This window comes from Blastocatellia bacterium (assembly GCA_025055075.1).
Classification (GTDB): domain Bacteria; phylum Acidobacteriota; class Blastocatellia; order HR10; family HR10; genus HR10.
Map to the genome: position 1 here is coordinate 1 of JANWYV010000045.1, position 57,671 is coordinate 57,671.

At 61.5% G+C, this 57,671-nt stretch carries 52 protein-coding genes, 2 tRNA genes and 1 other RNA gene (1 of these 55 running past the window's edge); 31 read left to right on the forward strand and 24 right to left on the reverse strand.

The window, feature by feature from the left end; all coding sequences use genetic code 11:
- Positions 1-91: 91 nt before the first annotated feature.
- The 4 genes from NZ746_10295 (at position 92) to NZ746_10310 (ending at position 4,895) form a co-directional block, all read left to right on the forward strand.
- A complete protein-coding gene (locus NZ746_10295; GenBank protein ID MCS6817753.1) occupies positions 92-1,114 on the forward strand; it encodes an alcohol dehydrogenase catalytic domain-containing protein in 1,023 nt (340 codons plus the stop codon).
- Positions 1,115-1,182: 68 nt separating this feature from the next.
- Complete coding sequence (locus NZ746_10300; GenBank protein ID MCS6817754.1) at positions 1,183-2,280, forward strand: hypothetical protein; 1,098 nt, start codon at positions 1,183-1,185, stop codon at positions 2,278-2,280.
- 93 nt (positions 2,281-2,373) lie between these two features.
- Complete coding sequence (locus NZ746_10305; GenBank protein MCS6817755.1) at positions 2,374-3,885, forward strand: sugar ABC transporter ATP-binding protein; 1,512 nt, start codon at positions 2,374-2,376, stop codon at positions 3,883-3,885.
- Complete coding sequence (locus NZ746_10310) at positions 3,882-4,895, forward strand: ABC transporter permease (GenBank protein MCS6817756.1); 1,014 nt, start codon at positions 3,882-3,884, stop codon at positions 4,893-4,895. The genes NZ746_10305 and NZ746_10310 overlap by 4 nt, the downstream gene beginning before the upstream one ends.
- Before the next feature lie 3 nt (positions 4,896-4,898).
- Here the strand turns inward: NZ746_10310 and NZ746_10315 are convergent, their stop codons facing one another.
- Complete coding sequence (locus tag NZ746_10315) at positions 4,899-6,011, reverse strand: radical SAM protein (protein MCS6817757.1); 1,113 nt, start codon at positions 6,009-6,011, stop codon at positions 4,899-4,901.
- A gap of 137 nt (positions 6,012-6,148) precedes the next feature.
- On the opposite strand from NZ746_10315, the gene NZ746_10320 reads away from it, so the two are divergent.
- Complete coding sequence (locus NZ746_10320) at positions 6,149-7,117, forward strand: sugar ABC transporter substrate-binding protein (GenBank protein ID MCS6817758.1); 969 nt, start codon at positions 6,149-6,151, stop codon at positions 7,115-7,117.
- A complete protein-coding gene (locus NZ746_10325) occupies positions 7,114-8,019 on the forward strand; it encodes a TIM barrel protein (protein ID MCS6817759.1) in 906 nt (301 codons plus the stop codon). The genes NZ746_10320 and NZ746_10325 overlap by 4 nt, the downstream gene beginning before the upstream one ends.
- Here the strand turns inward: NZ746_10325 and NZ746_10330 are convergent.
- The 4 genes from NZ746_10330 to secA form a co-directional block, all read right to left on the reverse strand.
- On the reverse strand, positions 8,009-8,614 hold the full coding sequence (locus NZ746_10330; GenBank protein ID MCS6817760.1) for a hypothetical protein: 606 nt from the start codon (positions 8,612-8,614) through the stop codon (positions 8,009-8,011). The genes NZ746_10325 and NZ746_10330 overlap by 11 nt on opposite strands.
- Entirely contained in the window at positions 8,611-9,321 is a 711-nt protein-coding gene (locus NZ746_10335) for a hypothetical protein (protein ID MCS6817761.1), read from the reverse strand. The genes NZ746_10330 and NZ746_10335 overlap by 4 nt, the downstream gene beginning before the upstream one ends.
- Before the next feature lie 56 nt (positions 9,322-9,377).
- Positions 9,378-11,120 (reverse strand): radical SAM protein, encoded by a 1,743-nt coding sequence (locus tag NZ746_10340; protein MCS6817762.1) that lies wholly within the window; start codon positions 11,118-11,120, stop codon positions 9,378-9,380.
- 254 nt (positions 11,121-11,374) lie between these two features.
- On the reverse strand, positions 11,375-14,119 hold the full coding sequence (gene secA, locus NZ746_10345; GenBank protein MCS6817763.1) for a preprotein translocase subunit SecA: 2,745 nt from the start codon (positions 14,117-14,119) through the stop codon (positions 11,375-11,377).
- A gap of 166 nt (positions 14,120-14,285) precedes the next feature.
- Here secA and hemB point away from each other — a divergent pair, with 166 nt between their 5' ends.
- From hemB to NZ746_10400, 11 genes are all read left to right on the forward strand, one after another.
- Complete coding sequence (gene hemB, locus NZ746_10350) at positions 14,286-15,254, forward strand: porphobilinogen synthase (GenBank protein MCS6817764.1); 969 nt, start codon at positions 14,286-14,288, stop codon at positions 15,252-15,254.
- Positions 15,255-15,262: 8 nt separating this feature from the next.
- Positions 15,263-15,736, forward strand: coding sequence for a tRNA adenosine(34) deaminase TadA (gene tadA / locus NZ746_10355; protein ID MCS6817765.1), 474 nt, complete (start codon positions 15,263-15,265; stop codon positions 15,734-15,736).
- A gap of 34 nt (positions 15,737-15,770) precedes the next feature.
- Positions 15,771-15,859, forward strand: a tRNA-Ser gene (locus tag NZ746_10360).
- 7 nt (positions 15,860-15,866) lie between these two features.
- Positions 15,867-15,960, forward strand: a tRNA-Ser gene (locus NZ746_10365).
- Positions 15,961-15,972: 12 nt separating this feature from the next.
- Positions 15,973-16,072, forward strand: an RNA gene (gene ffs, locus NZ746_10370) — signal recognition particle sRNA small type.
- Positions 16,073-16,113: 41 nt separating this feature from the next.
- A complete protein-coding gene (gene dnaX, locus NZ746_10375; protein MCS6817766.1) occupies positions 16,114-17,745 on the forward strand; it encodes a DNA polymerase III subunit gamma/tau in 1,632 nt (543 codons plus the stop codon).
- Between the two features lie 23 nt (positions 17,746-17,768).
- Positions 17,769-18,080, forward strand: coding sequence for a YbaB/EbfC family nucleoid-associated protein (locus NZ746_10380; GenBank protein MCS6817767.1), 312 nt, complete (start codon positions 17,769-17,771; stop codon positions 18,078-18,080).
- Between the two features lie 32 nt (positions 18,081-18,112).
- Positions 18,113-18,712, forward strand: a complete 600-nt coding sequence (gene recR / locus NZ746_10385) for a recombination mediator RecR (GenBank protein MCS6817768.1) — start codon at positions 18,113-18,115, stop codon at positions 18,710-18,712.
- Positions 18,713-18,721: 9 nt separating this feature from the next.
- Positions 18,722-18,997 (forward strand): hypothetical protein, encoded by a 276-nt coding sequence (locus tag NZ746_10390; protein MCS6817769.1) that lies wholly within the window; start codon positions 18,722-18,724, stop codon positions 18,995-18,997.
- A 6-nt stretch (positions 18,998-19,003) separates the two neighbouring features.
- Positions 19,004-19,537, forward strand: coding sequence for a PH domain-containing protein (locus NZ746_10395; GenBank protein ID MCS6817770.1), 534 nt, complete (start codon positions 19,004-19,006; stop codon positions 19,535-19,537).
- Between the two features lie 10 nt (positions 19,538-19,547).
- Positions 19,548-20,786, forward strand: coding sequence for a hypothetical protein (locus tag NZ746_10400; GenBank protein MCS6817771.1), 1,239 nt, complete (start codon positions 19,548-19,550; stop codon positions 20,784-20,786).
- A gap of 1 nt (position 20,787) precedes the next feature.
- Here the strand turns inward: NZ746_10400 and ilvD are convergent, their stop codons facing one another.
- A complete protein-coding gene (gene ilvD / locus NZ746_10405; protein MCS6817772.1) occupies positions 20,788-22,461 on the reverse strand; it encodes a dihydroxy-acid dehydratase in 1,674 nt (557 codons plus the stop codon).
- Positions 22,462-22,561: 100 nt separating this feature from the next.
- On the opposite strand from ilvD, the gene larB reads away from it, so the two are divergent.
- Together larB and NZ746_10415 are read left to right on the forward strand one after the other, a co-directional pair.
- The gene (larB, locus tag NZ746_10410; GenBank protein ID MCS6817773.1) at positions 22,562-23,338 is read left to right on the forward strand and encodes a nickel pincer cofactor biosynthesis protein LarB; all 777 of its coding nucleotides are present in this window, start codon (positions 22,562-22,564) and stop codon (positions 23,336-23,338) included.
- A 12-nt stretch (positions 23,339-23,350) separates the two neighbouring features.
- Positions 23,351-26,542 carry a hypothetical protein gene (locus NZ746_10415; protein MCS6817774.1) on the forward strand — a complete coding sequence of 1,064 codons (3,192 nt, stop codon included), beginning with the start codon at positions 23,351-23,353 and terminating at the stop codon, positions 26,540-26,542.
- Between the two features lie 88 nt (positions 26,543-26,630).
- On the opposite strand, the gene NZ746_10420 is transcribed toward NZ746_10415, so the two are convergent.
- Both NZ746_10420 and NZ746_10425 read right to left on the reverse strand, forming a co-directional pair.
- On the reverse strand, positions 26,631-27,836 hold the full coding sequence (locus NZ746_10420) for a Tad domain-containing protein (protein MCS6817775.1): 1,206 nt from the start codon (positions 27,834-27,836) through the stop codon (positions 26,631-26,633).
- A 91-nt stretch (positions 27,837-27,927) separates the two neighbouring features.
- On the reverse strand, positions 27,928-29,295 hold the full coding sequence (locus NZ746_10425; GenBank protein ID MCS6817776.1) for a hypothetical protein: 1,368 nt from the start codon (positions 29,293-29,295) through the stop codon (positions 27,928-27,930).
- Between the two features lie 409 nt (positions 29,296-29,704).
- On the opposite strand from NZ746_10425, the gene NZ746_10430 reads away from it, so the two are divergent.
- The 6 genes from NZ746_10430 (at position 29,705) to NZ746_10455 (ending at position 36,878) form a co-directional block, all read left to right on the forward strand.
- Positions 29,705-31,468 (forward strand): bifunctional 3'-5' exonuclease/DNA polymerase, encoded by a 1,764-nt coding sequence (locus NZ746_10430; GenBank protein ID MCS6817777.1) that lies wholly within the window; start codon positions 29,705-29,707, stop codon positions 31,466-31,468.
- 77 nt (positions 31,469-31,545) lie between these two features.
- Positions 31,546-32,604, forward strand: coding sequence for a hypothetical protein (locus tag NZ746_10435; protein MCS6817778.1), 1,059 nt, complete (start codon positions 31,546-31,548; stop codon positions 32,602-32,604).
- Positions 32,601-34,151 (forward strand): SagB family peptide dehydrogenase, encoded by a 1,551-nt coding sequence (locus NZ746_10440; protein MCS6817779.1) that lies wholly within the window; start codon positions 32,601-32,603, stop codon positions 34,149-34,151. Before NZ746_10435 ends, NZ746_10440 begins: the two co-directional genes overlap by 4 nt.
- Before the next feature lie 67 nt (positions 34,152-34,218).
- Positions 34,219-35,124 carry an N-acetylmuramic acid 6-phosphate etherase gene (gene murQ / locus NZ746_10445; protein MCS6817780.1) on the forward strand — a complete coding sequence of 302 codons (906 nt, stop codon included), beginning with the start codon at positions 34,219-34,221 and terminating at the stop codon, positions 35,122-35,124.
- Positions 35,121-35,663 (forward strand): hypothetical protein, encoded by a 543-nt coding sequence (locus NZ746_10450; GenBank protein MCS6817781.1) that lies wholly within the window; start codon positions 35,121-35,123, stop codon positions 35,661-35,663. Before murQ ends, NZ746_10450 begins: the two co-directional genes overlap by 4 nt.
- Positions 35,664-35,669: 6 nt before the next feature.
- Complete coding sequence (locus NZ746_10455; GenBank protein MCS6817782.1) at positions 35,670-36,878, forward strand: MFS transporter; 1,209 nt, start codon at positions 35,670-35,672, stop codon at positions 36,876-36,878.
- Here NZ746_10455 and NZ746_10460 read toward each other — a convergent pair.
- The 3 genes from NZ746_10460 to NZ746_10470 are packed head-to-tail and all read right to left on the reverse strand — an operon-like array spanning position 36,862 to position 39,571.
- Positions 36,862-37,572: an HAD-IA family hydrolase gene (locus NZ746_10460; protein MCS6817783.1), complete on the reverse strand. Its 711-nt coding sequence runs from the start codon at positions 37,570-37,572 to the stop codon at positions 36,862-36,864. The genes NZ746_10455 and NZ746_10460 overlap by 17 nt on opposite strands.
- A 48-nt stretch (positions 37,573-37,620) precedes the next feature.
- Entirely contained in the window at positions 37,621-38,757 is a 1,137-nt protein-coding gene (locus NZ746_10465) for a PQQ-dependent sugar dehydrogenase (protein MCS6817784.1), read from the reverse strand.
- Between the two features lie 37 nt (positions 38,758-38,794).
- A complete protein-coding gene (locus NZ746_10470) occupies positions 38,795-39,571 on the reverse strand; it encodes a biotin--[acetyl-CoA-carboxylase] ligase (protein MCS6817785.1) in 777 nt (258 codons plus the stop codon).
- 125 nt (positions 39,572-39,696) lie between these two features.
- Between NZ746_10470 and NZ746_10475 the strand changes: the two genes are divergently transcribed.
- Positions 39,697-40,605 carry a cation diffusion facilitator family transporter gene (locus NZ746_10475; GenBank protein MCS6817786.1) on the forward strand — a complete coding sequence of 303 codons (909 nt, stop codon included), beginning with the start codon at positions 39,697-39,699 and terminating at the stop codon, positions 40,603-40,605.
- On the opposite strand, the gene NZ746_10480 is transcribed toward NZ746_10475, so the two are convergent.
- From NZ746_10480 to NZ746_10510, 7 genes are all read right to left on the reverse strand, one after another.
- Positions 40,600-41,451 (reverse strand): GNAT family N-acetyltransferase, encoded by an 852-nt coding sequence (locus tag NZ746_10480; protein ID MCS6817787.1) that lies wholly within the window; start codon positions 41,449-41,451, stop codon positions 40,600-40,602. The genes NZ746_10475 and NZ746_10480 overlap by 6 nt on opposite strands.
- Before the next feature lie 33 nt (positions 41,452-41,484).
- Positions 41,485-42,408, reverse strand: a complete 924-nt coding sequence (gene xerC / locus NZ746_10485; protein ID MCS6817788.1) for a tyrosine recombinase XerC — start codon at positions 42,406-42,408, stop codon at positions 41,485-41,487.
- 53 nt (positions 42,409-42,461) lie between these two features.
- On the reverse strand, positions 42,462-43,478 hold the full coding sequence (locus tag NZ746_10490; GenBank protein MCS6817789.1) for a VWA domain-containing protein: 1,017 nt from the start codon (positions 43,476-43,478) through the stop codon (positions 42,462-42,464).
- On the reverse strand, positions 43,475-44,839 hold the full coding sequence (trmFO, locus tag NZ746_10495) for a methylenetetrahydrofolate--tRNA-(uracil(54)-C(5))-methyltransferase (FADH(2)-oxidizing) TrmFO (protein MCS6817790.1): 1,365 nt from the start codon (positions 44,837-44,839) through the stop codon (positions 43,475-43,477). Before trmFO ends, NZ746_10490 begins: the two co-directional genes overlap by 4 nt.
- A 76-nt stretch (positions 44,840-44,915) precedes the next feature.
- A complete protein-coding gene (locus tag NZ746_10500) occupies positions 44,916-45,191 on the reverse strand; it encodes a hypothetical protein (GenBank protein MCS6817791.1) in 276 nt (91 codons plus the stop codon).
- The gene (locus NZ746_10505; GenBank protein MCS6817792.1) at positions 45,191-45,937 is read right to left on the reverse strand and encodes a DsbA family protein; all 747 of its coding nucleotides are present in this window, start codon (positions 45,935-45,937) and stop codon (positions 45,191-45,193) included. The genes NZ746_10500 and NZ746_10505 overlap by 1 nt, the downstream gene beginning before the upstream one ends.
- A 70-nt stretch (positions 45,938-46,007) precedes the next feature.
- Positions 46,008-47,381, reverse strand: a complete 1,374-nt coding sequence (locus NZ746_10510) for a M20/M25/M40 family metallo-hydrolase (GenBank protein ID MCS6817793.1) — start codon at positions 47,379-47,381, stop codon at positions 46,008-46,010.
- 131 nt (positions 47,382-47,512) lie between these two features.
- Between NZ746_10510 and NZ746_10515 the strand changes: the two genes are divergently transcribed.
- Positions 47,513-48,346: a hypothetical protein gene (locus NZ746_10515; protein MCS6817794.1), complete on the forward strand. Its 834-nt coding sequence runs from the start codon at positions 47,513-47,515 to the stop codon at positions 48,344-48,346.
- A 97-nt stretch (positions 48,347-48,443) separates the two neighbouring features.
- Positions 48,444-49,523 (forward strand): nucleotidyltransferase family protein, encoded by a 1,080-nt coding sequence (locus NZ746_10520; protein ID MCS6817795.1) that lies wholly within the window; start codon positions 48,444-48,446, stop codon positions 49,521-49,523.
- A 7-nt stretch (positions 49,524-49,530) separates the two neighbouring features.
- Here NZ746_10520 and NZ746_10525 read toward each other — a convergent pair whose 3' ends face one another.
- From NZ746_10525 to NZ746_10550, 6 genes are all read right to left on the reverse strand, one after another.
- Positions 49,531-50,367, reverse strand: a complete 837-nt coding sequence (locus tag NZ746_10525; GenBank protein ID MCS6817796.1) for a tetratricopeptide repeat protein — start codon at positions 50,365-50,367, stop codon at positions 49,531-49,533.
- Complete coding sequence (locus NZ746_10530) at positions 50,357-50,953, reverse strand: NifU family protein (protein ID MCS6817797.1); 597 nt, start codon at positions 50,951-50,953, stop codon at positions 50,357-50,359. The genes NZ746_10525 and NZ746_10530 overlap by 11 nt, the downstream gene beginning before the upstream one ends.
- Before the next feature lie 132 nt (positions 50,954-51,085).
- Entirely contained in the window at positions 51,086-51,598 is a 513-nt protein-coding gene (locus NZ746_10535; protein ID MCS6817798.1) for a CBS domain-containing protein, read from the reverse strand.
- A gap of 13 nt (positions 51,599-51,611) precedes the next feature.
- Complete coding sequence (locus tag NZ746_10540) at positions 51,612-52,640, reverse strand: 2-oxoacid:ferredoxin oxidoreductase subunit beta (GenBank protein ID MCS6817799.1); 1,029 nt, start codon at positions 52,638-52,640, stop codon at positions 51,612-51,614.
- Entirely contained in the window at positions 52,637-54,505 is a 1,869-nt protein-coding gene (locus tag NZ746_10545; GenBank protein ID MCS6817800.1) for a 2-oxoacid:acceptor oxidoreductase subunit alpha, read from the reverse strand. The genes NZ746_10540 and NZ746_10545 overlap by 4 nt, the downstream gene beginning before the upstream one ends.
- 18 nt (positions 54,506-54,523) lie before the next feature.
- Positions 54,524-54,991, reverse strand: coding sequence for a CBS domain-containing protein (locus NZ746_10550; protein MCS6817801.1), 468 nt, complete (start codon positions 54,989-54,991; stop codon positions 54,524-54,526).
- A 190-nt stretch (positions 54,992-55,181) separates the two neighbouring features.
- On the opposite strand from NZ746_10550, the gene ispG reads away from it, so the two are divergent.
- The 3 genes from ispG to NZ746_10565 form a co-directional block, all read left to right on the forward strand.
- The gene (gene ispG / locus NZ746_10555) at positions 55,182-56,426 is read left to right on the forward strand and encodes a flavodoxin-dependent (E)-4-hydroxy-3-methylbut-2-enyl-diphosphate synthase (protein ID MCS6817802.1); all 1,245 of its coding nucleotides are present in this window, start codon (positions 55,182-55,184) and stop codon (positions 56,424-56,426) included.
- 106 nt (positions 56,427-56,532) lie between these two features.
- Positions 56,533-57,150 carry a bifunctional nicotinamidase/pyrazinamidase gene (gene pncA / locus NZ746_10560; protein MCS6817803.1) on the forward strand — a complete coding sequence of 206 codons (618 nt, stop codon included), beginning with the start codon at positions 56,533-56,535 and terminating at the stop codon, positions 57,148-57,150.
- A gap of 98 nt (positions 57,151-57,248) precedes the next feature.
- Positions 57,249-57,671, forward strand: partial view of a 30S ribosomal protein S1 gene (locus tag NZ746_10565; GenBank protein MCS6817804.1) — the 5' portion only. Its footprint extends 1,350 nt past the window's final position; 423 of the gene's 1,773 nt are visible here — the first part of the coding sequence; its start codon is at positions 57,249-57,251; the stop codon falls past the right edge of the window.

Here is a 57,671-nt window from a genome sequence, read left to right on the forward strand (position 1 = left end):
TCCTGGGCCCGGATTTCCGTCCGGGTCCTTCCCTGCCGGTTCGAATGGATCCCATCCACCTTCGAGTCGGCGATATGGTGGAGATCTGGCCATGAGAGAGACGATGCGCGCTGTGGTCTTTCGCGGTGAGGGGGAGTGGAGGATTGAATCTTCCCCCTCACCACAACTTCAAGCCGCGGACGAGGTCCTCTTGAAGGTGGAACGCGCGAGCATTTGCGGAACCGATCTCCATATCCTCTCGATTCCGCCAGGACATCCGGCTACGCCAGGAACGATCCTCGGCCACGAGTATGTTGCGACGGTCGTCGAGGTCGGCTCCGACGTGCGCCACCTTCATCCGGGGGATCGCGTAGTCATTGATCCCAACATCACGTGCGGGATCTGCGAATATTGCCGATTGGGCTTCTCGAACATGTGCGAGAATATGACGACGTTGGGCATCTTTCGGCACGGCGGATTAGCGGAGTGGAACGTCGCCCCGGCGAAAGCCCTGCATAAGATCAGCGCGCAGGTCTCCGCGGATCGCGCGACACTCGCCGAACCCTTTTCCTGCGTACTGCACTCATTTGAGAAGTCAGCCTTCGTCCCGGGAGAGAGTGTCGCTATCCTCGGGGCAGGGCCCATCGGACTCATGTTCTTGATGCTCTATAAGGCGGCTGGAGCCTATCCGATCTGCGTGATCGAACCCGCCGAGTTTCGGCGTCAGATGGCCGAAAGTCTGGGCGCTGATGTTGCTCTTGATCCCACTCTCTATGACGCATCTCGGGAGATCAAGAGACGAACCCATTTGGGTGCCGACATCGTCATTGACGCCGTTGGAACGCTCCTACCGGAAGCTCTTCGACTGGTACGACGTGGTGGGCGTATCATCCTCTTCGGCATGAACGCACACGCAGCGCGCGAGCTGAATCAGTACGAGATCACGCGTTACGAGATCACCATCTTGGGGTCATACATCCAACGCACAGCTTTTCCGAAAGTTGTGCGCGTGTTGGAGGGAGGGCTGCTGCCGCTCGAGCGATTGGTCACTCACCACGTGGAACTAGAGGCGATCGGCGAGGGCTTTCGACTCTTGCGCTCAGGCGAAGCCGTCAAAGTCGCCGTAGTCCCCTGACGGGACAGGAGGCTGAGTCTTCACCATCTTGACGAAGGCCGTCGCGGGCGAGGATAATTGAGATCAGCATGTCATTCACGAGCGCGGAATTTCGAGACCTCCTGCGACTTCTGGAGCAGCATCCCGAGTGGCGAGAAGAACTGCGACGGGTGCTGCTGACGGAAGAACTTTTGTCTTTGCCACAGATCGTCCGAGACCTCAGTAAAGCCATCGAAGCTCTGGCTGAGGCCCAGCGGCGCACCGAGGAGCGCGTGGCGCGATTGGAAGAGATCGTTGCTGCTCTGGCTGAGGCCCAACGGCGCACCGAGGAACGCGTGGCGCGATTGGAAGAGATCGTTGCTGCTCTGGCTGAGGCCCAACGACGCACCGAGGAACGCGTGGCGCGATTGGAAGAGATCGTCGCTGCTCTGGCTGAGGCCCAACGACGCACCGAGGAACGCGTGGCTCAGTTAGAGGAACGGATGGCACGGCTGGAAGAGATCGTCGCTGCTCTGGCCGAGGCCCAGCGGCAATTGGCTGAAGCCCAGCGACAGATGGAGGCGCGCGTAGCTCGGTTAGAAGAAGTCGTAACAGCATTGAGCGCAGAAGTCGCGGCTTTAGCTCGCGCGCAACAGCATGCCGAGCAGCAGATCGCGATCTTGGCATCGAGCCTGGATTTCCTGACGAAGCGTATGGATGCCATGAGCCGGGATGTCGCTCGTTTGAAAGGATTCCACCTCCAGTATCAGTACGAGCGGCATGCACCGGCGTATTTTCGCGCGCTTGCTCGAAAGATCCGCGTCCTTTCTTCCGAAGAACTGAGCGCCTTCTTAGAAGATGCTGTTGAACAAGGACGGCTGACGGATGCCGAGGCTGACGAGATCATCCAGACGGACATTGTCGCACGTGGACGGCATCCGGAAGAAGGCGGAGAGGTTTATCTCGTCATCGAAGTCTCTTGGGGCGTGGGCTTATCCGATGTCGAGCGAGCTGCGCGGCGCGCGCTTCTACTCTCACAACTCGGGTTACGCACGATTTCCGTCGTCGCGGGAGAGAGTGTCACCGAAGAAGCGGCGCAACTAGCTCAGCGCTTGAACGTTTGGCGGGTGATTGACGGACGAGTCATTCCTCCGACCGAAACGCTCCCCGCGCCTGGTGCAGAGGGGGAAGTGACTTCTTCCTCATAAGGAAATGCGCCTGCTGAGAGCATCCTCTCCCATGAACGGGGGACGGAAGGGCACGCGCGCAAAGTGAGCAGAGGCTCACGCTCGGAGGCCGTCATGCCCTCATCGGAAGTTTTGCTGCGACTGGAAGGCATCACGAAGACCTTCGGGGGGATCGTCGCGCTGGACGACGTAGATTTCGAGGTGAAGGCGGGAGAAGTCCACGCGCTCATCGGGGAAAATGGGGCAGGGAAATCCACGCTGGTGAAGATCGCGACGGGAGTTCACGCGTCTGATCGCGGTCGCATCCTATGGAAGGGGCGCGCTGTGAAGCTTCAGACGCCACGCGATGCCCACCGCCTAGGCATTCGCATGGTGCCTCAAGAGCTGACGCTTGTCCCTCAGTTGAGCGTGGGAGAGAACGTCTTCCTTGGAGGCCTGCCGAGCCAACGAATGCTTTTCTCTTGGGTTCGATGGAGCGATATCCACGAGCGCGCACGCGCGCTTTTGCGAGAGCTTGGGCACGATATCGATCCTCGACGTCCGGCGAGCGAGCTGAGCGTCGCCGAACAACAGCTCGTCGAAATCGCCCGAGCGCTCGCCTTTGAGGCTGAGTTGATGGTTCTCGACGAGCCGACCTCTCCCCTTTCGGAACGCGAGACGGAGCGCTTGTTTCAAACGATCACGCGACTGAAGGCGCGCGGCATGGGCATCGTCTACATCACGCATCGAATGCGCGAGATTTACGCGATTGCCGATCGCGTGACGGTCTTGCGCGATGGTCGGCGCATCCTCACAAAACCCATCTCGGAAACGAGTCCGGAAGAGCTGGTGCGCGCGATGGTCGGCCGAGAATGGCAGGATTATCTTCCCGAACAGGAACCCCGTACCAGAGGCGCGCCGATCTTGCGAGTTGAAGGCTTGACGGCTCCGGGGAGATTCTACGACATCACGTTTACCGTCCATAGGGGGGAGATCGTGGGTTTGGCGGGGCTTGTTGGCGCGGGCCGAACGGAACTCGTGGAGGCTCTCTTCGGCGCGCGAGAATATGCATCTGGGCAAATCCTCATTGACGGGTGTCCGGTGACGATCCGCACGCCCGCCGATGCCATACGACATGGAATGGCGCTTGTGACCGATGATCGAAGGGCCAAAGGGCTCATCCCCACAGCTTCGGTGCATACCAACGTGATCCTCTCGGTTCAGACGCAGCTTGCTCGTTTTGGATTTCTCGTCCGCGCGCGCGCGGAGCGACAAATCACCGAGCGCTTCCTCCGCGAGTTACGCGTGAAGACGCCGAGCGTTGATCATCCGGTCATGCTCTTGAGTGGGGGGAATCAACAAAAGATCATCCTCGCGCGTTGGCTTTCGATGAACCCGCGCATCTTTCTCCTGGACGAGCCCACGCGAGGCATTGACGTCGCCGCAAAGGCGGAGATTTACGAAGTGATTCGGCGCTTGGCCGCTCAAGGAGCAGCGATCCTCCTGGTTTCTTCGGAACTGGAGGAGATTCGACATCTGGCTGACCGAGTCCTGGTCATGCATCGCGGGCGGATCGTCGGAGAGCTTCGCCGGGAGGAGGTCACGGACGATCGCATCCTTTACCTCGCCACAGGAGGAGAAGGATGAATCGCGAGATTCCTTCAGCATGGACAGATGCGAGCCGGATCTTCCGATTGGAGTGGATCGTGCCACTACTGCGCCGATTCGGTCCCCTTTTGGCACTTCTTCTGATGAGCGGAGCGCTCGCCGTGCTCTCCCCGCATTTTCTCACCTTCGAGAACGTGCTCAACGTCTTCCGGCAGTCCGCCGTTAACGCGCTACTCGCTCTCGGCCAATTGCTCGTCATCATCACGGCGGGGATTGACCTCTCGGTGGGTTCTGTCCTCGGGTTCTGTTGCGTCTTAGTCGCTCTGCTGCTCAAGACGGGAGTGCCGACCTCTATCGCCATCGTGACAACGCTTGGTGTTGGGATAGCGTTGGGGATGACCAACGGATTGCTGCTCACGAAGCTTCGTCTCCCTCACCCATTCATCCCCACGCTGGGGATGATGAATGTCGCCCGCGGATTGGCGCTCGTGCTCTCCGGGGGATTTCCAATCTCTGAACTTCCCGAGGATTTTCGCTTTTGGGGTGCTGGGACTTTGGGCGGCATCCCCATGCCTGTGATCGTCGTCCTAGTCGTCTACGCACTGTTTCATCTCTTCCTCACGCACACGACCGTAGGGCGCGACATCTACGCCATTGGAGGGAACAAACAGGCGGCGTTGCTCGCAGGTATTCCCGTAGATCGTCGCCTCATCACCGTCTATGCCATGAGCGGGGGATTGGCGTCTCTGGGAGCCATCATCTTGGCCGGACGGATGAATTCGGGATTTCCACTTGCGGGCGTCGGCGCTGAGCTGGATGCCATCGCGGCTGTGATCATTGGCGGAGCCAGCTTCTTCGGCGGCGTCGGCACAGTCTGGGGGACCCTTGTCGGAGCCCTCATCATGGGCGTCTTGCGGAATGGATTGAACTTGCTCGATGTCTCTGCCTACTGGCAGACGACGGTTATTGGAGTCGTCATCGTCATCGCGGTGTGGGTGGACGTGCTTCGGCAACGCGCCCTGGAACGTCGCCGCGTGTTTCGACGGTGAGGGTCACCAGAAGCGGCGCGCGAGATAACTCGTCGGAATCCCCACAAGCTGAGCCTTCAGCGAGAAGCGCAGGCTATCGTGAAGGAAACAGACGTGCGTGCAGAAACATCGGTCGCGAGCGATCGCTTCGAGTTCGTGCTGCCGAGCTGCCGAATTCCAAAAGGCGACGAAGTCCATGTCGTAATCGCGCAAATTTCCCAAGGGGGCGCGTAGTTCGCATGCGCGAACGTCGCCGTTGAAATCAATCACGAGCGAGGTCTCGCCGGCCGTGCAGGGCATGGGCCAGGCTTTCCCATGAACGTAATTGGCGAATTGCACGCGGTGATGGAAGTTGAACGTCCCCACATAGATCATTCGCTTCATCCATCGCGCCGCTCTATCAGGATCATCGAAAGCACGCCGCGCGTATTCCTCCTGAACACGCGAGATCTCGCCGTAGAGCTTCCGCAGCGCATCGGGCGGGACGGCCTTGAGCGTCGGATCCAAGGGATCGCCACGAACGATTTGAAAATAGTGGCCATCCAGGACGCGTCGCTCCAGGAAATATTCGGCCAGGCGAATCAACTCGTGATGATTCTCCTCGCAGATGACCGAGACGACGCCAACCCAAAGGCGCCCTCGGAAGCGCTCCCGAAGCGGTTGAACGAGGGCAATCGCATGCTCGACCTTCGCGAAGTTTCCCGGAACGGCGCGAAGGCGATCGTGGGTCGCCGCCAGCCCGTCCACGGAGAAATTCAGATAGACGGTGAGGGCCTCGTTCTCCTCCAGGATGCGCTCGACGAAGGCGCGCGCGCGCTCCGGTTTCAACCCATTCGTCGGAAAATTCAGGCTCTCGATTCCATTGTTCCGATGAAAGAGCGCGACGATCTCCGGCAGATCATCTCGCAGCGTCGGCTCCCCACCGCTCAACAAGAGTTGTTGAAACCGAGGCATCGTGCGCGAGAGGCGTTCCAATTCTGGGAAGGTCAAGTCGCCCTCTTGGTTCAGCGCCGACCAATAAAAACACGTGCGGCATTTCGCATTGCAGTGAGAGGTCACAAACAGGATCACCGTATGCAAGCGCTTCTCCCGCGGCAGACGACGCAGGTAGCGGATGAAGGCTCCGACCTGAGACACCTCGCCCTCCCTTCCAAAGACCTCGGGATCCACAAGCTCGTAAGCATAACAGGTCGCCAAGGAAGCGTCAAATGAGTGCTGCTCGCCCTTCTCGCAGAATGCCAATCCCTACAGACCCCTCACTCGGAGGCTGAGGTATGCAAGGAATGGATCGATGGGGCTTGCGAATCAGTCTCGCGCTTGTGATCAGCAGTTTGCTCTTTGCCGGTGGCGGATGCCGACGCACAGGGACAACTCGGGTATATCGCATTGCCGTCGTGACGAAAGCCCTGGACAGCGAGTTCTGGCTCATGTTGAAACGAGGGGCCGAAGCCGCGGCGCGCGCACATCCCGATGTCGAGGTCACCGTGCTCGCTCCAGAGCGCGAGATCAACATTGATCAGCAGGTGGCCATCTTGGAGGATCAGATTTTGAAAAAGGTCTCGGCGCTTATCGTCGCTCCGGCTGGGGCTGCCGAAGTCATCCCGGTGCTCAATAGAGCGAAGGCCGCCGGAATCCCCGTGCTCTTGGTGGATACTGATGCTCCCTGGCCAGAGAAATTGAGCTACATCGGGACGGACAATCGGCTGGGAGGCAAGCTCGCGGGCGAATACATCGTCCGCGTGCTCGGAGGAACGGGGAAAGTGGCTGTCATTCGCGGCATCCTGGGCGTCGCGGCGCATGAGGATCGCGTAGCTGGATTTCAAGATGCGCTCGCTCGTGCTCCCGGCATTGAATTAGTCACCATCCAACCAGCCAACAGCGAACGAGCGCTCGCGATGACCGTGATGGAGAATATCCTGACCTCGCACCCAGATTTGCGCGCCGTCTTCGCGACGAACGACCAAATGGCGCTGGGCGCGATGGAGGCCATCGCGGCTCGCAATCTGACGGGGAAGGTCATCCTCGTCGGATTCGATGCCACGCAAGAAGCCGTCCGCGCCGTCAAAGCCGGACAGATGCACGCGGTCGTCGCCCAGCATCCGTTCGAGATGGGTCGACGCGCTGTCGAAGCGGCCATCAAAGTCATTCGCGGAGAGCCCATCGAGAAGCGCATTGATACGGGCACGACGCTCGTCACGCGCGAGAACGCGGACGAATTCTTGCAGGGAGGGAGAATGCCATGAGGATTGCGACGGCACCGGTGAGTTGGGGGATTTTCGAGATCGAAGGCATGGGCGCGCAACGGTCCTATGCTGAAGTCCTCGACGAGATGAGCCAAGCCGGATACGAGGGGACGGAACTCGGCCCGTATGGATATCTGCCCTCAGATCCGATCCACTTGCGCGCAGAATTGGCACGACGCTATCTGGAGTTGGTCACCGCCTTCGTCCCGGTTCCACTCTCGGAGCCCGAGCGCTTCGAGCGCGCGTTCGCAGATGTCCTGCGCACCGCCGATCTGCTTAGCGCGCTCGGCGTCACGCTCTTAGTGGTGGCGGATGCCCTCACCCCTCACCGTATGGCCATTGCCGGTCGCGTCACGCCAGAAGACGGGCTCGCGGAATCGCAATGGGAAACGGCCGTCGCCTTTCTGCACCGCATTGCCGCGGCTTGCCGTGCTCGCGGACTTCGCGTCGCGTTTCATCACCATGCGGGGACGTTCATTGAAACCCCGCAGGAGATCGAGCGCCTTTTGGCGATGACGGATCCTGAGGCGATCGGCCTGTGCTTGGACACTGGCCACTTCGTCTACGGAGGGGGGGATCCAATTCACGCCGTCCGAACATACGGGCCGCGCATCTGGCATGTTCACGCCAAGGACGTCGATCCGAAAGTACTGGAGCGCGTGAGGCGAGAGCCCCTCACTTTCACCGAAGCCGTGCGAGCGGGCTTGTTCTGTCCGCTGGGGGATGGGCTCGTTGACTTCCCGACGCTCATTCGGGAACTGCGAGGACAGCACTACCGGGGATGGATCGTCGTCGAACAGGATGTAGATCCGAGCCACCCCAACGCCAATCCCCTACGGGATGCGATGCGAAGCCAGATCTACCTGCGCCAGATCTTCGAGCATCTCGATCTCACAGATTGATCCGACTGCGCGCCTCTTGCGCATCGAAAGCGGGCCGACTCTCTCGCTTCCTTCCCTTCCAGCTCATGGGGTCTTGCGATTTCTGCACGACGAGGTCAATGCGCTCGGTCTCCATCTGGATGACATCCAGATGCTCCGACATCAGCACTTGAGGATTCGCTAACCGGAATCCTATGAGATTCGCCCGAATGGCATTGGCCGCATTCGCCGCCTCATAGCGAAGAGAGAAGAGGGCTTCCTCCATGATCTCCAACTGCCGCTTCCACGTCCGCGCCCGAAATCGCCACACGCGACACCGCCAGAAGACGACCGTCGCCAATACCACCGGACCGAGCACGATGAGGGCGATCGTCGAAAGCGATGCCTCCCCTCGAACGAGCCACCCGACCCCGAGGCTGAGGAGATAAGCAGGAAGGAAAAAGAACACCGATGTTCGCCACGTCACGACCATCGGCGCTTCGCTGATCCCCATAGCTTCCGACGCGGCGACGGAGACATCGCCGATCACCGAGAGCGTGACCTGCGTCGGTTCCTTGCGTGCGCCTTCTGCTCCATCGGGCGCTGCGTCGTTCCGAACCCGCTCAGCTTCCGTCATAACATCGCCCCCTTCCATTCAGGGAACACTTCGCGAATCAGCGGATCCTTCAAGAAACGGTCCTTCTCCGTCTCTTGATTCTCGGTTTCCACGATCACCTGAGGATCCATCACCGGCTTTCCCGAGGCCAGATATTCGACGCTCTGCAGCTTCTCCTTCTTCACGTAGACGTGAATGTTTCGGGCCGCTTCGTGCAGCTCCAGCAACACGCGTTGCGCCGTTTCCCCCGGCTTCGGATCCACGGAGCTGGTCAGCTCCAGGACCGCCCGTTCCTTCTCGAAGAGCCCCATCTCTTGCACCGGCGTGCTGTCGAAGACATGCGTGAGGAGCACGTCGATCGTTTGCTTGACGGGCACGACGTAAGCGGAACCGTTGTAGACATCATCCACGAGCAGTTCCCCCTCGGTGCCCGCATGATGAATGGCGATCAGCCGAAGCCGATATTTGTCGTAGAAGATGTTGTGATGGCGAAAGCCCGTGAGCAGCTCTTGATTCTCCTTGCGCACGAACTCTTGCATCTGCTCGCGGCTCGCTCCCTTGCGCTGAAGGAGCTGAAGGTTATGGCGCACCTTATTACAGTAGCGGTCCACAAGTTGAATCTTGACGTGCAACTCGCTGATGCCCAGGAGGCACTCGCCGAGCATGTAGATGTAGTCGAAGAACATGAATCGGAAGCGGAGGCCGTTGATCGGAGATCGCGAGCTCATCATCACCTCCAACGATCGAGCGGGAGATCAGTGGCGATCTCCCGCTCCCTGACACCTCAATTCTTCGTGAAGAGCGCGCTCAACCGATCCACGACGTCATCGAAATCGCGGACGTCTTCTTCGGGGACATTCGAGATCTCGCCCGCGCGGATAGCCGCTTGGACGACGCCCGAAGTCACAATCTGAGCCAACTGCTCCGCCTGCTGCCGCAGCCCCTTCAATTGCACGAGCGGCGTCTGCGCCGGCGTTCCACAGCCGCTGCCACAGCCAGCGCCCAGGCTGAATCCGTTTGACATCGTGAAGTGGCTCGCCATCACGGAATCGGCTCCACTCGTCAGCTCCACCCACTCGTGAGCGTTGTAAACGCATCCGGGATCGCCCGCTTGAATGTCGCCCGTATACGCGAGCGAGCGCGCGCGACATCCGCCGCAGTAGTGCCGGTAATCGCACACGCCGCAGTGATCGCCGCGGTCCTCTCGATCCGAGAGCACGCTGAAGAGGGCATTCTCCCAAATCTCTTTGAAACTCTGCCGACGAATGTCGCCCACCTCCTCTGAGGGGATGTAGACGCAGGCGTTGATGATCCCATTCGGCTGGATCGAGCAGTAGCACCGCCCAGCTCCACACCCGCCGATGTAGCGAGAAAGCACGAGCGTCTTCTTCCCTTCTCCTTTGCCAGCATGTCCGGTGGCGAAGACGCCTTCCTCGGAGCCATAGATGATGCACGAGCGCCCGAACTGCGGGGCTGTGGAGATGATGCTGATCTTCCCTTCGGCCAGATGCCGCTGCAGCTTGCGCATGAGCAACTCGCGCTGTCCGGGCGTCAGGTCGTGATGCATGATCTCGCGACCGCGTCCGACCGGGATGAAATTGAAGTGAGCGAAGGTGCTGCAGCCCAGATCAATGGCGAACTTCACAACCTCGTCCACCGTATGCACCGTCTCACGGGTGAAGCAGGTCGCCATCCCGGTCCGAATGCCCGCCGCGACGGCGTTCCGAATACCTTGGATCGAGCGTTCCCAGGCCCCCTTCAGCCCGCGAAACTCGTCGTGCTCCTCGGGATTGATGCTATCAATACTGACTTCGATATACTTCACGCCCACTTCTTTCAAGCGAGCGCACATTTCCGGCGTCAGGAGCATGCCATTGGTGGCGATCGTCACATGGAAGCCGCGCTTCTTGCAATGCTCCAGCACGGGCCAGAGGTCCTTCGCCACCAGGGGTTCGCCTCCGGCGAAGGCTACGAAAGGCACATACTCATCGGCCATTTGATCGAGGAGATCGAGCTTCTCCTCGGTCGTCAGCTCATCGGGCATCGGTTTGTGCTTGGCGTCTTGATAACAGTGCTTGCAGCTCAGATTGCACACCTGCGTGATGTTCCACACGACGAAGAGTGGAGCCGTGAACCGCTGCGGCACCGTCAGTCCATAGGTCCCGATGCTCTTGGCCGTCAGCGCGAGCGACTTCACCGTCGGCGTATGATGGAACAGATGCTTCTTCATTGTCTCCTTATCCAGACCCGCCTTCTTCAAAGCCAGGTCAATGGCTTTATTCGACCAGTACCACTTCAGGCGAGTCCAGAAATCCGCGTTCGGGTTATCATAGTTCTCGCATAGCTTTTCGAGGAAGCACTTCCCATCCGATCCTCGCCGGGTCATCCACAACAGCGCCTTGCGGACGGCCGGCTTGGAGAGGATGTCCTCTAGTGGATGATGCGCCTTGGGTAGCGTCACCGTCACTTTCGAGACCTGCGGCCTCTTGTACGTCATCACCTTCTGACTTGTTCTGCCGATGTACATAGCCGTTCCTCCTTCGATCGAAGAATCACCGCTATGCCGAATACATAAAAGCGACCTTCCTCCATCTTCGTCCCATTGCGTTTCGCCCCCTAGCCTCCAGTTGACGCGGAGTATTATATCCCAAGGGCCGAATTGGGAGTCAAGTTTTTTTTCAGCAGGAATGCAAAAAAAATCCAGCGCCCTCGCCGCCAGTTGAGAAGACGCCCCCACAAGCAGAGCGGCGAGAGGTGGAGAGAGCATGGGGGAAGGATCGTTCAGCCGACGCCGTGACACTTTTTGTACTTCTTCCCACTGCCGCAAGGGCACGGATCGTTGGGTCCGACCTTCGGTCCTTCGTGCCGAACGGTGCGGGGCTTCTCCGGCTCGCTGCGCGCCGACGCTGTGGCGCTGACGCTCGCGTGCACATACTGCACGCGCTGCGGGCGTCGCCGTCGCTCCAAGCGTTCGCGCGGAGCAGCCTCAGCGGTGACCTGCAGGTTCCAGAGGAAGCGGATCGTCTCCCGATCAATCCGATCGAGCATCGCCTCGAAGAGCGCAAACGCTTCCTTCTTGTACTCGACGAGCGGATCGCGTTGCGCATATCCGCGCAGCCCGATGCCTTCCTTCAAGTGGTCGAGCACCAGCAGGTGATCCTTCCACTGCGCGTCCACGATGTTGAGCATGATGATCCGCTCGTAGTAGCGCAAGGCCTCGCGCCCAAGTAGAACCTCCTTCTCCTCGTACTTCGCCTTCAGCTTTGGCCAAATGGCCTCCTTCAACTCTTCCCGCCCGAGCTGTTCGTAGTCGGGAACCTCGGCCTCCAGGTCAAAACCGTAGATGTGCCGCAACTCGATCTTCAAGCCGTTGAAATCCCACTCCGCGGGGCTGACCTCATCGCTCAGGTAGTGCTCCAAGAGATCATCCAGCAGATCCTCGGCCAAGCTCAAGACGTACTCGCGCTGATCGGTCTCTTCGAGCAATTGGCGACGGAGGCCGTAGATGGTCTCCCGCTGCTTATTCATCACGTCGTCGTACTCAAGCAGGTGCTTGCGGATGGAAAAATTGTGGGCCTCAACAGCCTTCTGGGCGCGTTCGATAGCGCGGGTGACCATCTTCGACTCGATGGGTTCCCCATAAGGCCATCCCCCAAGCCGATCCATGATCGCCTTCACGCGCGGGCCGGCGAAGATGCGCATGAGATCATCTTCGAGCGAGAGGTAGAAGCGCGAGGAGCCGGGATCCCCTTGCCGCCCGGAACGTCCGCGCAACTGATTATCAATGCGTCGCGCCTCATGCCGTTCGGTCCCGATGATATGCAGACCACCCAGGCGCACGACCTCCTCGTGCTCCCGTTCGGTGATGGCCTTGGCCTTCTCGTAGGCGGCGCGCCACTGCTCAGGCGTCGCCTCCTCGGGATTGATCTCTTGCTTCTTGAGGAATTCCTTGGCCAGGAATTCGGGATTCCCTCCGAGCAGGATATCCGTGCCGCGCCCGGCCATATTCGTCGCGATCGTGACGGCGCCTTTGCGCCCCGCTTGCGCCACGATCTCCGCCTCGCGCTCGGCATTCTCCGGTTTCGCATTCAAGACGTTGTGCGGGATGCCCAGTTTCTTGAGCCGCCGAGAGAGCATCTCCGAATTCTCGATCGAGACCGTTCCCACCAGGACCGGCTGTCCGCGTTTGTAACACTCCTTGATCTCCTCCACCACGGCATTCCACTTCTCCTCCGCTGTGCGAAAGACGAGATCCGGATGGTCCACTCGAATCATCGGCTTGTGCGTCGGGATGACGACGACGTCCAAGTTGTAGATCTTCATGAACTCCTCGGCTTCAGTCTCGGCCGTCCCGGTCATGCCGGCGAGCTTCTCGTACATGCGGAAATAGTTTTGGAAGGTGATCGTCGCCAGCGTCTGATTCTCCGCCTGAATGCGGACGCCCTCTTTCGCCTCGATCGCCTGATGCAGACCGTCCGACCAACGGCGCCCGGGCATCTGTCGTCCGGTGAATTCATCCACGATGATGACCTCGCCGTCCTTGACGATATAGTGGTAGTCGCGCTTGTAGAGATTATGCGCCACGAGCGCCTGCGTCAGGCAGTGCAGCAGATCCATGTTCTCCGGCGCATAGAGATTACCACACCCGAAGAGGCGTTCCGCCTTCTCGATTCCCACTTCGGTGAGGGCGACCGTGCGCGCCTTCTCATCCACTTCGTAGTCCACGCCCTTGACGAGCCGCCGAGCGACCATATCGGCGTCGTAGTACTTCTGAACGGTCTCCTCCGAGGGCCCGGAGATGATAAGCGGCGTGCGCGCCTCGTCAATCAGGATCGAATCCACTTCGTCCACGATAGCATAATAATGGCCCCGTTGCACGCACTCGGAGAGATCGTACTTCATATTGTCGCGCAGATAATCGAAGCCGAACTCATTGTTCGTGCCGTAGGTGATGTCGGCCAGGTACGCCTCCTTCCGCGTGCACGGGCGCAACCGCGCCAGTCGAGGATCGGGATTCTTGTACGTCGGATCGTAGATGAAGGACGCTTCGTGCTGAATGACGCCGACGGTCAATCCGAGCAGGTGATAGATCGGGCCCATCCAGACCGTATCCCGCTTGGCCAGATAATCGTTGACCGTCACCAAATGGCAGCCTCTCCCCGTGAGCGCGTTCAGATAGAGGGGGAGCGTCGCCACGAGCGTCTTCCCTTCTCCCGTCTTCATCTCGGCGATCTTCCCTTGATGGAGCACAATCCCCCCGATGAGCTGCACATCGAAATGGCGCATGCCCGTCGTCCGCCGCGAGGCCTCGCGCACAACGGCGAAGGCCTCCGGCAACAGATCATCGAGCGTCTCCCCATCGGCCAAGCGCATCTTGAACTCGTCCGTCTTGGCGCGCAACTGCTCGTTGGTTAGCTTCTCGACCTCTGGCTCCAACGCGTTGATCTTCTCGATGATCGGACGAACTCTCTTCAGATATCGCTCGTTAGCCGTGCCGATGATCTTCGCCAAGATCTTGCTCCACATACACGGCTCCTTTCTCTACGTTGCCAGGCTTCTCACAAAAAGGGATTGTACTCCAAGCCGCAATGGAGGGCAACGATCCTCGAAGGTGGCCTCGCGATCTCGACTTTGAAAACGTCTCGGCCATTCGAGTACAATCAGCTGCATGAGCGAAAGGGGGGAGCGCATGATGCGAGAATTGATTCATCGTCCACGCCGATTGCGTCGCACGCCGGAGCTGCGGCGCTTGGTGCAGGAGACGCGGCTCTCGGTGGAGGATTTGATCTACCCGCTTTTCGTCTGTCCGGGAGAGGGCGTGCGCCGGGAAGTCTCCTCAATGCCAGGCATTTACACGCTCTCCATTGATCAGCTCGTCGAGGAGGCTCAGGAGGTCAAGCGACTGGGCATCTCGGCCGTTATCCTCTTTGGTATTCCGGAGCGGAAAGACGAGGTCGGAAGCGAGGCCTACGCCGAGGACGGCATCATCCAACGAGCGATTCGCGCGCTCAAGCGAGAGGTCCCTGGCCTGATCGTGATCGCCGATACGTGCCTCTGCGAATACACGAGCCACGGCCATTGTGGTCTGGTTCGGGATGGGGAGGTCCTGAACGATCCGACGTTGGAGCTATTGGCGCGGACGGCCGTCAGCCAGGCGCGCGCGGGCGCGGACATCATTGCGCCGTCGAACATGATGGACGGCTTTGTCGCGGCGATCCGGAGCGCTCTGGACGAAGCCGGATTCACACACATCCCCATCATGTCCTACGCCGTCAAATATGCCTCGGCCTTCTACGGGCCGTTCCGCGAGGCCGCTCAGAGCGCCCCGCAGTTTGGGGACCGGCGCGGCTACCAGATGGATCCGCCCAATGCCCGAGAAGCCCTGCGCGAAGCCGCGCTGGATGTCGAGCAAGGCGCTGACATCCTCATGGTGAAACCCGCTCTGCCGTATCTGGACATCATCCGCCTGGTGCGCGAGCGGTTCTCGGTGCCCGTGGCCGCTTATCAGGTGAGCGGCGAATACGCCATGATCAAAGCGGCGGCTCGATTGGGGTGGATCGAAGAAGAGCGCATCGTCATGGAGACGCTCATTGGCATCAAGCGCGCGGGAGCTGACCTGATTCTGACCTACTTCGCCAAGGATGTCGCGCGGTGGTTATGATCCATCCGATGGACGAGGTCTGGATGCGATTGGCTCTCGATGAGGCGGCCGATGCCGAACGTCTCGGGGAGGTTCCTATCGGGGCGGTCGTCGTCCTCGGTGAGAAGGTGATCGGCCGCGGACACAATCGCGTCATCACGGAGCAAGACCCGACGGCACATGCGGAGATCGTCGCCCTGCGCGACGCCGCGCGCTTTCTGAACAATTATCGGCTTGTGGGGACGACTCTCTACGTGACGATCGAGCCCTGTCCCATGTGCGCCGGGGCATTGCTCAACGCTCGCGTCGCACGGCTCGTCTACGGCGCGGCTGATCCTCGCGCCGGAGCGGTCACGACGCTCTTTCAACTCTGTACCGATCCTCGGCTCACGCACCGGCTGCAGGTGCAAGCCGGTGTGCTTGAAGCCGAGTGTCGGGAGATGATACAATCCTTCTTTCAAAGGAAACGTGCAGAGGTCAAGCGGGAGCGCGAGCAAGAGTGAGCGCACTTCCGCTCCATCTTTGAGAGCGCACGGCGGAGGGATGCTCCGAATTGGTAAGGGGCCGGTCTCGAAAACCGGTGGGCCGCGAGGCCCTTGTGGGTTCGAGTCCCACTCCCTCCGCCATAGATGTGGAGGGATGGCCGAGTGGACGAAGGCGCCGTTTTGGAAAAGCGGTGTAGGGGCACAAACCTCTACCGTGGGTTCGAATCCCACTCCCTCCGCCAGGATCTGACAGGCTTCGGGCTCCGTGCGACGGCTCGCCTGCGAACCCCGCCAGGCCCGGAAGGGAGCAACGGTAGTGGGACGAGCTGGGTGCTGCGGATGATCCCGAAGCCTGGCCAAGAGGCGAGCGCCAGGGAGCCGTCACCGAACCATCCATGCATCAGGTCATCGCCCGAAAGTGGCGTCCGCAACGCTTCGAGGATTTAGTCGGCCAGGAGGCCATTGCCCGCACGCTCCAAAATGCCCTTCGACAGCGGCGATGGCATCATGCTTATATCTTCGCTGGCCCGCGCGGAGTGGGGAAGACGACGACGGCGCGCCTGTTCGCCAAAGCGCTCAACTGCGTCACAGGACCGACGCCGGAACCTTGCGATCAATGCCCACCCTGTCGGGAGATCGCTGAGGGCCGCGCGCTCGACGTCTTAGAGATCGACGCCGCTTCACACACGGGCGTGGACAACGTCCGCCAGGTCATCCTCGATACGCTCGCTCTCGGCCCGGCGCGCGATCGCTACCGCATCTTCATCATCGATGAGTTCCATCAACTCTCGGCGAGCGCTTTCAACGCGCTCTTGAAGACGCTCGAAGAACCCCCGCCACATGTCCTTTTCCTGATGGCGACGACAGAATTGCACAAGGTCCCAGCGACGATCCTCTCTCGCTGCCAAATCTTCGAATTCCGCTTGATCCCCGAGAGCAAGATCGCCGAACGACTGCGACGGATCGCTGAAGTCGAAGGAATTTCGATCTCCGACTCGGCGCTGCGGAAGATCGCGCGCGCTGGACAAGGCAGCTTGCGCGATGCCCAATCGCTGCTGGAGCAGGTCCTCAGCTTCGCCGAACCGGGCGAGTTGATCTCAGATGCCATCGTCGAAACAGCGCTCGGCTTGATCGGCATGGAGACGCTCCTGGCCGTCGCCGAAGCTATCGCCGATCGCGATGGGCCGCGCATCCTTCGGCTCGTCGAGATGCTGAACGAACGCGGCTGCGAGATGCGCCACTTCTGCCGGGATCTGATGGCCCATTTTCGGAATCTGCTCGTCGCCAAGGTCGCTGGCCGCGATCGCGAGCTGCTCCCGCTCAGCGATGGCGAAATGGAGCAAGTGATGGCTCAAGCCGAGCGATTCAGCGAAGAGGAACTGGTGCGCGCCTTCCGCGTGCTCGCCGAAACGGAACAGAACATGCGATACGCGAGCGAGCCTCGCTTCGCCTTGGAGGTGGGGCTTGTGCGGCTCGCGCATTTGGAGCGCGTGCGACCGCTCGTTCAGGTGATTCGCGCGCTCGAAGACCTGGAACATCGGATGGCCTCGGGGGCGACGTCGGTTCCTCCCCCGGAAGCCACTGAAGCGAATGCCTCCGCCCCTACATCGCCAAAGTCGCCGGGCGTGACCGTGACTTCCCCGCTATCGGAGACCGAACGCCTCAAGGAAGAACTGCGAGAGCGCGGGAAGATGCTCATCCTCGGAGCGCTCGATCGGGCGAAGACGATCGAGATCACCGAAGAGGTGCTTCGCGTGACGTTCCCCGCTTCGCTGGCCATTCACCGCGAGACCCTACTGGAGCATACGAACAAGCAAACGATCGAAGCCGTCGCGCGCCAGGTCTTCGGCCGTCCCCTCGCGCTCCAGGTCCGTATTGAGGAAGAGCGTCCCTCGGCGTCCGCCCCAGACCGACGCGCGCGCGCTATCGCCGAGGAAGATCCCATCGTCCGAGCGCTCGTGAAGACGTTCAAGGGGGAGATCGTGGAGGTCGTCGCCCCGGAGGAGGGGAAGTCGGATGCTTCTTGAATCCTTGACCTGAGGAGGTGAAGATGAAATTCCCGAATCCGCAAGAACTGCAGAAGATGTTCGAACAAGCGCAGAAGATGCAGGAGCAGTTGCGCGATGCGATTCGACAGATCCGCGTCGAAGCCTCATCGGGCGGTGGCGCCGTCACCGTCACCATGTCCGGCACGAAGGAGGTTCTCGCGCTCAAGATCGACCCGGACGTCCTCGGAGGGGACGTCGAGCTGTTACAAGACCTGATCATCGCCGCCGTGAATGAGTGCGGCCGCAAAGTGGATGAGGCCATCCAGCAACAAGCGCTCAAGAATCTGAACCTGAACCTCCCCGGCCTCTTCTGAGGAGAGAGGGCTCGGGGAGTCGCGCGGCGACGATGCTCGACTACGCCGAAGCGATTCATCGGCTGATCGAGGAACTGAAGCGGCTGCCCGGCATCGGGCAGAAGTCGGCACAGCGCATCGCTTTTCATATCCTGCGCATGAATGTCGAGGACGTCCGTCGCCTGGCGCGCACGATCGAGGAGGTCAAGGAGAAGATCATCCTCTGCTCGATCTGCCAAAACGTGACCGACGTGGATCCGTGCCGCTTCTGCTCCAACGATGCTCGCGATCGCCACGTAATCTGCGTGGTCGAGGAACCGTACAACGTCGCGGCGATCGAACGAACGCGCGAATACCGCGGGCTCTATCACGTCCTGCATGGCGCGCTCTCCCCGATTCGGGGGATCGGCCCCGATGACCTGAAGATCAAGAGCTTGCTCGAACGGTTGCGCTCGGGCGAAGTGCAGGAGATCATCCTCGCCACGAATCCGAACACCGAAGGGGAAGCGACGGCCAATTATCTCGCCCGGTTGCTGAAACCGCTGGGCGTGCGCGTCACGCGCATCGCCATGGGCTTGCCCGTGGGTAGCGACATCGAGTTCGCCGACGAAGTGACGATGCATCGCGCGCTCGTCAATCGGCGCGAGATGTGAGGAGGAACTATGGAAGCGACGACTGTTTCGCAACCGACCACGACGGAGCGCCCTTTCAAAGTCATGAAGCCGAACCAGACGAATTGCGATGAGAAGGATGAAAAAGGGAAGCCGTGCTGGGGGCCGTTGAAGGTCTGGCACACAGCTCCGGCCGAGGTCCGGCAAAAGGCCCCGGAAGGGATGATCCTCTATCGCTGTCAGGTGTGCTCGACCGTCTACTCTGGGCCGCCCCGCGAGCTGCCGCTACGGCGCGTCCCGCGTCGCGTCTCGATCCTCGGATGGTGATCCGGCATGCGTTGTCCACATTGCGGAGCAGAGAATCGCGAGCGGAATCGCTTCTGCTCCAACTGCGGCGCGAGTCTTTATGAAGCGTCGGCAGCACCAATCTTCGTGCTGCACCCGACAGCGCTCTTTGTCGCTACGCGGTATCTACTGGCGGCGATCCTCATCCTCGGGCTTCTGTTGCTTTACACCTTCGTGGAGCGCGCGCGTCCGGGCACTATTCCGGCGTGGGGCCTCCTCTTCGCCATCGCTGTGATCCTCCTCTCCCCAATCTCCCACCATGTGGCGCGCGCTTTCGAGACGTACACACTCACGGAACAGGGTCTCACGCTCACCTCGGGGGTGCTTCGCAGAGTCCACCGGCACATTCCCCTCAGCAAGATTCAAGAGGTCACCGTCGTTCAAAGCGGATGGGGACGAATCCTAGGTATCGGGGATTTGGTCATTGACACGGCGGCCGAGGCCGGTAGAATTGTTCTGAGAGATGTTCGGCATCCGAAGACCTATGCCGATCTGATCATCCGTCAGATCGAACGCGCGTGAGGAGAGGATCGTGAGAAGACGCACGACATGCCCCCATGCCTTCGGACGGCGCATGGGTGGTCTGTGGCTGCTCGGCTTCCTCATCACATCGGCGGCCGCACAGGTCCTTGAAATTCGCACCACGCCGCTCATTGCGACGGCCTTCGGACGACGGATCGGCTCTTGGCAGATCATCGAGCCGGTTCACGCCTTCCATGCCTCCGAATACGAAGCCTATGATGCTCGCCGGGGGGCGATCGCGCGAGAATACGGATTGCGCGAGGCGGCCTTTGCTGACTATACCGATGAGCGAAAGCGAAAGGTGCGCGTCGAACTCTTTCGCATGATCAATTATGTGTCCGCCTATGGGCTGTACTCCTTCGAGCGCCGACAGGGCGTCCGGTTGAGCGGCATTGGGACGGAAGCCGAAGCCGGAGGCGATGCCCTCGCCTTTTGGAAAGGCGATTATTACGGGCGCGTGACGATCCTGAACGAAGCGAAGGCCCCGAGTCTCTCCATCGGCGAATTGAGCGATCTGGCCCGCGCATTTGCGGAAAAGCTCGTGGTCGGCCCACATGAGGTCCCGCTGTTGATTCGCCATCTGCCGATGGAAGGTCGTGTCCCGGGATCGGAGCGCTTCATCGCTGGACCTCGGGGGCTAGCTGAGTTCCCCGGATATGAGAATCCCGATGATCTTTTCCTGCTGGGGAGCGACGCTGTCGAAGCAGCGATCGCCGAGTATCGGCTCGGCCGCGCTTCGGCCAAGCTCTTGCTCGTCGAATATCACACGCCGCAGTTGGCACAAGCGGCCTACGAACGCGTCCGAGCGCATCTTGAGCAATTGGCGCCGTCGGAACGAGAGCGTCGCGTCTTCAAGCGAGAGGGCAATTTTCTGATTCACGCCTTCGAGGTTTCGGACCGCGCGACGATCGAGCGAATCGTGAATCAGATCGAGTACACGGCGCAAGTTCGATGGTTGAGTGGAGACCGAATCCGTCTCGTGCCGAGCATTATCGAGGAGTTCCCCGTGGGGCGCTGGCTCATCGCCGTCTTCGCCTTCATCGGCGTGCTGATCTTGATCGCCGTCGGCATCGGTGTGCTCTTCGGATATGGATTCTTCCTTTGGCGGCGGCGGCGCTTGCAACGATATCCCTTCTCGGACGCTGGCGGCATTCAACGCTTGAACCTCGACGGATTGACGCTTCCCTCCCCCTCGCCCTCCCGACAGCTTCCGCCTTGGCGCGCGTGGGAGGAACCACCATCGGAGTGACTCATCCTGTCACGGCGCCTTCGGACGCGGAGCCGACCAAACGAGCGTATTTCGCCATGATGCCTGAAGGATAGCGTGGAGGGGGTGGCGTCCAACGCGCCAAACGCTCGGCGATCTCCTCCTCTGAAAGTTCGACATCGAGCCGCCGACGCTCGATGTCGAAGACGATCATATCCCCATCGCGGACGATGGCGAGAGGGCCTCCCACAGCAGCTTCCGGAGCGACATGTCCCGCCATCAATCCATGCGTCGCGCCCGAGAAGCGTCCATCGGTGACCAGAGCGACGGCTTCGCCCAAGCCAGCGCCTTGCAGGGCGCCCGTCACAGCGAGCATCTCTCGCATGCCCGGCCCTCCCTTCGGACCTTCGTATCGAATGACGACAACGTCACCGGGCTGAATCGCGCCGCGCTGTACGGCTTCGAAGGCCGCTTCCTCGCAGTCGAACACGCGCGCCGGCCCACGGTGATACAATCGCGTCTTCCCGGCGATCTTCACGACGCATCCATCGGGAGCCAAGCTCCCGCGCAAGATGACCAAACCACCTGTGGGCGAGAGCGGATTCGAGAGCGGGCGAATCACAGGTTGTCCCGGCGTCTCCACTGCCTCGCGGGCTTCCTCACCGATCGTTCGTCCGGTCACCGTCAGCGCGTCCTCTTGCAGGAGGCCAGCCTCCAGCAATCGCTTGGCGATGACGCCGATTCCCCCAGCCCGGTAGACATCGTGCGCGACGTATCGCCCCCACGGCTTCATATCGGCCAACAGCGGTGTGCGCGAGCTGATGCGATCGAAATCCTCGAGCACTAGCGGGACCCCCGCTTCCCGCGCGATCGCCAACAGGTGCAGAACGGCATTGGTTGATCCACCGGTCGCGGCGACAGCCGCGATAGCGTTCTCCAGTGCTTTTCGCGTGACGATCTGGCGCGGCCGAAGATCGCGCCGCAAAAGCTCCATGACGAGCTGCCCGCAGCGAAAGGCGACCTCCTCTTTGAGCGGATCGGCTGCTGGCACCATCGCGCTCCCCATTGGGGAGATGCCCAGCATCTCGCACACCGTCGCCATCGTGTTCGCCGTGAATTGTCCCCCACAGGCTCCTTCTCCAGGACACGCGACATTCTCCAACTCGCGCAGCTCCTCCAGCGTCATCCGTCCAGCCGCGCACGCGCCGATTGCCTCATAGACATCTTGGATCGTCACAGGGCGCCCGCGAAACACGCCCGGCGCGATCGAACCACTGTAGAGCATGAGGCCAGGAAGATCGAGCCGCAGCAGCGCCATGACCGCTCCCGGGATCGTCTTGTCGCAGCCCGCGATCACGACGAGAGCATCCAACAGGTGACCGCGCACGACCAGCTCAATCGAATCGGCGATGACCTCGCGACTGATGAGCGAGGCCTTCATCCCTTCCGTCCCCATGGCGATGCCATCGGAGACGGCGATCGTGTTGAATTCGATCGGCGTGCCGCCGGCCGCGCGAATCCCTTCTTTGACCTTCTCCGCCAAGCGGCGGTGGTTGTAATTGCACGGCATGATCTCGATCCAACTGTGCGCCACCCCTACCAGAGGGCGTTCGAGGTCCTCATCACGGAAGCCCACAGCTTTCATCATGGCGCGCGCCCCGGCGCGACTGAGCCCTTCGGTCAACTGAGCGCTCCAGCGCTTCAGCTCTCGAGTCATCTTTGCCCTCCTCCTTCGATCTCGCGAAGGTCACGTGATTATAGCGCCCGCGAGCGGAGAAAAAAAGCGCCGGTTCGCGCCGCGCGCTCACGCGGACAAGATGGACTTTGCTAAAATAGGGGCCGTGAATGAAGGGGTACTCACGGAGTTGCTGCTCGCGTTTCGACGGGGAGAGGTGACGCTCGAAGACGTCCTCGCACGGCTTCGCCACCTCCCTTACGAAGACCTCGGTTTCGCCAAGCCGGATCACCACAGACATCTGCGGCAAGGTTTTCCCGAAGTCGTCTTCGGCCAAGGGAAAACGCCCGAGCAAATCGCCGCGATCGTCGCTCGGCTTTTGGCGCACAGCGCCTTAGCGCTGGTGACGCGGACGGATGAGGCCGCCTATGCGGCCGTTCGACGCATTGCCCCAGAGGCCGTCTATCACGCGCAGGCGCGAATGATCACTATTCGGCGCGGGGAACCTCCCGAGCCCCAAGGATTGATCGCCGTCGTCTCTGCGGGAACGGCGGACATTCCCGTCGCCGAAGAAGCGGCGGTCACGGCCGAGGCGTTGGGGAATCGCGTTGAGCGATTTTATGACGTCGGCGTCGCCGGGCTGCATCGGCTGCTCAGCGTCTATGAGCGTCTGCAGGCCGCGCGCGTCATCGTCTGCGTCGCCGGCATGGAGGGCGCCTTGCCGAGCGTCGTCGGGGGACTAGTGAGCGTCCCCGTCATCGCCGTTCCAACCAGCATCGGCTATGGCGTCGGTCAAGGCGGCGTGGCCGCTCTCCTCGGTATGTTGAACAGTTGTTCCGCGAACGTCGTCGTCGTCAACATTGACAACGGCTTCGGCGCGGGCTTTGTCGCTAGCCTCATCAATCGAAAAGCCCATTAAGGAGGATTGCCCATGCAGATCACAAAACGCGAGAAACGATTCGTCGGACATGGTGTACTGCGAATCCTGGGGCTGTCCATGATCGCGCTTCTGCTTCTTCTGCTTGTGGGGATTCCAGCAGCCCGCGGGCAGGGGCAGAGCGATCTTCGGCAGATCACCGGAGAGTTGTTTAAGAGCCTGGAGTTCCGCAACATCGGACCGGCCATCATGGGCGGCCGCATTGACGATGTCGCCGTCGTCGAGAGCGATCCCCGTATCATCTACATGGCAACAGCCTCCGGCGGCGTATGGAAGACGACGAACAGCGGCACCACCTGGGAGCCAATTTTCGACAACGAAGCCGTCAGCTCGATTGGCGATGTCACCGTCGCTCCTTCCAACCCCAACATCGTGTGGGTCGGCACAGGGGAACCCAACAACCGACAGAGCTCCTCATGGGGCAACGGCGTCTACAAATCGCTTGATGGCGGGAAAACCTGGCAGCACATGGGACTGAGCGATACCCATCACATCGGACGCATTGTCATTGATCCGACGAATCCGGACATCGTCTACGTGGCGGCGCTCGGTCGCCTGTGGGGGCCGAATCGCGAACGCGGACTCTTCAAGACGACCGACGGAGGGAAGACCTGGACGTGCGTGCTCTTCATCAACGAGGACACGGGCGTTGTGGACGTCGCTATGGATCCGCAGAGCCCCAACATCCTGTACGCCGCCGCATATCAGCGCCGACGCACGGCTTATGGATTTAACGGCGGCGGACCGCACAGCGGGCTCTACAAGTCCGTGGATGGTGGCGCGACATGGCAGAAACTCACGCGAGGGTTGCCGACGGGCGACACCGGACGCATCGGCCTGGACATCTATCGGCGCGATCCTCGCATCGTGTACGCCATCATCGAGAACAAAAACGGGGGCGTCTTCCGCTCGGAAGATCGCGGAGAGACCTGGACGAGGATGAGCGACGTCAATCCGCGTCCCTCCTATTACAGCAAGATCCGCATCGATCCCAACAACGATCAGCGCATTTGGGTCATGGGCGCGTCCATGTACTATTCCGAAGATGGCGGACGGACGTTTCGCACCAATTGGGTCACGCGCATCCACGGCGATTTCCATGCCATGTGGATCAACCCAGCGAATTCGGATCACATCGTCCTCGGATCCGACGGTGGCATTCACATCAGCTACGATCGGGGACGAACGTGGGACTTCATCAACACGTTGCCGCTCGGGCAGTTCTACGAGATTTGTTACGACATGCGCAAGCCCTACTACGTCTACGGGGGGCTTCAAGACAACGGCAGCTGGATGGGCCCCAGCCGCACGCTCTATACCGTTGGCATCACCAACGAGGACTGGATTCGCATCGGGGGTGGCGATGGCTTCTACGTGCAGGTGGACCCGACCGATCACAACATCCTCTACGTGGAATCCCAGAACGGCAACATCACGCGCCTGCACCTGAACACGGGGGAGCGTCGCATGATTCGTCCGGAGCCGAAGCCCGGCCAGCCTCGGTATCGGTTCGATTGGAATTCCCCCATCCTCATCTCCCCGCATGATCCGAAGACGATCTATTTCGGCGGGAACCGACTCTTCATCTCCCGAGATCGTGGCGAGACGTGGACGGAGACCGAGGACCTGACGACGCAGCCAGATCGGGACAAGATGCCAATCATGGGTGTGATTCCCGGTCCGGACACGCTCTCGCGCCACGATGGCGTGGAGACCTACGGGCAGATCACGACCATCTCGGAATCGCCCCTGCGAGCGGGGATCCTCTGGGTGGGGACCGATGATGGGAATGTCCAGGTCTCGCGCGATGGCGGCCGAACGTGGGAGAATGTCGTCGGCAACATCCCGGGTGTTCCGAAGAACACCTATGTGAGCCGCGTCGTCGCCTCGCGCTCGGGTGAGGGCGTCGCCTACGTCACGTTCGATGGACACCGCAGCAATGACTTCACGCCCTACGTCTACATGACGACCGACTTCGGGAAGACGTGGAAATCGCTGCGAAGCAACCTGCCGGATGGACACCCCATCAACGTCATTCGCGAGCATCCTCGGAATCCGAATCTGCTCTTCGTGGGAACGGAGTTCGGTTTGTTCATCTCCTTCGATCGAGGCGGGCGATGGATTCGATTCAAGAACAATCTGCCGACCGTTCCGGTGGATGACATTCAGATCCATCCGCGCGAGAACGATCTTATCCTGGGGACGCACGGGCGCAGCATCTTCATCCTGGACGACATCACGCCGCTCGAGCAACTTTCGCCGAGCGTCTTGGACTCGGACCTGCACGTCTTCGATATCCGACCGGCGACGATGTACCGACTCTACAACCACAAGGGCAATACGGGGCACAAGTTCTTCATCGCGCCGAATCCGCCTTATGGAGCGATCATCCACTACTATCTGAAGACCTCGCCCGGCGAGAGGGAAGAGGTGAAGATCACGATTCTCGATCGAGAAGGCCGAGTGATCCGCGAGCTGCGCGGGTCTAAGGTTGTAGGGATTAATCGCGTCGCCTGGGATTTGCGCCATGAACCTCCGGTGCGCGCGGAAGCCGAGCCGCCGGCCGGACCGCCCGGCGCGCCGCAAGGGCCGTTCGTGCTCCCAGGCGAGTACACGGTGCGTGTTTCCGTCGGCAATCGGCAAATGAGCAAGACCGTGCGCGTGGAGGAGGATCCTCGAATTCAGATCAGCGATGATGAGCTTCGCGCTCACCGCGAGGCCTGGCACCGCGTGGGACGTCTCTACGCGTCAGCCGATACGGCACGCCGCCGCGTCGTCGAATTACGGAATCGCGTCAACGAATGGGCCGAGAGCCTGAAGCGGCAGACGAATGTGCCGCCATCCGTACAAACGGCCGCGACTTCCCTGCTCCAAGAATTGGATGAGATTCGGGATCAGTTCGTCCCGCGGCCGCGCCCGCTGGGATTTGCTGGTCCCGATCTGCCGGGGACGCCGCGCCCGATCGTCGGACGTCTGGCGCAACTCTATTCGGCCATCGGCTCGTTCACGGCGCGACCGACGCCGCGACAGGCGGAGATGATCGAAGAGCTAGCGCAAGAACTCGCGCAACTTGTGGATCGCCTCAATCGCATCATCGAGGAGAAGATCCCGAACCTCAATCGGCAACTGCGGGAGAGCAATATCCCGCATCTCGCTCCGGGGGATCGCATCACCATACCGCGTTAACAGATCCGATGGCCCCTGATAGCTCGGGCTGAGGTGAGAACGCCTCGGCCCGAGCTATGTGCACTCGCCTGATGTAAGGGGGCGGCCATCAATACTGATTCGGATCTGTGAGCCGTACCGTTCCGACCAAATATCCACTGGCGCCACTGCTCCCGCGAGCTGGGCGCGCAGCCGGAGCGCCAGCGATGGCCCCAGGCAACCGCATGGGAATGAAGCGTCCGAAGACAGAATGCCCGTTGCTGCCCTCGATGAAGAAGGCTCCGAGATTGGCCACGCGGATCGTCGTCCGTCCCCCACGCGAGGGCGTCGTAGGGTCGAAGAGGACGATGGGAACGATGCGCGGACTCTCATTTGGCGGATAGCGATCGCTCCACACGTACCATTGGCGCGTCACCGGATCCCTTCGGAGCTGCGCATTCGGATCTTGAGCGATCAGGGTGCTCACACCCTGGCGCGTGGGACCGACCATGTTCCCCGGCTCCGTCGTGAGCGTATCCCCGATCCGCACTGTCCCGCCCCACCCATAAACAATATTGTCGCGATACGTATCGGCTCCTCGCCCACCTAAGGCGAGTCCGTAGAAGTTCCCCGGATACTCTGGCGAATTGCTCTTCAATTCGATGTATCGGCCATCCACATCGCGGGGAGCGATGAAGCCAGTAGGTGACCCAGGCGAACAATCGCGATAGACACTCAGGTCTTGCCCCTCGAATTCCGAATCGTACGGCGATTTATAATAGTCGGAGTTGACGGAGATCCCTCGCCACGTGTGGGGATTCGGATTGAACGGTCCATGATCCCCGTCCATCGGTGTGACGCAGATCCCGCCGTGGCCAAATTGATCCGGCGGGGCCAAAGGACGCCATCCCCCGGTCCCCCCAATGGCCGGAGCCACAACGGCCGCTGCGCGCACGCGGATATTCGCTTGACGAATTCCGAGGATGATGCCGAAGAACGTGTTCACCGGACGCACGATCTCGATTCGAATAACATTGGGCTTTGGGAACGTGATCTCGCTCGGAGAGAGCTGAACGGGCTGTCCAGCGGCCCGATTGCGCGCCGCATACTCGATGGCCAGACGCACGGCCGGTCCCGTCGCCGAGTAGTTCCCCGGTTCTTGCATGAGCCCCTGCGCGCCAGCCAACGCGGCGGCATCTACCGCGTTCTGCAATTGCGCGCGCACGACATAGAGATACCCCGCGTCTACAGCCAGTGTGGTCGCTCCCAAGAGCGCGACCAATCCCACCGTGGTGAGGACGATGATGCTCCCTCGATCATGCGCTCTTCGCTGCATGGCGTGCTCCTCCTGCCGGCTCGCTTAGCACCTTCGGGATCTTCCGCAATCGGCCGGGGAGCGTATTTTTCCCATCTCGGCGTCGGATTTCTCATTGCGCGCGGGCCGAGGGGAAGAGAATTCCACTTCGCTCACCTTCGCCCCGGATCCCCGCGATCGTGAGAAGCGCTCCGCTTGCCGCGACTTCGTGCACAAGGATCGTCAAGCCCGTCTGGGGATCGGTGAAACTCCGTCCCACGGTCAGGGCCGGATCGAGCCAGGACGCTGTCTCCGGCGTCAGATCAAGCAGGAAGCTTCCCCCACGCTCACCCGAGATCCCCAAGCGCACGACAACTCCGCGAGAGACATTGGAGTTTCGTGAGAGGAAGCGATCGAAGCCTCTCGGCAACCGATACTCGACGTAATACCACGCGGCATATCCCACCCCGACGTCCGCGCTTTTGAGGATCTTGAGCGCTTTCGGACCGTCTCCCTCTGCGTGGTAAGGGGCCAGGCGGAACGCCCCCTCCTCGGTCACGCGAAGGATCTCCTCGCCTTCGCGGAGCCATCCGAGTCGCTCCTTCTGAACAGCGCTCACGTGTCCCGCTCCCATCCCCATGATGTCGAGCGTATCACCGTATTCGAGGACTTGACACGCTTCCCCGAGCGCAACCCATCCGCATTCGAGCGCATGCGAATGGGAGAGACCGAGCCCATGCCCCAACTCGTGAGCTAAAACGTCAAAGGCGAGCGTCCCGTTGATCCACGCCGACGAAGGCGCTCCTCCAAGCGTCCCCAGCCCCCACCACGAACATGCGTTTCTGGGAAAGGCGTAGACGAAATGCGCGTATGCGGACAGATCAATCCCAGAGGCTTGGGCGACCGCGTGGGCTTCTTCAGCTAAGCGAAACGGATCGCACGCCGCAACGCTCATCGGCAGCGTGAACCACCCGAAGACATCGCCCTCTAGCGAGAGCCGTCCATAAGAGTTCTCCCGAAAGAACTCGGCTACGGTCATTAGCAGCGCGCGTGCCGTCTCAACGGAATAGGGCCGCACGACTCGATCGGAGAAGTTCAACAGAAGTAGCGCGACGCGACGTCGGCCAACAGTTTCAGGCAATTGCCGGCCTTGTGCCTCCGATGCTTCCTCAAGGTCTAGGTGTAGGGCGACGATCTGCTTCTCGTGACGAATGCCGCGCACGCGAGCCCGCATCCCTGTGCGAGCCGAGAACAGCGCCCTCGTATCTCCGCGCAGCCAGAATCGCCGCGCGTCCTGACGTAAGGCATATGACCGACGCGCCCATCCGAGATGATCCTCCACGAGGATCTCCACGATGCCCTCTTCTACTGAAGGGCTTCCTTGGGAGATCGCTAAGGGTGGATCGCCTCCGACAACCGCCGCTTGAAGAGAGATGCCGAGAGCGAGCGCAAGGAACATGCCGCGCGCTCGGCGGCTCGATGCTCGTCGTCCAAACGCCATATCCCCCCTCGCTCGATGTGTTCAAGGGAGGCTGCTTTTGAACGCGCTTCCGCTCAGGCGCTTGAACTCGAACGCTCGCGCGATCAGCTCACGAACACCATCTTCATCAAACGATCAGCGAATGCCCCGATCCTCCCCATTAGGACGCGCATATTGTACTTCTGCCCCTCTCTCAGATCAATCGGGCTAAAGGCGGATTTCTCTCCGCCGGAAGGGTGGGAAAGATCCCTCCCCACGCAGGTCGTGCCCCCTCACGGTCATTGTTTGCAGAATGAGCCGCGAAGGGGGTATGCTTGAAGAGAAGCAGCAAAGAAGCCGAGTCCCCCCGCAGGTAATGTCACCGGCGGATGGGAGACTTTCGGCGAAATGCTGAGAAAAAGCGAGCGTGGCGCTCGCGTTCGAGAGCGATATGAGGACCTATCGCGTGATCACGGAGCCGGCCGAGCTGGAGGCGCTGCGAGAGCGATTGCTTGCAGAGCCTGCGCTCGGCGTGGATACGGAGACAACGGCGCTCGATCCCTATCAGGGGCGCATCCGCCTGCTGCAGCTTGCCACGCGCAATGAAATCGCTGTGTTGGATCTCTTCGCCCTGGGTGAGCAAGCGTTGGATATGCTGCGCCCGGTTCTGGAAGGGGAACGACCGGTCAAGGTCCTGCACAATGCGAAATTCGACGCGAAGATGCTCCTGCATCATGCCGGCATTGAGCTGGGACGCCTTTTCGATACAATGCTCGCCTCACAACTGGTGGCCGCTGGCGATATGTCGAAGCGACATGGGCTCGCGGACGTCGCCGAACGCTATTTGCGCGAGCGCGTGGAGAAAACCCCGCAATTGAGCGATTGGAGCGGAGCGCTCTCTTCGACACAGCTCGACTACGCGGCGCGCGACGTCGAAGTCCTCCTGCCGCTTCGAGAAGTGCTCATTGAGAAGCTGAAAGAACTCTCGCTCGTTCGCGTCGCGAAACTCGAATTCGAGTGCGTGGTTCCGACGGCTGCCATGGAGTTGGCCGGTATGCCTTTCGACGTGGAGCGTTGGGAGGCACTAGTTGAGACATGGGAGCAGCGACGCGCCCAACTGGAGGAAGCATTGCGCCACGAATTAGCGCGCGGAGCGCCCCAAGCGAACCTCTTCGGCCAAGCCGAGATCAACGTGAACAGCCCACATCAAGTTCTGGCCAGCTTGCGTCAGCTTGGCCTCCTCGTCGAGGGCACGAGCGAAGCGGAGCTTCTGCCCTATCGGGATCACCCAGCGGTCCGGCTCCTGCTGGAATACCGCAGCGTACAGAAGCTGCTCAGCACCTTCGGGCGCGGCTTCCTCGAACATCGGCATCCGGTGACCGGACGCCTGCATGGCGATTTCCATCAGATCGGGACGCCGACCGGACGCTACAGTTGCAGCGAACCGAACATCCAGCAGGTCCCCAATGTGCCGGAAATTCGCGCGTGCTTCCGGGCGCCAGCCGGTCGGCGATTGATCGTGGCCGATTATTCGCAAGTCGAGCTGCGCATCCTCGCCGAATTCTCCCAAGACCCGAAGATGCTCGAAGCCTTCTTGAACGGGCTGGATCTGCATCGAATGACGGCGAGCTGGATGTTCAAAGTCCCTCCGGAGGAGGTCACCAAAGAGCAACGCGCTATCGCCAAGACGATCAATTTCGGCCTGATGTACGGCATGGGCGCGGCGAGTCTAGCGGCGCGCATTGCAGAAGTTCGCGACGGAGCGAGCGTCTCACTCACTGAAGCCGAAGCGTTGATCGCCAGCTATTTCGAGATCTATCGAAAAGTGGGTGAGTGGCTGCGGGCGGCCAGCGATACGGCCGTCTCGATTCGCCAAAGCCGCTCTCAATCGGGACGCTTATGGCGCTTTCAGTTCGATCCCACAGATCGCGAACAGGTCGCGGCCGTCCACCGATTGGGGAAGAACTTTCCGATCCAGGGGACGGGCGCCGATATTCTCAAGCGAGCGATGCGGCTCGTGTATGAAGCTCTCCGTCCCTACGACGCGCAGATCGTGAATTCGATCCACGATGAGATCGTCGTCGAAGTCGCCGAGGAGCACGCCGAGGAAGTCGCGCATCTGGTGCGTGAGCGCATGATCGCGGCCGGGCGCGAGTTCATCAAAACGGTTCCCATTGAGGTCGAAGTCGCCATCTCCGAAGCTTGGGTGAAGTGAAGACCGACGCCGGGAGCGCTCGAGCCTTCGGACGCGGTAGAATATCTGACGCCACGAATGATCGGGAGGGGGCAGGCATGAGAATCTGCGAACGCTGTCGGGCTGTGGTCGGTGCTGATTGGCGCTTCTGCCGATATTGCGGGGCTCGTTTAGAGTCGAGTCCCTCGACGAAGCCGGAGATCGGCGAAGAGCTGGAGACGGCGATCCTCGAGCCGCGCAAGACAGCGCCGGCGTACCTCCCTCCGGAGATCGAGCGCGTGCCCCTCGACGCGCAGCTCGATCGCCTGGAGAAACCTCGACGCCGATTCCAGTGGTTGGCATTTCTGCTGGTCGGCGTGCTCGCGCTCGGAGCAGTGAGCAGCGCAGGCGTTTTCCTCTGGCACGAGGTCGTTCGTCACTGGGTGGCGCCGACTCGCTTCTCTGCCCATCAAAGCGCTGAGTTCTCCAGACGCTTGACGCTCCCCTTCGACAGCGATGTCGCACTCGCGAACACTAATGGGAATGTGACGATCCGGACGTGGGATGAACCGATGGCCTTGATCACGGCGCGAAAGCGAGGACGGTCGGCCCGCGATCTGGACGACGCGCGCATTGAGATCACCGAGAGGGAGAATGGGCTCCGCATCCAGACCGTCCAACCGGATGGTTCAGAGGTCGCCGTGGATTATGAGATCACGCTCCCGCGCCGCGTGCGACTCTCCGACGTGCGCGTCATCAACGGTCACATCCGCGTCCGCGATGTCGAGGGATTCGTCAGAGCGAGGGCGGTCAACGGTCGAATCGAACTGGAGGGGATCGCAGGGGCCGTGGAGGCTGAGACGGTGAACGGAAGGATTGAGGTCGCGCTCGCTCGATGCGCGGACGAGCGCGGGACGATATTGCAATCCATCAATGGGCGGCTCACGCTGAGGCTGCCGGAGATTTGCGATGCCCGCCTCGAAGCGGAGACGCTCCGTGGAGAGATCGTGGCCGACGATGAGCTGGGATTGACGCGCTCGACGGAACGCTCTCTGGGACAGCGCGCGGAAGGGCAACTCGGTCGGGGCGGGCCGTTGATCCGCGTGCGCGCCGTCAACGGAGCGATCCGCTTGGAGCACCAGATGCGCCCGAGCGCGGAGGAGGGAATGCGACGATGAACCAGGACACGACGATCGCGTGGAAATATCACGAGGCGACGAAACATTCCTATTGGAGCGTGCGCACGAGCGCGCACTTCTTGGATTGGGAGAACCAGCCGCTCCCGTTCAAGATCTATCCGGAGTTGGAGGTGATTCCGTTGCCGCGCGAACTGCCGGAGACGGGCGTCTCGACCTTCACCGCTCTGGGAGAGGAAATCCCGCCGCCGGGCGCTTCGAAGGATCCGATCGAGATGCGACCGACGCTCGAACAACTCGCCCACATTCTCTTCTATTCGGCGGGCATCACGAAGAAGAAGACGTATCCCGGTGGAGAATTCTTCTTTCGCGCGGCCGCGTGCGCCGGAGCACTCTATCCGATCGAGGTCTATGTGGTCTGCGCCGATCTGCCGGACCTTCCCGCCGGCGTGTATCATTTCAGCCCTGCGGATTTCGGCGTGCGGCGTGTGCGCGAGGGCGATCACCGGTCGTTCCTAGCGGCGGCGGCTGCGCATGAACCTTCGCTTCTGTGGGCTCCGGTGGTCCTCGTCTACACGGCCATCTCGTGGCGCAGCGCGTGGAAATACCGCGCTCGGGCGTATCGGTATCATTTCTGGGACTGCGGCATGATCTTGGCCAACGCGATGGCGGCAGCTACGGCCTGGCGGCTCCCGCACAAGCTCATCGTGGGATTTCAGGACGACTTGGTCAATCATCTCGTGGGCGTAGATGGAGAGCGCGAGATGAGCCTGGCCCTTCTGACTATAGGACAGACCGCTCACCCCCTCGCGGCGTCGGACCCAATGCCGATGCTGCCGGAGGTGAGGTGGGCCGTCGTTCCGCTCTCGCGCGAGGAAGTCCCATATCCGCTCATTCACCAGATGCACGCGGCATCACGGCTTCATAGCGCTGCGGACGTTCACGCTTGGCGCGCGCATCCGCTGCGACGCGGGGATCCCGAACCAGAAGCCGCGCTCTTCCCTCTTGATTCGAGAGCGCCGTTGGCGCCATCCGAGGAATCGTTGGAATCCGTCATCCGGCGTCGCGCCTCCACGCGGCGCTTCGCCCGCAAGCCGATCTCCCTCTCGGAACTCTCCACGATCCTGGAATATGGGACGAGGAGATTTCCGTGCGATGCCATCGAGGATTCGCTCAACGATCTCTACGTGAACGCGCATGCTGTTGAGTCGCTTCCTCCGGGAGCGTATTTCTTCCACCATCGCCGAAAGGCTCTGGAACTGCTGAAGTCGGGCGATTTCCGCCGTGACTCTCGTTATCTGTGCTTAGAACAGGACCTCGGAGGAGATGCGAGCGCGACCGTCTTCTTCCTCGCCGATCTTCGGACGATCCTCGCGCATTATGGAAATCGAGGCTATCGGCTCGCACAATTGGAAGCCGGAATCATCGGTGGGAAGTTTTATCTGACGGCTTACGCGCTGCGTCGAGGGGCAACGGGTTTGACCTTCTACGACGACGATGTGACGGCGTTCTTCTCACCTCACGCCGAAGGCAAAAGCGCGATCTTCGTGATGGCGCTCGGAGTGGCCGGTCCTCGTCCTCGATGGTAAGCGTCAGAGCTTGAGCACGGGCGCGGGAGCCGATACATTTGAGTCCTCCGCTGAGGAGGGGTCGGCGATGATGGAAGAGTTGATCACAGAACAAGCGAACCCTCGCACGCGGGACATTGACGAGCGGAGCACGATAGAGATCCTCCGCCTCATGAACGAGGAGGACAAGCTCGTGGCGGAAGCTGTCGGGCGCGAGTTGGAGCGCATCGCGGCGGCTGTGGAGGTGATTGTGGAATGCCTGCGGCGCGGGGGACGCCTCTTCTATGTCGGGACAGGGACGAGCGGTCGTCTGGGCGTCCTGGACGCCGTCGAATGCCCACCTACGTTCGGCGTGGCTCCGGAGAAAGTTCAAGCGATTCTCGCCGGAGGTTACGACGCTTGCCACCGCGCGGTCGAAGCGGCTGAGGACGACCCGATGGCTGGAGCCGCCGCTATCGCCGAACGGGGAGTGACGGCCGGCGACGTCGTCGTGGGAGTGACCGCGAGCGGACGCACGCCGTTCACCCTGGGCGCATTGAAGGCTGCGCGTTCTCTGGGAGCGATCACTATTGGCATCGCGTGCAACCCGAATCCCGAGATCGCGCGCGTCGCCGATCTGACGATCACGCCCGTTGTCGGTCCCGAGGTGATCGCAGGCTCGACGCGCTTGAAAGCGGGGACGGCCCAGAAGATGGTCCTCAACATGCTCAGCACGGCGGCGATGATCAAGCTCGGCTACACTTACGGCAATCTCATGTCGAACCTGCAACTGAAGAACGAGAAGCTCCGGCGGCGTGCCATCTCGATCCTCCGGCAGGAATTCGCTCTCTCAGAGGAAGAGGCTCGTCGCCGGCTGGAGGAGACCGGATGGGAGCTGAAGACGCTCATCGTGATGCTGAAGACGGGTACTGCTTTGGAAGAGGCGCGGCGCGCTCTGGAAGAAAGCGACTTCTCCATCAAGCGAGCGATCGAGAAGCTCACGGCCTCGGCGTGAGAGACGATCGCGGACGACTGCAATGGATGCCTGGCGGCAGCTCACTCAGCTTGGGGCGGGTCCATTGGCGTCGAAAATTCGCACTTTGCCTCATGCTCCTTCTCGTCTTGGGCGAGGGATGTCGCCGTTCGTCCACGACCGATTCGCAGACGAATCGCCACGAGTCACGGGGAGAGGCGCCCGCCCTCTCCTCCGAGCGTGAATCGGACGAAGTGCGCCCACCTTCTCCGTTGCCGGAAGGCTTTCCCGCAGATGTGCCGGTCTATCCCGGAGCGATTGTGCTCGTCAGCCGCCGAACGGAAACTCAGCTTACGGCGACGTTCGCAACCAGCGATGGGTTGTCGCAAGTGCTCGATTTCTACCGCGCACAGTTGCCCCGAGCAGGATGGACCGTACAGGAGCGAGAGCAGACCGAGGGGATCGCTTTCGAGGGGCGAAAAGGGACGCGGGCATGCCAGGTGGCATTGACGGAAGATCACGCGCGCACCTACATCGCCTTCGTCCTCTCGCTCGCACCGAAAGCCGGGATGAAAGAGTAGGCCCGTATGGCGACGAGCGCTCGCCGAAGATGGTTGACCCGCAGTGTCCTGGCCATTGGATTGGCCAGCCTCTTCTCCGACATCAGCCACGAGATGGCGACGACGGTGCTCCCGGCTTTCCTCGCCCTAGAGATTCGCGCGACACCATTGGCGCTTGGGGCGATCGAGGGAGTCGCCGATGGCTTGGCGAGTTTCTTCAAACTCATCGGGGGATGGTGGACGGATCGAATGGGGCGGCGCAAGCCCGTCGCCATCTCCGGATATGCCGTGACGACGCTGGCGACGGCCAGTTTCGCGCTCGCTACGAGCTGGCCGATGATCCTCCTCGGACGCGCGCTCGCATGGATGGCGCGCGGCTGGCGAACCCCGGCACGCAATGCCTTGCTCGCCGACACGGTCCCGCAGGAAGCCTATGGCAATGCCTTCGGCTTCGAGCGGGCAATGGATACGGTCGGGGCCTTGGTGGCGCCGGTCCTCGCGCTGAGCTTGCTCACAGCAGGAGCGAGCTATCGCCACATCTTCGCCCTCGCCCTCATTCCCGGAACACTGGCCACGCTCGCCATCGCTCTTTTCGTCTCCGAAGCGAGACGTCCGCCGCAGCCCTCGCGAACCCTCTTCACCGACGTGCGGCACTTGCCGCGTGCGTTCATCCTTTTCCTTCTCGTCGCCGGCGTGTTCGGACTCGGACAGTTCGCGCCGACGCTTCTCGTGCTCCGCGCGACAGAGTTGACAAAAAGCCCAGAGACGGCCATGGCTCTGTACACGCTCTTCAACGGGGTGCAGGCCGCTAGTGCCTATGCCTTCGGTGCTTTGGCCCACCGCGTGGGAAGCCTCAATCTGCTGGGCGCGAGTTACTGCGGCTTCGCCCTAGTCGCGGTGGGATTCGCGTACGCAGACGCGAACATGCCGCTCCTGATCCTGCTATTCGCCCTCGCCGGTTTGGCCGTCGGCGGCATCGAAGCCATGGAACCGACCGTATCGGCCGAATTGCTACCGCCAACCGTTCGTGGCACCGGATTCGGCGCCCTCGGAGCCGCTAATGGGCTCGGTGACTTGCTTTCCAGCCTCTCGGTGGGAGCGCTGTGGAACGCTTATGGACCGGGAGCGGGCTTTGGTTTTGCTGCTCTCATGAACGGTGCGAGCGTCGTTCTGCTATTGCTGTGGCGATCGCGAATAGTTCCTCCGACACGAGAGCCGCTCACGTTCCCTCACTGAGGATCACGCGAGCGGCTTCGCTCAGCGTGCGCACGATGGGACATACGACAGAAGAAGCAGCCTCGGCGAGCTTCCCCGAATAATCCACGAGCACGGGGCGCACACCGGCTGCCAAAGCGCCAAGATAATCGAACACGAGATCATCCCCGACGTGCCACGCCCGCGCCGCCTCGACGCCCACTAAGCGCAGTGCATAGGCGAAGATCTCTGGATCGGGCTTCTCGACTCCCGCTCGGTACGACGAGATCACGCATTCGAAATATTCGCGAATGCCGAGCTGAACGAGAAACGTCTCCAGCGTGTCATCCCAATTCGAGAGGACGCCGAGCCGACATCCGGCGGAACGGAAACATTCGAGCGCCTCGATCGTATCCGGAAAGAGCCGAAACCATCGTCCCGAGCGATATTCTTCCCACAGCCGCCAGGCCACGCGTTCGGGATCGCCGCGAAAGCCCGCTTCCGCAAGCGCCAGGTGTACGAACCGCCACCACCATTGCCGATACGCTTGGAGATCGAGCGAGGTCGGACGCGGTGGATGCATGCGTTCGAGCGCGCGCCGAACGGCCTCACCGAGCGCACCATGCTCGATCCATTCCCCCTGTTGCGCGCATGCGCGAGCGATGATCTCCTCCAGACGCGGCGTGTGAATCAATGTCCCACCAGCGTCCAAGAAGACGAAGTCCGGTTTCGCCATCCCCTCCTCCGTGGCCCCGATCCCCGCGCGCGTCACGTAGTGCTTCGCTCACCGAGCCGGAACGATGCGCAGCACGCGATCATCACCCGCGCGTGGCAGGCCTCGCCCATCGCGATTGCTCGTCGTCACGTACAAAAATCCGTCGGGGCCTTGAACGACATCGCGCAATCGCCCGAAATCCCCCACGAAGAGCTTCTCCGCTCGCTCCACACTGCGGAAATCCGGCGCCCGCAGCGTCACCCGCTGCAAGTGCTGCCCGCGCAATGCGGCGAAGAAGAAGCGCCCGCGCCACTCCTCCGGCAAGCGATCCCCAGCATAGAACGTCGCGCCTGAGGGAGCCCACGTGTCCAAGCCCGACTCGAAGATGGGGTCAACGAACCGAGGATCCCGAGCCGCGCCGAAGACGTGCGGCCAGCCGTAATTCCGCCCCGGCTCGATCAGATTCACCTCGTCATGGCAACAGTTGGGCGGTAATCCCGACGGCCCATGCTCCGTACTGAAGAGCGCGCCCGTGAGCGGATGCCAGGCTAAGCCCTGCGGATTCCGATGCCCGTAGCTCCATACGGGAGAGTTCGGGAACGGATTGTCCGCCGGGATCGAACCGTCGGGATTGAGGCGCAAGATCTTCCCCGCCAAAGATGTCACATCCTGTGCCGACGACGGCAGATTGGCATCACCCGTCGTAATGTAGAGCTTCCCATCTGGTCCGAACTTAATGCGCCCGCCGTCATGAATCGCGCTCCCCGGGATGCGATCCAAGAGAACGACGGGATCAACGCCTCGCCCTCCACGCTCCACGAGCCGCACGACGCGATTCCACAGCCGATTTCCCTCTCGATAGGTGTAGTAAACGTAGACGAACCCGTTCTGTGCGAAATTCGGATCGAGGGCGAGTCCGAGCAATCCCCCCTCGCCTTCGTGCGCGACGGGAAGTTGCGCCCACGGCTCCGCCTGGAGCCCTCCCTCGCGGATCACGCGGATGCGCCCGGGGCGCTCCGTCACGAAGAGGCGCCCATCCGGAGCGAAATCTATGGCCCAAGGCACCTGCAATCCCTGCGCGACAACTTCGACCCGAACATCTTGAGGTGGGACGGACTCCCGTTTCAGACACCCAGAGGACGGCGGCAGCAGCACGAGAATGCCCCACATCACCACGAACGCGAACCATCTCGCCCAAATCCTCATCGCCACCTCCATTCCGACGAAGCGCGCCGGAACGCACTCAGCCGACGACTTCCACCTTCGTCACCTCGCCAGTGAGAATGATTTCCTGACGGCCATCCTCGGTCTCTACGCGCAACGCGCCTATCGGCGTCAGCCCACAGCTTCGCCCGCGCACGCGCCGCTCGCCACAGAGCACATTCACGTGCTGACCCCGCACGTAGCTGGAGAGTCGCTCATAGCGTTGAAGGATGCGCGTCTCCCCTTCTGCTTTCCAGATCTCGTACCACCGCTGTAGTCGAGCGAAGAACCGCTGTCGAAATCGCTCCACATCGTAGGTCATGCCCGTCTCGCGACGCAACGAGGTCGCCACATCGGCGATCTCTTGGGGGAAGCTGGCTTGATTGATGTTGACCCCGACGCCGAGAATCACATACTTCACGCGATCGTCCTCGGTCTCCAGCTCCAGGAGAATCCCCGCGACCTTTCGTCCGCCGATCATCACGTCGTTCGGCCACTTAATGTCCGCCAAGACGCTATACTCCTCGCGCATGGTCTCAGCGAGCGCAACGGCGGCAACGAACCCCAGCAGCGGGGCGCGCGATGGAGGGACCGGAGGACGCAAGACGATCGAGTGATACAACCCTTCCCCCTTTGGAGAATGCCAACGCCGCGCATATCGTCCCCGCCCGGCTGTCTGTTCGGCGGCCACAACTGTTGTCCCTTCCTCAGCTCCCGCCTCGGCCAGCTCGCGCGCCACGTCGTTGGTGGATGTGACGGAGTCATACCGATAGACGGTCTCCCGCAGCATACCCGCAATGCCACACAATACTGCCACCCCGAACTTCGCGTCGTCAAGCGACGTCCCCTCGGGAGATGACGGGGAGTCGGGATGAAGCCACGATCTTCGCCTTTGAAGCCCGTGGCCGCCCTCGTCTATACTCAAGTAGAGTGCGAACCGAAGTGCGGAAAGAGAAGTGGCAAGAGCAGGCGTTGAAGCGTTCCCCCCTCTCCTCATCCCGCTATCGCGAGGACGTCCAACGCGTTCTCCGTCGCGTCCTCGTCTTGAACGTGGCCGTCGTCCTGGGGAAGCTCCTCATCGGCTGGCGCGCGAACTCACTCAGCATCGTGAGCGATGCCGTGCATTCTTCCGTGGACGCGATGAACAACATCGTGGGCTTGATCATCATCCGCTACGCGACGGCGGCTCCCGATGCCGGCCATCCCTACGGCCATCGGAAGATCGAATCGCTGGCCGCCTTCGCCCTCGGAGGCGCCCTCCTGGTCACCTGCGTCGAGATCATCAGCCGGGCGATAGAGCGTCTACAAGATCCTTCGCGGATTCGCGTCCACATTGAGCCCCTGACCCTCGCGGTTTTGATCGGGACGATCGTCGTCAATGTGGCCGTCTTCATCTACGAACGCCGAAAGGGACACGCGCTCGGGAGCCCGTTCCTGCTGGCTGATGCTCTTCATACGCGGAGCGACATCCTGGTGAGCGGAGCGCTGCTTGTCGGCCTCATGTTCATCCGATGGAAGATGCCGATCTTGGATCCGCTCTTGGCGCTCGCCATCTCGGCCTTGATTGCCGCCAGCGGTTGGCAGATCTTCGCCCGCACGGTCCCCATCCTCATTGACGCCGCGCCGGTCTCCGCCGAGCGAGTGGAAGCGATCGTCCGAGGCGTGCCCGGCGTCAAGCAGGTCCGCGCTATTCGCTCGCGCAGCGATGGGGAACGCATTTTCCTGGACCTCGTGCTCGTGCTCAATCCGGAGGACGTGCGAACGGCCCACGAGATCACCGAACGGGTCGAAGAGCGGCTGTGCGAGGCTCTCGGTCCCTGTCAGGTCACGATCCACATGGAGCCTTCATGACCACGCGGCCGGATCGGTGCGCGTGAGGAGATAGAAGCCGCGTCCCTCTTCCTCAACGCGGAAGAACTCCTCGGCGATATACCCGACTTCGAATGCCCGGAGGAAGACGCGCTGAACGCTCTCCCGCCATCGGCGCGCTGCCTCCAGATTGCGCGCCTTCAGCGCGTTGATGTCCAATGGGATCTCCACCAGAATCGGCTCGCCGCGCGCCAGAGCCACGGGCTCTCCCTCTGTGGGGAATTCCGATGTGGCCGAGCGCGGGTTCGCAATCGGCCACTGACGCCACGAAGCCGACGTCCCCTCGCGCGCGCCGCGTTCTACGCGCTCCAACCTCTCGGCCACGCGCGCGCTCGCAATGGGCCAACTGACCCACAGCCGATCCGTCCCCAACCCTTGATGGAGGAAACTCGAGCTGGCCTCCCCGTAGAAATCCACCTCGTACCGATCGGCGTAGACGCCGAGCTTGGCGAAGTTGAAATAGGCATTGCGGGCTTGAAGCGGATCGAACGTCCAACTGATGCGTCGAATCCCGCATTCCAAAGCGCGCTCGCGCTGCGCCCGCTTGAGGAGGAAACCGATATTCTGCCCTTGGTATTCGGGTCTGACGGCCAACATGTGCGAATGCACGGTGAGCTGCCCATGCTCCAGACCCAAGAACCCGTAGACGAAACCGATCAAGCGTTCGCCGTCGAAGGCGCCGATGAGGATACCGCCAACCTTCTGCGCCGCTCGCAGATGCGAGCTGGGCACGACGTCCAGATCGGCGAATCCCCATACGTCGCGTTGCAACTGCTCGACGGCCCGCAGTTCGGCGATGCTCTCCAGGTCCCGAATCACGATCGTCATGACCGACGCCACCTCCTCAGGGACGAACGTCTCTCAGCGCGCTTTCGGATGCGCCTTATCGTACACCTCGATCAGCTTGTCCGCAGAGACGTGCGTGTAAATCTGCGTGGTCGTCAATCGGGCGTGACCGAGCAACTCCTGAATCGCCCGCAGATCGGCTCCCGCGTTCAACAGATGCGTGGCGCAAGAATGGCGCAAGCTGTGCGGGCTGATGCGGAGCGGGATGTCGGCGCACATCTTCGCATATCGCGCGATGATTCGCCCGACGCTGCGCGTCGTGATGCGCGTCCCTTGGTAGTTCAGGAATAGCGCCCGCGGATCGCGCTCCTCCTCCGACGCTTGAAGCAAGAGTTGGCCCCGCACGCCCAAATACGCTTCCAAGGCCTCCAGCGCCTTCCGCCCGAACGGCACGATGCGCTCCCGTCGTCCCTTGCCGCGCACGCGGATCGAGCGGTGTTTGAAATCCACATCGTCGATATTCAAATTGACCAGCTCGCTCACCCGCATGCCCGTCGCATAGAGCAGCTCCAAGATGGCTCGATCCCGCTTGCCGAGAACGGTGTCCGTATCGGGAAGCTCTAAGAACCGGAAGACTTCTTCGACCGAGAGGAACTTCGGCAGCTTCCGTTCCAGCCGAGGCGTGGCCACAAGGCTCGCCGGATTCATCTCCAGGACGTGTTCGCGGCACAGGTATTTGAAGAAGCTCCGCAGCGTCGCCAGCTTTCGTGCGATCGAACTCTTCTTCTTCTGCTTCGCATGGAGCGAGGCGAGGAACTCCCGAATGGTGATATGATCAATCTGGCGCACGTCCACCGCGCGGCGATTCCCCTGCTCATCGGCGGGCGCCAAATGGTCGTAGAATTGCAAGAGGTCAATGCGATAGTTGCGCAACGTGTGTTCGGAGACGTTCCGCTCGTACTTGAGATGGTCGAGAAAGGCATCAATGTACTCTTGCATGGCGTCCCTCCTCCGAGGGATTTCTCCGCGCGCCTCCCAACCGACGCCATCATTCACCGCCGCGGGGCATAATAGCCCGCTCGCGCGCGAGCGATGACTCCATCGCGCTTGACGCGCACGGTCAATCGGCGAAAGGCACCATCGCGCGCCTCATTCGTGCTGTAAAAGCCCAGGACATATTGCGTCCGCAACTGTTCGACGAGCCGAGCGAAGATCGGATCCAACTCCTCCACCTGCGTCGGCGAGAAGACTTCGCCACCCGTCTGCCGCGCCAGCAGCTCCAGGGACGTCTCGCCGATCAAGTCGCGAACGTTCGCTGAGAGGGGCTCGTCCACGTTGATGGCATAGACGGTCGCTCCCACCTCTTGCACGCGACGGAGCGCTTGACCGAGCGTCGCGCGACTGACCGTATCCCGCCCGTCGGAGAGAATGACGATGGCGCGTCGCCCTTCGATCGTCGCCAAATGCTCCGCCGCCACCACGAGAGCATCGTAGAGAGCCGTCGCCCCCTCAGCCTTGAGGCCCCGGACGGCGCTCACCAGTTGCGCGACGTCCTCGGTGAAGTTCTGCCGCAAGACGGGCTCCGTGCTCACGGAGATGAGCGCCGCCAAATCGCGCGGGCGCATGACGGAACGGAAGAAACGCGCGACGGCTTGCTTCTCGAACTCGAGCCGATTCTTGACGCTCAGGCTCGTATCCACGAGGACGACCAGACGAAGCGGCAGAGCCGCCTCGCCGCTGAAGAACGCGATCTGCTGCGGCACGCCGTCTTCCAAGATCTCGAAGTCGTCCGGTCCCAATCCCGTGACCCATTCTCCGCGCGGCCCGAGGACGCCCACCGTGACGAGCACCAGATCCGAATGCAGCGAGATGATCTCCGGCGACGTGGGCTCCTGCGGAAGGGGGACCGACGGCTTCTCGGACTCTGGCGGCTGAGGACGATGCCCAGGTCGGACGCGCCGAGCCTGCGTGTCCTCAAGCGCCCCCCCCAGCATGATCCTGGGGTCCAGAGCGAGCCCGATCGCGGCGAGAGCGAGACCGATTCTCAATGCGCGAGTCGCACCTCTCATCTCGATTCCGCCGAGAGAAGCGATGGGAGGTCCACCCTCACGCGTCGAGGGGCTATCCACTGCTCGAAATCGCAAAGCGCGCGTTCGATCTGCCGCCGATGGCGTTCCGCCTTGGGGAGCTTTCGCCCTCCCTCTTCCTCCAAAGGCGGCAAAAGCGCAAAGGTGATGTTGCCCGGTTGAAAATTCTCCGGATCGCTGTGCGCGACGTAGTGCAGGAGGCTACCGAACGCCGTCGTGCGCGGAGGAGGAACGGGCTCGCGCCCGGCCAGCAGATCGCTCACAAAGAGCGCGACCATCAATCCCGTCGCGATGCATTCCACGTATCCCTCCACGCCACAAATTTGGCCGGCGAAGAAGAGGCGAGGATCGGCGCGCAATTGCAACGTCTCCGTCAAACAGGCGGGACTGTTGATGTACGTGTTGCGATGCACCATGCCATAGCGGATGAATTCCGCCCGTTCCAGCCCGGGAATGAGTCGAAACACGCGCTTTTGCTCACCCCACTTGAGCTGCGTCTGAAAACCGACCAAGTTGTAACTGTCGGCCAAGAGATTCTCCTGGCGCAATTGCACGACCGCATAAGGGGGTCGCCCCGTGCGCGGATCCACAAGGCCGACCGGCTTCATCGGGCCATAGAGCAGCGTCTCGCGCCCGCGTCGCGCCAATTCCTCGATCGGCAGACATCCCTCGAAATAGCACGCGCGATCGAAGTCGTGCAGCGCCACCTTCTCCGCTTGCATCAAGGCGTCGTAGAACCGGTCGTACTCCTCCTTGGTCAGCGGACAGTTCAGATAGTCATCGCCGCCTTTCCCATATCGGGAAGCGCGAAAGACGACGTCGTAGTTGATCGTCTCCGCATCGACGATCGGGCTGATGGCATCGTAGAAGTAAAGATGTCCTCGCCCTGTCAGGCGTCGAATCTCCTCCGAGAGCGCCTCCGAAGTGAGCGGCCCCGTCGCAATGATAACGATCCCATCCGAGGGGATGCGCGCGACCTCTTCTCGAATGAGGGTGATGAGCGGATGCGTCGTGATGGCTTGCGTGATCCGCTCGGCGAACAGCTCGCGATCCACCGCGAGCGCCGCACCCGCGGGGACGCGACAGGTCGCCGCCAGCCGGATCAACAGCGATCCCGCTCGCCGCAACTCTTCCTTCAAGAGATACGACGCCGTCCCCGGCTCATCCGACTTCAACGAGTTGCTGCAGACCAATTCCCCGAGCCGATCCGTCCGATGCGCCGGCGTCATGCGATGCGGGCGCATCTCGTAGAGACGAACCGGGATCCCCCGCTCGGCTAATTGCCACGCCGCTTCGCTTCCGGCCAATCCCCCGCCGATGATGGTCACCGTGGATCGCAGCATGCCGTTATGAGTGTAGCATCGTCCACTCCCCCTCGACAACGACGGGCCGAGGGCTTCTTCCGCACGACGGCTCGAGTCACTCGTCGAGAAATCGCTCGGGATGATCTCGATATTCCAGGGCGCGACGTCGCGTGCGCAAGAAGTTCACAGCCGCCCAGAGCGCGACGACACTGAAGAGCAAGTAGAGCGGCATGTTGAAGACGCCCATCGGCTGCCAGAATGCATGGATAAGCGCCAGGAGATTCGTCACGCTGATGATGAGCGCGATGATGGCGAGCGCGCCAAAGAGTGTGGCGCGGCGGGTCAAGGCGACGTAGAGACGTTGGCGCTCGCGCTCCTCCTCAGAAGACATCAGGATGATCCCCCCTCGCGCAAAAGCTCCTCGATCGTTTGCTGAAAGGCCTCATAGGGCTGAGCCCCGCGCAGCACGCGCATGACGCGGACTTTCTCCCCAGGCTCGGCGAAGCCCACGAAGAACGAGGGCGTGCCGCGCACGCCCGCCCGTTGTCCCTCCGACAGATCGCGCCGCACGCGCTCGGCGAATCGCCGTCCCTCCAGACATTGCTGAAATCGCCGCGGATTGAGGCCAAGAGCTTCCGCATGCGCGATGAGATCCTCCCTCTGGAGCGCGTTCTGATGGGCGAAGAGGCGGTCGTGCATCTCCCAGAACTTCCCTTGTTCTCCCGCGCATCGAGCGGCCTCCGCGGCTTGGAAGGCTTGAGGATGAATCGCCTCCAACGGGAAATCCCGGAAGACGTATCTCACCTTCCCCGTCCGCACGTAGGCGCGCTCGATCTTCGGAACCGTCTCCCGAACATGCCGCGCGCAGAAGGGACATTGATAGTCCGAGAACTCCACGATCACCAGGCGGGCGTCCTTGGCTCCTTTGGAAGGCGCTCCAGCGATGTCCAGCACGATCTCAGATGGCGGCTTCTCGGCCACAAAGCGCGGTGTTGAGCGCGGTGCTTCCGCTCGTCGCGCCGGTGCGGATGCCGGAGGCGCCGTTTCCGTCACTGATCGCCGAGCCGATCGGCCCAAGTATCCAATCCCCCCGACGACCACCACACCCAGAAGGATCAGGATCAGTGGAGCGAACACTTGCTCTCGAGTTGTTGGCGGCTTTCCACTCATCGTCGGCTATTTTAGGGTGTCGCTCTCGCTGCGTCAATCACGGCCGCCGTTCGCCCGGATCATACAGCTCGAATGTCGCTCGCGGACGAGGTGGATTCACGTAGGCCGCGACCAAGCTTTCGTTCCCATCTTTGTCCACGGCCTTTACGCCAAAGGTCACGGCATCAATGGAGACGCCTTCGAGCACATACTCGTTCACCGGCCCCACGAAGATCTCTCGCTCCCAATCCGGCGCCGTCGTCGCTCGCATGACGACGACATATCCGGCCAGGTCCGACTCCGGATTCTCATTCCGCCACCGGAGATGTGCGGCATATCCCGAACGCCCGCGTCCGATCAGCGGCATACCGCGCTCGGTCGTCACGACGGGCGGCTTCGGCGCCAGAGCGAGACTGGCCGCCACCGCAGCATTGATTCGCGTCACAAGTGTCGTGTACGCCGGCGATGCATTGGCGAACGTATCGGTCGCCGAATGCTGATGCGCGAAATTCTCGTTCGGCGTCGTCAATCGCACGGCCGGATATCCCTCGTGATTGAAGGGGGTATGATCCCCACCGCGCCCGAACCGATCGTGCCGGAAGATCATCTCCACGCGCATGGCGGGGACATACAACTCGCCGATGCGCTTGACATATCGCGCCAACTGTCGCGAGGGCGAATCCGCCGGGTCTTCCGAAAAGACCCAGACGACGCGATTGGCCGAAGCACCATCGCCAGCCACATCGCTGCCGATGATGTCGTTGTTGAGCACGGCCTCGATGATCTGGCCCTCGCGCCGCGCCTTCTGCGCATAGAGCGTGCTGCCGACCAAGCCCTGCTCCTCACCCGCGAAAGCGATGAAGACGAGCGTCTTCTCGAACTCATATTGGCTGAGCACACGGGCCAATTCGAGCACAGCGGCCGTTCCACTGCCGTTGTCGGTCACCCCAGGCGCGAAGACGTCCGTCTGCGTCCAATCCACTTGACCGTCCGGTCCGCGCACGATCGCCAGAGAGTCGTAGTGCGCGCAGATGATGATGCGCCGTTCGGGTTGACGCGTCCCCGGCAAAACGGCGACGACATTGCGCAGTTCGACATCGCGCACGAGGCGCTGGCCTTGCTTCTTCACGTAGTACGTGTCGAAGCTCACCTGAAGGCGCGGGCTATAGCTCCGAAATTGCTCGAAGATCCATGCGCGCGCTGCCCCGATGCCTCGCGTCGGATGCGTCGGGTCTGAGAGCGTATGCCGCGTCTCGAAACTCTCGAGCTTTTTCAAATTCTCGGCGATCCGTTCCTCCGAGATCGCCGCCACGATCTGTTGCACAATCGGATTCACTCGCCCGTAGGGCTCTGCCGCGATCCCGGAGGGCAAATCTCTCATCGAACCGATCAAAAGGAGGCTGATCGCGATCGTTCGGCCGAAGTGTCGCATTGTCGTCCTCCTCGCGAAAGACTCGGCACACGGAGAGGGATTGTACCACAGGTCGAAGCGGAAAGACCTTGCTCGGCGCTTCCTCCGATTGCTATACTTCGCGCCCAGCGCGTCGAATGCGTCGTAAGACCGTGCCGGGATCGAAGCGTCGGCCAGGAGCACCGCCGCTCCTAGCGGATCCTCCTCGCACGGATGAGTTCGCACTCCGCGCGTATGGAGTGCGCATCGGTATACGGACGGACGATCCGTACGTCTTGGATCGAATCCGCGCGTACCTCCCGCCTGGCTGGAAGCCTGTGGAATCCTCGCGCGTCGAGCGCCTCTATGTCGTTCGCCGCGGCGCGTCGTCGTCAACCTATATTCTCTACGCCGACGCGCGACAGATGCTTCAGACAGAATCGCTCGAACAACTTCTCTCCAACCTCGCTCTCGATCTCCACTTCTACATCGCCGAGCGCGCGCGCGACCATCTCTTCATCCATGCGGGAGTCGTCGGCTGGGGAGGGCGCGCGATCGTCATCCCGGGGCGAAGCTCCAGCGGGAAGACCACACTCGTTCGGGCCCTTCTCCACTGCGGAGCGACGTACTATTCGGACGAGTATGCCGTGTTCGATCGGCATGGGTGCGTCCATCCTTTCCCCACTCCGCTTTTCTTCCGCCGAGAGGGCGAGGAGGGAGAGCCGATGTTGATCGAAACGCTCGGCAGTTCGGTGGGGACGGTGCCGTTGCCGGTGGGCCTCATCGTGTTCACCGCCTACGATCCGACATGCCAATGGCGTCCCCGGCGTCTCTCCCCGGGCGAAGCCTTGCTCGATCTTCTGTCCCACACGATCTCCGCGCGACGTCATCCGGCATTTGCCCTTGCTGTGCTCTCTCGCGTCGCCTCTCGCGCGATCGCCCTCAAGGGAAAGCGGGGCGAAGCCGAGCCGACGGCACAAGAGATCTTGAGCCGCGCCGTCCTCTAAGGGAGGTCATGAGCACGCGATTCTCCGGGATCGAAGGGCTGCGCGCGACCTCGTCCAATGAGGCATTTCCAATCGGCGCTTGCGTTGAGAATCGTCCATGCGAAGAGCGCTTCTCGTCTCCTCCATGTTCGTCGCTAAGGGACAAGGGCAAAAGCGCGGTGCTTTGATCGCGCGCGCGCTGACCGGATGCTGGCGCGCTACGCCACCGCCATGGGATCTCCGATCTGAGGAGCTGGACGACGTCGGCCAGCTCCTTCTCGACTTCGGGGTCGCCGGCCTTGTGTGGCACCGGCTTCGCGTCTCGCGCGCAGAGGCCACGCGTTGGACCTTTCGGTTCCATCAAGCCGCTCGCGCGTGCATTCTGCATGCCCTCCAGCAAGAACGATGGCTCGTTCGCGCGCTCGCTTGCTTCACAGCAGCCGGAATCGAGCCGATCCTCGGAAAGGGATGGGCGGCCGCGCAATCGTACGCGGCCCCGAACCTTCGACCGTACGGCGACGCTGATCTCTATATCCCTGTCGAGCACGCGGCGAAGGCCTTCGCCCTTCTCAACGATCCTCAATTCCCCCCTTGCTCTGTGGACCTACACGTGGGATTCGCCGAGTTAGATGATCGCACGCCAGAGCAGTTGTACGCGCGCTCCCGCCGCATTCCGCTCGAGGGAACGATGATCCGCGTCTTCGGACCGGAAGATCACCTGCGCTTGATGGCCTTGCACCTATTGCGACATGGGGCGCGACGTCCGCTCTGGCTCTGTGATGTCGCTGCCGCGCTCGAAACGCGGCCTCCGGATTTCGACTGGGAATACTTCCTCAGCGGGGATCGCCAGCGTTCGGAATGGGTGATGGTCGCTCTGGCCCTCGCTCACCAGTTGCTCGGCGCGCGCATCGAAGATGTGCCGTTCGCGATTGCTCGCCTTCCTCAGTGGATTCCTTCAACCGTCCTCCGCGAATGGGAGAAGCCCTATCATCCCCGCGTACCGTTGGAAGTGACGTTTCGATCCTTCAGCCTCTTCGTCCGTGAGCTGATCCGGAAATGGCCGAATCCAATTGAAGCGACCGTGACGGCGAGGGGGAGATTCGACGAAGGGCCGCGCTTTCCGCTTCAACTCGCCGATTGCGTGATTCGCGCGGGACGATGGTTGCGAAGGATCGGTGCTCGACGTTACCGCCCGTGACTTTCCTTCACGGACGGAGCGCCGCGCGCATCTTCAAGCTCGCGATTCGTTGTCGAACGGCCTCCACGTTGGGCAGATCGGATGGGAAGGAGAAGGCTTCGGCGCCCGGCACCAATCCCTCGCGAGCTTCTTCGGAGAGCATCTCGGCATGAGCGCTCGCGATCTGCACGTAGGTTTCAAATTGCGCGATCGCCAGCGCCCACTTCTCCTGTCGCTCGTAGACTTCGCCGAGGTAGTAATGCGCCAGGGGGAATTCGACCGGCGCGCTCAACTCGATAGCGCGCTGCAGTTCCTGTTCTGCGCGCTCCCATTCCCCTTTCGCCAGATACGCGCGCCCCAGCTCCAGGCGGACCGCTGGCGTCTCGTAGCCCTTCCGAATAGCTTCGCCGAGCTGGGCGATCGCATCATCGAAAAGATCGGCATCCAGAAAGACCTTCGCCAGCTCGTAGTGGATGGCCGGATGCGAATACCCTTGCGCAATGGCCGTCTGAAACTCCGCGATCGCGCCCTTCACATCGCCGAGGGCATAAAAGAGGATTTGCGCGAGCTTGTAGTGCGCTTCGGGGAAGTCTGGTTTCAACGCGATGGCGCGCCGCAATTCGGCTGCCGCCAACTCATACTGCCGTTCGTTGAGCAATTGCTCAGCGCGTGCGTAATGGTCTTCGGCGCGAGGAGCGAGCGATCGGCACGCCGCCAGGCCCCCAAGAACAAGGATCCCCATCACGATGCCGACGCGTCGCGCATGAGTCCACCACAGCGCGTTTCGAGAGATCGCCTCGCTATCGCACCTCGGAGGTCTCCCTCCGATGGCCTTTAGGCGAGACGTCTCCACCTCACCACCCATACGGCGAGTAGTACGGGTTCCGCCCGGCCGCGTGATCCGTCGTGTCGAAGATGTTCCCGACCTCTGGGATGTGCTCGCGGATGATCTCCTCGATCCCCATCTTCAACGTGATGTTCGCCGCACCGCACCCCTGACATCCGCCGCCCATGCGCAAGAAGACGTCGTTGTCAATCACATCGATCAACTCGACGAACCCGCCATGCATGGCGACCGCCGGATTGATGTAATTGTCCAGCAGCTCCTGGACCTTCCGACGAATCTCCTCGCTCGACTGGCGGCGCGCGCGCACTTCTTCAGAGACCGGCGGAACGCCCGAACGAATGACCTCACGAATGGCCGCACCGATTTGCTTGGCCACCGGTACCCAATCCTCGAAATCTTCCTTGGTGACGGTGATGACGTTCCCCGAGACGAGGACGGCCGAGATGTGCTCGTTCACCGCAAAGATGGCCTCCGCTATGGGCGAGCCTTTCGCCTCCTCGCGACTGCGAAAATAGGCCGCTCCCTCGTACACCGGACGATCCACCGTGAACCGACATTTCGAGGGATCGGGTTGAATCTCCGCCATGATTTTGATCTCATCCATCGCGCATATCCTCCGTAGATCAATGCTCACCGGAGCGCGCGCTCTCCCCGCATGCGGATGAGCCGTAGCTCCGGTTTCCTCGCGCCCCTTGGGCGAGAGCCGATGTCAAAGCGACGACTTGCCGTCTTCCGCTCACGACCGACACAGAGTGAAGATGTACCGCAGGATGTCCTTGATCGAGGCGACGCCGACGGGCGTGCCATCAGGACGAACGACCGGCAACCGACGAAACCCGCCCAGGGACATTTGATGCAAAGCGAAAGCGAGCGTATCGTCCTCGCGCAAGACGACAGGATGGGGCGTCATGACCTCGCGCATGCGCCGCGTCAGCAAGCGCGTCGGAGCGCCAACCAACTCCAGGAGTGCTCCGCGTTCAGTGAAGATGCCAACGAGCTTCCCCCCCTCGACGACGAGCACACTCCCGATACGATGTTGCCGCATCAGCTCGAGGGCTCGACCGACCGGTTCCTCCGGAGAGATCGTCACCGGCGGTCTCAACGGAAGCACGCGAACGGGATCCTCCATCAGGCGCCTTTGCAATCCCTCCTTCGGCTGCGGCAGATCAAGCCCCATGAGATCATGCATGCACTGCTCGCACACCTCGGCGCCCGGCAGATTCTCATGGCCGCAGCTCGGACAGATCATCGCGATCCTCCATTCACTCGATCACCCAGAGGTCACCGCTCCGCAGGAGCTTCTCCAAATCGCCCCGTCCGCGTTCGGCAATGGCCGTCTCGATCTGCGCATTGACCAATTCATCGTAGGTCGGCTTCTCAACGGCGCGGAAAACCCCAACCGGAACTGGATATTCCGGATAATCCATCCGAGCGAGCAAGAACGCGAGGGCCGGATCCGGTCGCTTCTCGTCATGCACAAGAAGATCCGACTCCGTGATCCCATTACCGAGGGTCACGACCTCAAGCGTCGTACCGTTCCAACGAATGCCCTTGTCGTGATTCTTCCCGAAGATGAGCGGCTTCCCGTGCTCCAACACGACCATTCGATCGTCCTTCACTGGACGGCCGGCGAAAGGCTCGAACGCACCATCGTTGAAGATATTGCAGTTCTGGAAGACCTCGACGAAAGCGACGCCCTTATGCCGCGCCGCGCGCTCCAACACGTAAGCCAGATGATCTGTATGTCGATCCACTGAGCGCGCGACGAAAGTCGCCTCAGCCGCCAGTGCCAGGCAGATCGGATTCACGGGCGCCTCGACCGTGCCCATCGGCGAAGACTTCGTCTTCTTGCCAAACTCCGACGTGGGAGAATATTGCCCCTTCGTCAACCCGTAGATGCGGTTGTTGAAGAGGACGATCTTGATGTCCACGTTCCGGCGCATGACATGCAGGAGATGATTTCCGCCAATGCTCAATCCATCCCCATCGCCGGTGACGACCCACACGGAGAGATCGGGATTACACACCTTGATCCCAGTCGCAATGGCCGGGGCGCGCCCGTGAATGCCGTGGAAGCCATAGGTGTTCATGTAGTAGGGGAAGCGACTGCTGCAACCGATGCCGGAGACGAAGACGAACTTCTCTCGCGGAATGCCCAGCTCGGGCAAGACCTTCTGCATCTGCGCCAGGATGGCGTAATCGCCGCATCCCGGACACCAACGGACTTCCTGATCCGAGACGAAGTCCTTCTTCGTCAGTTTCACGCCTTGTCCGTTTCCTTCCAGCGTCATAGCAACTCCCCAATGCGATCAATGATCTCGCTGATCTTAAACGGTCGCCCCTGCACCTTGGAGAACGGGATGGCGTCCACCAGGTAGCGACCGCGCAGAAGCAGCGCCAGTTGCCCCAGATTCAACTCCGGAACCAGGATCTTCTCGAACCGATGCAAGATCTCCCCCAAGTTGTGAGGGAAGGGATTCAAATACCGGAGGTGAATGCTCGAGACCGAAGCTCCTTTCTTCTGCCAATGCTCTACGGCCGAGGTGATCGCCCCATAGGTGCTGCCCCATCCGACGACGAGCACCTTGCCCTCCGGCTCGCCGAAGACCTCGAGCGGAGGAATATCGTCCGCGATACGAGCGATCTTCTCGGCGCGCAGCTTCACCATCAGCTCGTGATTCTTCGGATCGTAGCTCACGTTCCCCGTGATGTGTTGCTTCTCCAACCCACCAATGCGATGCTCGAGTCCGGGCGTGCCCGGAATCGCCCAGGGACGCGCCAGGGTCTCCGGATCCCGCAGGTATGGGAAGAATCCATTCGGATCTGTGCGGAACCGAATCTCGATCTTCGGCAACTCCTCGACCGAAGGGAGTCGCCATGGCTCCGCTCCGTTGGCGAGATACCCGTCCGAGAGCAGGATCACCGGGGTCATGTATTTGATGGCGATCCGAAAGGCTTCGATGGCCATGAAGAAGCAATCGGCCGGCGTCGCCGGAGCGACCACAGCGACCGGACTTTCGCTATTGCGCCCAAAGAGAGCTTGAAGCAGATCCCCCTGCTCGGTCTTAGTGGGCATGCCCGTGCTCGGCCCCGCTCGCTGAATATCGCAGATCACCACGGGCAGCTCCACCATCACGGCGAGATTGATCGCCTCCGATTTCAAACACATGCCCGGCCCGCTGGTGCCGGTCGCGCCCAGATATCCGGCGAAGGCCGCGCCGATGGCCGCGCACATCGCAGCGATCTCATCCTCAGCCTGGAACGTGCGCACCCCAAAATTCTTGTGCACGGCTAATTCGTGCAGGATATCGCTGGCCGGCGTGATCGGATAGCTCGCGTAAAAGAGCGGTCGTCCGGCCAATTGCGAGGCGGCGATCAACCCCAGCGCCAGCGCCTCATTGCCCGTGATCTTGCGATAGACGCCCGGCGCGATCTGCGCCCGCCGCACGCGATAATGCACGGTGAACATCTCGGCGGCATCGCCATAGGCATAGCCCGCTCGCAACGCCGTCGCATTGGCCTGCGCGATCGCCGGATTCTTCCGGAAGCGCGTCTCGATCCAGCGCAGCGTCGGCTCCAGCGGGCGATCGAAGAGCCAATAGACTAAGCCAAGCGCCCAGAAGTTCTTGCACCGCTCCTTATCCTTGGCCGGAAGGTCAATCTCACGCAAGGCATTGAGCGTCGCCGTCGTCATCGGGATCTTGTAAACGCGATACTTCGCCAGCGAGCCGTCCTCGAGCGGATTGCTCGTGTAACCGGCCTTCTTCAAGTTGTATTCGGTGAAGGCATCCACGTTGACGAGGATCATCCCACCTTCCGGCAAATCCGGCAAATGAACCTTCAACGCCGCGGGGTTGAAAGCGACCAGCACATCGGGCTGATCCCCTGGCGTCCGCACGTCCTGACTGCTGAAGCAAATCTGATAAGCGCTCACGCCGGGCAACGTCCCCGCTGGCGCACGAATCTCCGCGGGATAATCGGGAAATGTTCCGAGATCATTCCCGACCAGAGCCGTCACGTTCGTGAACAACGTCCCAGTCAATTGAATGCCATCGCCGGAATCGCCGGCGAAGCGCACCGTGACCGTCTCCAATTCGACGATCTGCGGCCTGGCTTCCGGCTCGATGGTCGTGAGCGTGCTCGTTTGCTCCGTCATGTTCTCCTCCCAGGCGATTCAGGCTCCTTCTGGAGCCGCAAAAACTTGCTCCGAGCGAGGTGGGAGATTGAACACCTCCGCCGGGAAGTGCTCGGCCAGAAAGGCGATGACATCCTGAACCGAGACCACGCCCGCGACGCGATCGCCTTCGACGACCAGCGGGATATGTCGATACCCACCTTCGTCCATCAGGCGCATCGCCTCCCAGAGGCGCTCCTCCGGATGCAACGTCACGGGCGACGGCGTCATGAACGATTCGATGGGCGCCTCCAAATCCGCCGACAAGCCGAGAACCTTCATCACGACATCCCGCTCGGTGAAGATCCCGCGCAAGTGCTCCCCCTCGCACACGAGAACGCAGTGCGCGCGCTTCGTCTTCATCAACTCTAACACATCGCCCACGCGAGTTCCCATCTCCACGCAGGTTGCTGGGGACAAGGGCAACTCTCGAATCCTCGCCTCTCGCAATGCTTCTTCAACCGACATGCCTGTCCCTTCCGAAACCCGTTCGGAAATGTCAATTATACGCCTCCGTCGGCGAATTGGCCAAGCGATCCCAGGGGCTTCACCGCGTGGAATCGCAGGCTCTCCCACGCCCATTGAGCGCGCGCTTCCCTTTCGGTGGCGCGTTCCGCTAAAATGTCCCTGTGTGATGAGCGAATCCGGGGGTCAACGAATGCGACGGCGTTCTGTCGTCGTCCAGATCGGTCGTGTGAAGATCGGTGGGGATCACCCGATCGCCGTGCAGTCAATGACGAACACGGATACGGCCGATGTGGCGGCGACGGTCGAGCAGATCATCGCTCTCGCGGAAGCGGGATCGGAATTGGTGCGCATCACTGTGAACACGGAAGCGGCTGCGCGCGCCGTTCCTGAGATCGTCGCACGGGTGCGCGGCCAGGGAATCGAGGTCCCCATCATCGGCGACTTCCACTACAACGGTCATCTCTTGCTCTCCCGCTATCGCGAGTGCGCGCGCGCGCTCGACAAGTATCGCATCAATCCGGGGAACGTGGGCGTCGGCCGTCACCAAGACGAAAACTTCCGCCGCATGATCGAGATCGCTCTGGAGTACGAGAAGCCGATCCGCATCGGCGTGAATTGGGGCTCGCTCGACCAAGCACTCCTCACGCAATTGATGGATGAGAATGCCCGGCGTCCCGAGCCCCAGGACGCGCGCGCTGTGCTGCGCGAAGCGATGATCCGCAGCGCTCTGGATTCGGCTGCCCGCGCTGAAGCCTACGGGATGCCCCACGATCGCATCGTCCTGAGCGTTAAGACGTCCGATGTCTCGGACGTCATCGAGGTGAACCGCCGGCTCGCGGCCCGCTGCGATTATCCACTGCACATCGGATTAACCGAAGCCGGCATGGGGCTCAAAGGCATCGTCGCGTCGGCGATAGCACTGGGCGTCCTCCTTTACGAAGGAATTGGTGACACGATTCGCGTGAGCGTGACCCCAGCTCCAGGAGGCGATCGGCGCGAGGAGGTGCTCATCGCGCAGCAAATCCTGCAAGCGCTCGGCCTGCGCCATTTCGCACCGCAAGTCTCCGCCTGTCCCGGATGCGGACGCACAACGAGCACGTTCTTCCAAGAGATGGCAGCCGAGGTCCAAGCGTATATCCATCGCCAGATGCCTGAGTGGAGCCGCCGCTATCCCGGCGTCGAAAACCTGCGCATTGCCGTCATGGGATGCGTCGTCAATGGCCCGGGTGAGTCCAAACACGCGGACATCGGAATCTCGCTCCCGGGCGCGGGCGAAGAGCCAAAAGCTCCAGTCTTCGCCGATGGCCGACTGGTGACGACGCTGCGCGGGCCAACGCTCGTGACGGATTTCCTCCGCATCTTGGAAGACTACATTCGCGCCCGCTTCGGCCAGCCTGACGGGGAACACACGACGACACCATCCTCATCGGCTTGATGAGTCGAGCCGCCGAAGGAATGATCCGCGACCTGGGGCTGCAGAGCCCACCCCAGCGCAGGCGAGGCCAACAAAGCGGGACGATCAAAAGGAGGTGATAACGACCATGTCGGCATCAAAGGCACTCGTGCTCGTGGATGTGCAGAACGATTTCTTGCCGGGCGGATCGCTCGCCGTGCCGGAAGGCGATCGGATCATCCCCGTCCTCAACCGGTACATTGACCTCTTTCAGCGAGCAGGCTTGCCGATCTATGCGACGCGCGACTGGCATCCCGAGCAGACGCGACATTTCAAAGCCTACGGAGGCATGTGGCCCCCGCATTGCGTGCAGGGCACGCGCGGGGCTGAGTTCCATCCCGACTTGAAACTCCCCCCGGAGACGATCCTCATCTCAAAGGGAATGGATCCGAACGAGGACAGCTATTCGGGCTTCCAAGGTCAAACGGCCGAAGGACGCACGTTCGCCGAGGAATTGAAAGCGCGCGGGATCGAGCACCTGTACGTCGGAGGCGTCGCCACAGATTATTGCGTGCGCCACACGGTCCTGGATGCGCGCCGCGAGGGATTTCAGGTGACCGTCCTGGAGGATGCGATCCGCGGCGTGGACCTGGCGCCCGGCGATTCCGAACGCGCACTGCGAGAGATGATCGAGGCCGGAGCAACTCTCGCGAAATGGGAAGACGTCGCGCGCGAGATCGCCGCTTCCGAGGAGATCTCGTCCTGAGACGATCCCCATCCCCTTGCCCACGTCGCTTGACAAAGCCGAAACCGAAATAGTAGATTTTGCACTCGCATTGTCGGCCATCCTGAAACGAAAATGTCATGACGAGGAGTGAAGAGGCGATTGCGATGGATGTGAACAATATGGATCAACCGGTGACCGAAGCCCATCCCGCGGGCGCGCCTCCGGCACCGAGTGACCCCGAGATGAATGTTTCGAGCGAAAGTTTCGGCGAACTGCTGGGCTCTTTTGAAGAGCAAACGACGACGACTCTGACCGTCGGCCAACGGCTCACGGGCAAGGTGCTCGCGATCCATGAGGACATGGCATTCGTGGACATCGGCTACAAGACCGAAGGTGTCGTCCCGAGCGAAGAACTCCGGATCAGCCTGAACGAGATCTCCATCGGCGACGAGATCCCTGTTGTCGTGAAGCATCTGGAGACTCCGGACGGATACGTGAAGCTCTCCTACGCCGAGGCACAACGTAAGCTCGTGTGGGAGGCCATTGATCGTGCTCTCAAA

Excerpts from the sequence above, each read along its gene's own strand:
- NZ746_10295 (MCS6817753.1), top strand. The coding sequence starts at position 92 with ATGAGAGAGACGATGCGCGCTGTGGTCTTTCGCGGTGAGGGGGAGTGG.
- NZ746_10300 (MCS6817754.1), top strand. The coding sequence starts at position 1,183 with ATGTCATTCACGAGCGCGGAATTTCGAGACCTCCTGCGACTTCTGGAG.
- NZ746_10305 (MCS6817755.1), top strand. The coding sequence starts at position 2,374 with ATGCCCTCATCGGAAGTTTTGCTGCGACTGGAAGGCATCACGAAGACC.
- NZ746_10310 (MCS6817756.1), top strand. The coding sequence starts at position 3,882 with ATGAATCGCGAGATTCCTTCAGCATGGACAGATGCGAGCCGGATCTTC.
- NZ746_10320 (MCS6817758.1), top strand. The coding sequence starts at position 6,149 with ATGCAAGGAATGGATCGATGGGGCTTGCGAATCAGTCTCGCGCTTGTG.
- NZ746_10325 (MCS6817759.1), top strand. The coding sequence starts at position 7,114 with ATGAGGATTGCGACGGCACCGGTGAGTTGGGGGATTTTCGAGATCGAA.
- NZ746_10330 (MCS6817760.1), bottom strand. The coding sequence starts at position 8,614 with ATGACGGAAGCTGAGCGGGTTCGGAACGACGCAGCGCCCGATGGAGCA.
- NZ746_10335 (MCS6817761.1), bottom strand. The coding sequence starts at position 9,321 with ATGAGCTCGCGATCTCCGATCAACGGCCTCCGCTTCCGATTCATGTTC.
- NZ746_10340 (MCS6817762.1), bottom strand. The coding sequence starts at position 11,120 with ATGTACATCGGCAGAACAAGTCAGAAGGTGATGACGTACAAGAGGCCG.
- secA (MCS6817763.1), bottom strand. The coding sequence starts at position 14,119 with ATGTGGAGCAAGATCTTGGCGAAGATCATCGGCACGGCTAACGAGCGA.
- hemB (MCS6817764.1), top strand. The coding sequence starts at position 14,286 with ATGCGAGAATTGATTCATCGTCCACGCCGATTGCGTCGCACGCCGGAG.
- tadA (MCS6817765.1), top strand. The coding sequence starts at position 15,263 with ATGGACGAGGTCTGGATGCGATTGGCTCTCGATGAGGCGGCCGATGCC.
- dnaX (MCS6817766.1), top strand. The coding sequence starts at position 16,114 with ATGCATCAGGTCATCGCCCGAAAGTGGCGTCCGCAACGCTTCGAGGAT.
- NZ746_10380 (MCS6817767.1), top strand. The coding sequence starts at position 17,769 with ATGAAATTCCCGAATCCGCAAGAACTGCAGAAGATGTTCGAACAAGCG.
- recR (MCS6817768.1), top strand. The coding sequence starts at position 18,113 with ATGCTCGACTACGCCGAAGCGATTCATCGGCTGATCGAGGAACTGAAG.
- NZ746_10390 (MCS6817769.1), top strand. The coding sequence starts at position 18,722 with ATGGAAGCGACGACTGTTTCGCAACCGACCACGACGGAGCGCCCTTTC.
- NZ746_10395 (MCS6817770.1), top strand. The coding sequence starts at position 19,004 with ATGCGTTGTCCACATTGCGGAGCAGAGAATCGCGAGCGGAATCGCTTC.
- ilvD (MCS6817772.1), bottom strand. The coding sequence starts at position 22,461 with ATGACTCGAGAGCTGAAGCGCTGGAGCGCTCAGTTGACCGAAGGGCTC.
- larB (MCS6817773.1), top strand. The coding sequence starts at position 22,562 with ATGGACTTTGCTAAAATAGGGGCCGTGAATGAAGGGGTACTCACGGAG.
- NZ746_10415 (MCS6817774.1), top strand. The coding sequence starts at position 23,351 with ATGCAGATCACAAAACGCGAGAAACGATTCGTCGGACATGGTGTACTG.
- NZ746_10420 (MCS6817775.1), bottom strand. The coding sequence starts at position 27,836 with ATGCAGCGAAGAGCGCATGATCGAGGGAGCATCATCGTCCTCACCACG.
- NZ746_10425 (MCS6817776.1), bottom strand. The coding sequence starts at position 29,295 with ATGGCGTTTGGACGACGAGCATCGAGCCGCCGAGCGCGCGGCATGTTC.
- NZ746_10430 (MCS6817777.1), top strand. The coding sequence starts at position 29,705 with ATGAGGACCTATCGCGTGATCACGGAGCCGGCCGAGCTGGAGGCGCTG.
- NZ746_10435 (MCS6817778.1), top strand. The coding sequence starts at position 31,546 with ATGAGAATCTGCGAACGCTGTCGGGCTGTGGTCGGTGCTGATTGGCGC.
- NZ746_10440 (MCS6817779.1), top strand. The coding sequence starts at position 32,601 with ATGAACCAGGACACGACGATCGCGTGGAAATATCACGAGGCGACGAAA.
- murQ (MCS6817780.1), top strand. The coding sequence starts at position 34,219 with ATGATGGAAGAGTTGATCACAGAACAAGCGAACCCTCGCACGCGGGAC.
- NZ746_10455 (MCS6817782.1), top strand. The coding sequence starts at position 35,670 with ATGGCGACGAGCGCTCGCCGAAGATGGTTGACCCGCAGTGTCCTGGCC.
- NZ746_10460 (MCS6817783.1), bottom strand. The coding sequence starts at position 37,572 with ATGGCGAAACCGGACTTCGTCTTCTTGGACGCTGGTGGGACATTGATT.
- NZ746_10465 (MCS6817784.1), bottom strand. The coding sequence starts at position 38,757 with ATGAGGATTTGGGCGAGATGGTTCGCGTTCGTGGTGATGTGGGGCATT.
- NZ746_10480 (MCS6817787.1), bottom strand. The coding sequence starts at position 41,451 with ATGACGATCGTGATTCGGGACCTGGAGAGCATCGCCGAACTGCGGGCC.
- xerC (MCS6817788.1), bottom strand. The coding sequence starts at position 42,408 with ATGCAAGAGTACATTGATGCCTTTCTCGACCATCTCAAGTACGAGCGG.
- NZ746_10490 (MCS6817789.1), bottom strand. The coding sequence starts at position 43,478 with ATGAGAGGTGCGACTCGCGCATTGAGAATCGGTCTCGCTCTCGCCGCG.
- trmFO (MCS6817790.1), bottom strand. The coding sequence starts at position 44,839 with ATGCTGCGATCCACGGTGACCATCATCGGCGGGGGATTGGCCGGAAGC.
- NZ746_10500 (MCS6817791.1), bottom strand. The coding sequence starts at position 45,191 with ATGTCTTCTGAGGAGGAGCGCGAGCGCCAACGTCTCTACGTCGCCTTG.
- NZ746_10510 (MCS6817793.1), bottom strand. The coding sequence starts at position 47,381 with ATGCGACACTTCGGCCGAACGATCGCGATCAGCCTCCTTTTGATCGGT.
- NZ746_10520 (MCS6817795.1), top strand. The coding sequence starts at position 48,444 with ATGCGAAGAGCGCTTCTCGTCTCCTCCATGTTCGTCGCTAAGGGACAA.
- NZ746_10525 (MCS6817796.1), bottom strand. The coding sequence starts at position 50,367 with ATGGGTGGTGAGGTGGAGACGTCTCGCCTAAAGGCCATCGGAGGGAGA.
- NZ746_10530 (MCS6817797.1), bottom strand. The coding sequence starts at position 50,953 with ATGGATGAGATCAAAATCATGGCGGAGATTCAACCCGATCCCTCGAAA.
- NZ746_10535 (MCS6817798.1), bottom strand. The coding sequence starts at position 51,598 with ATGATCTGTCCGAGCTGCGGCCATGAGAATCTGCCGGGCGCCGAGGTG.
- NZ746_10540 (MCS6817799.1), bottom strand. The coding sequence starts at position 52,640 with ATGACGCTGGAAGGAAACGGACAAGGCGTGAAACTGACGAAGAAGGAC.
- NZ746_10545 (MCS6817800.1), bottom strand. The coding sequence starts at position 54,505 with ATGACGGAGCAAACGAGCACGCTCACGACCATCGAGCCGGAAGCCAGG.
- NZ746_10550 (MCS6817801.1), bottom strand. The coding sequence starts at position 54,991 with ATGTCGGTTGAAGAAGCATTGCGAGAGGCGAGGATTCGAGAGTTGCCC.
- ispG (MCS6817802.1), top strand. The coding sequence starts at position 55,182 with ATGCGACGGCGTTCTGTCGTCGTCCAGATCGGTCGTGTGAAGATCGGT.
- pncA (MCS6817803.1), top strand. The coding sequence starts at position 56,533 with ATGTCGGCATCAAAGGCACTCGTGCTCGTGGATGTGCAGAACGATTTC.